The organism is Halobacillus sp. GSS1 (genome assembly GCF_017307035.1).
GTDB classification, from domain to species: domain Bacteria; phylum Bacillota; class Bacilli; order Bacillales; family Halobacillaceae; genus Halobacillus; species Halobacillus litoralis.
The window spans coordinates 285785-343455 of sequence record NZ_JAFLHE010000002.1; the positions used below are offsets into that span (position 1 = coordinate 285785).

The following is a 57671-nucleotide window of genomic DNA, read 5'->3' on the forward strand; positions in this document are numbered from 1 at the left end:
TCTCATGGTACGCCATTCCTTGTCCTGTTCGGATCGAATATGGGAACCGCCGAAGGCGTGGCCCGCGAGCTTGCGGAAACGGCCCGTCATCAAGGGTTTGCTGTAACGACGGCTCCGCTTGATGAATGGACAGGAAATCTTCCGAAAGAAGGAGCGACATTGATCGTTTCCGCTTCCTATAACGGCCACCCGCCAGACAATGCGACTTCGTTTGTCCAGTGGCTGACTTCAGCTGAGGAAGCAGACCTCGATGGGGTAACCTACGCCGTTTTCGGATGCGGAGACCGGAACTGGGCGAGCACGTATCAACGGGTTCCTTCAACGATCGATGATGAACTCGATGCGAAAGGAGCCTTCCGTCTGCTTGAGCGGGGAGAAGGAGATGCCAACGAAGATTTTGATGGCGATCTGGAAAAATGGGAAGAGAAGCTTTGGCCGGCCTTAGCTGACCATTTCAGCCTGGACTTGGAAGAAGGACAGGATGCCTCGAGTCCCGTTTCCATGGAATTCGTCAGCGGAACGAGCTACACACCTGTGGCGCGCACCTATGATGCCTTCACTGCCGTTGTCCTTGAAAACGAGGAACTGTTGAAGGATGCCGAACGCAGCACCCGTCACGTGGAGGTGGAACTTCCTGCAGGGATGACTTTCCAGGAAGGGGATCACTTGGGTGTCGTACCGGAAAATACGCCGGCCATGGTAAACCGTGTGCTCGACCGGTTCGGACTCAAAGGAGAAGAGCATGTGATCTTGAGCGAAGGCACAGGCCGCGCCTCCCATCTGCCTACAGGACAACCCGTTCAACTTCTGCAGTTGTTGTCGTCCTACGTGGAACTACAGGAGCCTGCAACAAGGACGCAGATCCGTGCGCTTGCAGCGAGCAACCCTTGCCCGCCTCACAAAATCGAGCTGGAGCAGCTCGTTGAGGATGAAACCTATAAGACCGAGATTCTAAAAAAACGTCAAACGATGCTCGAGCTGTTAGAAGCCTATCCATCCTGTGAGATGGAATTTGAGCAATTCATTTCCCTGCTTCCAGCTTTGAAAGTGCGTTATTATTCGATTTCCAGTTCCCCGCGAGTTGAGGCTCATCAACCGAGTGTCACGGTCAGTGTTGTCAGGGGAGAGGCCTGGAGCGGGACAGGCCAGTATGAAGGCGTGGCTTCGAACTATTTGGCATCACGGGAAGCCGGAGATAAAATCGCCTGTTTCGTACGTACCCCTCAATCAGACTTCCAACTGCCGGAAGATCCTGAAACACCGATGATTCTTGTTGGTCCGGGAACTGGAATCGCTCCCTTCCGAGGCTTCATCCAGGCTCGTAAGGCGATGCATCAGGATGGAGTGACGCTCGGCGAAGCGCACCTTTATTTCGGATGCCGTCATCCGGAACAGGACTTTTTGTACGAGGGAGAATTGAAAGAAGCAGAACGCCTCGGATTGATCGACCTGCATACCGCTTTTTCAAGACAAACGGATGGAGAAAAGGTTTACGTCCAGCATGTGATGAAGAAAAATGCGGAAGCGATCCTTTCTCTATTAGATCAGGGAGGCCGTCTCTATATTTGTGGGGATGGCAGCAAAATGGCTCCTGAAGTCACGCATACACTGGTGGAGTGTTACCGTGATCTCAATGAAGTCAGTGAGCAGGAAGCTGTTTCGTGGTTAGAAGAATTAGAACAGTCTGGACGTCTGGCGAAAGATGTCTGGGCCGGTTCTTAATAGATTTCATTTCCTGGTTGATGCATGAACAGGAGGATATCATGAAATTCTCTCAGGGTAGCCCCTAAGGAGGATCATGATCAACCGTTTCATGCATCAGCCCTGATTATTTTATTTACAGGAGCAACATGTATGAAACAGATATGGAAAATTTTCGCAAGAGATTGGAAGAGTATTTCAACAAACTGGGTGGCTATGATTTTGATTGGCGGATTGATTGTTCTGCCTTCCTTATATGCCTGGTTTAATATTAAGGCTTCATGGGATCCCTATAGTCAGACCGATCAGCTGCCTGTTGCGGTCGTCAATGAAGATGAAGGGGCAACCGTCAGAGATACGGAAATTGATGTAGGGAAAGATTTAGTAGAAGAATTAAAAGATAATGACAGCTTTGACTGGCAGTTTACCGATCGGGACACGGCTATGGACAAAGTCGAGTACGGGGATTATTACGCCGTCATCGTCATTCCGGATACCTTTTCGGAGAAACTTGGGACAGTGGTCAGTGATCAGCCGGAAAAATCCAAAGTCGAGTACTATGTCAATGAAAAAATCAATGCTATTGCACCTAAGATCACAGAAAAGGGTGCCAGCGTCATTGTAGATCAGATTACCAATGCGTTTGTTTCAGAAGTGAATGGCACAGTCGCAGAATTGTTTAACGACCTTGGTCTGGAACTTGAAAAAGATCTCCCTGATATTAAACGTTTTGAAGAATATGTCTTTAAGCTTGAGGAAAATCTCCCTGAAATTTATGGTCTGATTTCCGGAGCTTATGATGATTCAGAAAATGCGGCTTCGATCATTAACGATGTGCAGGGACTTCTCCCCCGGGCAGATCAAGTGACCCGTGAGAGCCTTGGCACCATTGATGAGACCACAAGCTTCTTAAATGACGCAGAACAGCGGTTAAATGAGCTAGCGCCTCAAGTGGAAGCTGACTTGAAAAAAGCTCAGCAGACGGCAGAAGATGTCAACAGCTTCATTCTAGATGTTCAATCTGTGGATCTTGATTTAGAAGGCGTCACGCAATTGAAAGATGGAATTAACCAACGGACGGTCGAGGCGCTGGAGCAGCTGAATACAGTGGAAAACTTGTTGAAGCAGATTCAGGAGCAGCAACAGCAGGAAGAGCAGAATAGTGAAGAGAATCCTGAAAACGGAGAAGAGAATCAGAATCAGCAGACTGGTTCTGAAGTGTCTCCGGAAACGGTGAATCAAGCGTTAAAAGAGGTCAAGCGCATTCGTGAAGGATTGCAGAATGTTCAGAATGATGCAGGCCAGCTTGAAGAACAACTTAAGAATAGTCAGACAGAGATTGATCAAACACTGACGACACTGGAAGAGAAATCCGGCGAAACAGCTGATCGAATCGATGCTTTTCTGACAGAGTACAATGAAAATATTGAGCCAAGAGTCCTCGAAGAAATCAATCAGGCTCAGCAGACGCTTGCCGATGCCCGAAGTATTCTGACGGAGGCTCAATCTACGATTCCACAGATCTCGCAGATCCTCGGAAGTACAGAAAGTAATCTGGCGGAAGGGCAGGATATTCTTGAATATATGTTAAATGAATATCCGTATGTGAACGAGAAAGTCAATCAAATGGCTGACCGTATTCGGGATATCCAGGGAGAAACAGATATAAATGAAATCATTGAGCTTCTGAAAAATGATCCTGAAGCAGAGCAAAGCTTTTTTGAGGAGCCGGTGAGTCTAAGTAAAAATACACTGTTTCCGATTGAAAATTACGGAACAGGGATGACGCCGTTTTACACGGTCCTTGCGATGTGGGTAGGGGCGCTTCTACTGGTTTCCCTTTTATCAACGGAACCCGTCCATACGTCGGAGTACCGATCCTACGAACAGTATCTCGGTAAACTGGCGACTTTTGTAAGTATTGGTTTCCTGCAGACCTTGGTTGTCACTTTAGGTAATCTGTTCTTATTAAAGATTGGAATCGCCGAATCCCTTTATTTTGTGCTGTTTGGCCTTGGGATTAGTTTTGTTTTCATGACCATTGTGTTTACACTTGTATCCGTTCTTGGGGATGTCGGGAAAGCAGGCGCGATTGTCTTTCTTGTCCTGCAGATTGCCGGTTCAGGGGGGACGTATCCGGTCGCTTTACTTCCGGAATTCTTCCAGAACATTCATCCATTCCTGCCGTTCTCCTACGCGGTCGACTTATTGAGGGAAGCGGTTGGAGGCATCGTTGAGGCGCGCGTTAAAACAGACGTGATACGCTTATCTGCGTTTGCCGGGCTATTCCTTGCCATTGGGATCTTCTTAAAGGGACCACTGCATGATAAATCAAGAAAACTAATGAAAAAATCAAGAGAATCAGGTTTATTCCATTGATATGGATGGACAGTGAAAAAGGAACTTCCGATGCGGAGGTTCCTTTTTGTATTTACTTGAAATCAAAAGTATAGTCATCGTCCATGGGTGCAGAGCCGATGAGGACCAACGTTGCAATTAAAGTAGGACTTCTCATTTAGCCCCGCTGTGTGAAGGAATGAATGTGCCGGGTAGAAACAGATTGCTTTCGTTCTCATTTTTTATCTGTAATAATGAAAAATACCGTTACAAAAGGAGGCAGATCAATGACAAACCAAACAACAACAAAACCTTTATTCGAAACATTTACGAGTGATAAATTAAATCTTCCGAACCGGACCGTGATGGCCCCGATGACACGTGGATTTTCTCCCGGCAACATTCCTAATGAGGAAGTGGCTGCGTATTACCGCAGACGTGCCGAAAATGAAGTCGGGTTGATTATTACAGAAGGGACAGGAATCGACCATCCCGCTTCTGTCTCTGGTGCGAATATTCCTGTGTTTCACGGAGAAAAGGCACTGGATGGCTGGGCCGATGTGGTGAAACAAGTACATGAGGCCGGCGGTAAGATTGCTCCGCAGCTGTGGCACGTAGGAATGACTCGCAGCAAAGGCGACCTTCCGAATGAAGAGGCCATGCCTGTAGGTCCATCAGGTCTGAGCCTGGATGGGGAGCAAGTGACCGAACCATTAACGACAGAAGAAGTAGAGGCATTGGTGGAATCCTATGCCAAAGCAGCCGCCGATGCCAAGCGCCTTGGCTTTGATGCGATTGAAATTCACGGGGCTCATGGGTACTTGATCGACCAGTTCTTCTGGGAAAACACCAATAAGCGTACCGACCGTTATGGCGGCGATTTCGTTGAGCGCACACAGTTTGCCGTAGAGATCGTAGAAGCATGCCGTCGTGAAGTCGGAGAAGATTTCCCAATTATTTTCCGTTTCTCCCAGTGGAAGATGAATGACTTCCAGGCGAAATTGGTTCACACACCTGATGAACTGGAACGTTTCTTACAGCCACTTGTAGAAGCAGGCGTGGATCTGTTCCACTGCTCGACCCGCAGGTTCTGGGAGCCTGAATTTGAAGGTTCCGATTTAAACCTTGCCGGCTGGACGAAAAAGCTCTCTGGTAAGCCCGTTATTTCCGTGGGTTCTGTCGGTCTTGATGGTGTCTTCACGGACTTCTCAGGTGCAGGTACAACAAGTCTTGACGGTTTAATGGAGAAACTGGATCGTGAGGAGTTCGACCTTGTGGCTATCGGCCGCTCATTATTGATGGATCCTGAATGGGTGAAGAAAGTCCATGAAGGTAGAGCAGATGATCTGTTAGCCTTTAATAAAGAAGCACTGCAAAAACTATATTAAAGTTAGAACAGGCGTCCTATTTCAGGGCGTCTGTTTTTTATTTTATGAAGCTTAGAAAACAGGAAAGATGCTTTTAAAGAGATGGGACGATTCAAAAGTTTCGTTGTTTTCCATAAAGGATAATAGACGATGATAAGGAGGGACTTTTCATGGAAAAAATAAAATTAGGACGCAGTGACGTCGAAGCTACACGCATTGCCCTGGGTACTTGGGCCATTGGTGGTACCGGGTGGGGCGGTACAGATGAAGAGCAATCGATTGAAACGATAAAAACAGCAATAAAAAAAGGGGTGACTACCATTGATACCGCGCCCGCCTATGGGCAGGGGTTATCGGAAGAATTGATTGGCAGAGCGATCGTTCAATCGGAAGTAAAACGAGAGGATCTAGTTCTGGCAACGAAAGCAGGGATCGATTTCACGGATGATGGAAACTACCGGGATAGCAGACCTTCTCATTTGGAGGAAGAATTGCAGGCGAGTCTTGATCGTCTGCAAACGGACTATATTGACTTATATCAAATCCATTGGCCGGATACCGATGAATCCATTGAAAAGACAGCGAAGAAGATGAAAGAGTTTTATGAAGATGGAAAAATCCGTGCGATTGGCGTAAGTAATTTCAGCCCTGAGCAAATGGATGAGTGGCAGAAATACGCGCCGATTCATACGTCACAGATGCATTTGAATATGCTGCAGCGATACTTAATCGAGTGGTTTGAATACTGTCAAAACCACGAGATCGCCACGTTGTCATGGGGATCCCTTGCACACGGCATGCTGACAGGAAAGTATTCCAAAGATGCCTCATTCCCGGATGATGACCTCAGGAGCAATATCGAACTGTTCCAAGGGGACCGTTTCCCAAGTCTTATTGACGCCGTGGAGGAACTTCAACGTTTTGCTGGAAAACGAGATCGTAACATTATCCAGCTATCGATCCGCTGGCTGCTCGACCATAAACCAGGCGCGGATGTTGCTTTATGGGGGGCACGCAAACCTTCGCAACTGGATGGTGTAAACGAAACCGATGAATTTCAACTGACAAACGATGAGCTCCGTGAAATTGATGACATCCTTTACAACCATGTCGATGAATTAGAAAATGGTACACTAAAAGAATATGGTCCGCCTGTTCGTTCCGAGTTGTAATGGTAATTGGACAGCCTTCTTTTTAAGGAGGCTGTTTTTAATTTTGTAAGTGAGTTGAAATGGACCCATTGAGACAGAGAGTCATAACCTTTAATTATGAGGTTGTCTTGTATTCTAGCCTTCTCGAAACGGGCATGTTTTTTTATGGAATCCGTTACGATATCACATCCCTATAATTCATTTCATTTCTGGGAGATGATTTATCCCCCATAAAGGACGTGACGAATTTTCTTAGCAAATATAACAGGCTTCTCAATTTGTTGAACATAAACATAAGGGAGCATAGGTGTACTGCAAAGAAATCCGTTAACTAAATGACAAGAGATCCCGAAATGAGTTAATTCCGCCATGACAACATCCGCATTTTTAAAGGGAACAGGGATGCGCCCAATATTGAGAGCGTACCCTTGGGAGTCCATACTGACAAAACTAAAGATTCCATCTGTCACTGTCGGAGACTGGGTGGCACACCTTCCTAATATCTTTAATCGATGGTGTTGAGGAACTGCGATACTACAGAAAGACTGTTGAGGAGGGGAGGGAATTAAAAAACCTCCCAAAATGTCGCTCGTCTGCTTGCATGTATTTTTTATATTTACAGCAGAAGGCTTATTAAACCGATGAACGGATCCAACGGGCAATATATTCAAAACAGGTAACATTCGATAGGCAAAAACGATTGGGTTTTCAATACTGACTACATAAACAATAGGAAGATTTGGTTCACTATAGGAAAAACCATGGACAACATGGTGTACAATCCTCTGCCTTACCAGAATGTCAGTGACAGGTGCAATGTTCCGCTCCTCAACAGGGATCCGTCCGATGATCAGCGCTTTTCCTAGCGCATCGAAATTTCCAAAGTCAAAATAAGCATCCGTTACCATGGTGGAATCAGCTGCCGATCTCCCTAACATATTTACTTCAATACATTGGGCTAGACCAACGGTGCAGAAGGGGGATTGTGGTGTAATGGGCAGGATGGTGTAGCCGCCAATCATTGATGCAAATGCATGACAAAGAGAGGGCGTTCCTTTGAAATGATCCATTGTCACACCTCTTTTTCTCAAAATGCGTTCATCTTCTCCCATTCTATGTTCAGAGGATCATGCAAATTCTCTTAAGCAAAATGTATCTTGTTTTTGAGTAGTAAACATACAGGAGAAATTCTGATAGTAATAGGGATTCGTATGTTCTGTGCTCGTGGAAACCAGGTGGAAAGGGAGAAGGGGATCTCTTATAATGAAGAAGAATTCAACAGGAAGTGGAGGACTTCTATGACGCACAACGATGAATATTTCATGAAAATAGCGATCGAACAAGCTTCAAAGTCAAGAGCAGAAGGAAACGAACCGTTTGGCGCGATATTGGTAAAAGACAATGATATTGTCAAGGTTGCTGAGAACAAAGTACATACTCACTCAGACCCTACCTATCATGCAGAAATAGGGCTGATCAGGGATTTTTGTTCAGAGAACCAGCTGTTTGATTTGAATGAATACACCTTGTACACAAGCTGTGAGCCATGTGTGATGTGTTCTGGTGCTATGGTTTGGTCGAATCTTGGTAAAATGGTATACAGTGTCACCCACAATCAATTAGCAGAGATCGCAGGGGACAACATTATGATTTCCTGTAAAGAGGTATTTGCTAAAAGCCCACTCAAGCCTATAGTCGTAGAACAAGTATTAAATGACGAAGGTCTGAAGGTATTTGATGGGTACACGTTTGGTTAGTACAGCTTACTATTAAGTGACCCCAGGCAAAAGATCGTTGCCTGGGGTTCTTTGTGATGAGTCAGTAACTTTTTATAAAGGATTTTCGTGTAGATTATAGAAAGTATTGTAAGAGGAGGATATATGGTTATGATCTGGGAGAAACCTCAATGCACGTTTTGCGAAAAAGAAATAAAAGAAGATGAAGTGGTTTTTGTGAAGATGCGCTACCCTAAGAGAAAAGGTTTTACAGAAATAAAGGCCTATTTAAGAAATGAGGGGACCTTTATATGTGAGGAATGCGCCCACGAGAAGATGTAATGAATCGACATACAAGTAACGCGAGATAATCTCAAACCGTAACGCAGTGTGGTAAGAATGAAGGTCATGAGGAAAATCGGAGGTGTACGGATGAGTGAAGAAAAAAAGATCACGTTTATGCTGCCTGATCAGCAAAAAGAGGCATCGATCTCGAATACATCCAGCGAAAAGTATTTAGAATTTTTCCCGGATGAACTGACGGAACTGATTAATTCTTTTCATGGGTTTGAGCTGGATACGATTGAATTACACATCGCAGGGGCTATTGATTCTGGAGGAGCGACCAAGCTGTTTGTAGATTTTTCTGGTGAGGCCGGCATGAAATTTACATTGAAGAAAAAGGACGAGAAAGGGGAGTAAGGGGCAAAGTTTGACGCTTTTCTAAAAAAGACAGGGGCGCTTACTCCATTGGAGTAAGCGCCCTGTTGTTTCGTTCACATGATTCCAGTTTGTGAGTTCAGAAAATCATTCCTAAATTCCACCCACTCTTGCTCCTGAATACTAAGCATTCATAACAGCATCATCCATACCAGCTGCGGGCTTTTTCCTGGTCCAATTAACTAAGAAAATACCAATAATAATGAGAATACCTCCTATAACCGTGTACACATGCAACTTCTCACCTAACAATAACCAGCCAAACAGGACACCAAAGAATGGCGCCAAAAATAAGAAGGCGCTAGTCTTGCCGGGATCTCCTTTTTGGAGGAGATAAAACCAAATGGTAAATTGCACGACAGAAGCCATGATCGATAACCATAAAGTAATACCCACAGATTCAGCTGTGATGACAAGCCTCTGATCTTCGAACAAGAAACTGAATAACAGTAAGAAAAGGCCGCCAAACAACATCTGATAACCAGTCAAAACCCACACATTCAACCTCTTTCCGAAGGTATTAATAAGTAAGGTTGCTATCGCCCAGGAGACGGCGGCTAATAAACTTAGTATGGTACCAACTTGTACATTAACTTGACCACCAAGGGTGAAAAATACACCCACAAATCCCAAACATACTCCTATCCATTGTCTTCTTTTATAGCGTATTCTCAGGAAAATCGAACTAAATACGACCACAAGTAACGGATTCATAAAAGCTAGAATAGAAGACTCGCTAGCTGGTATGGTGCGCAGGCTGACAAAGATGAACCCCATGACCCCTGTGGTTTGAAAGAGACCGATCAGTAAAATGATGAACCAGTCTTTCATAGATTGAGGGTGAGGTTTTTTTATGTAAAGGACAGCAATTGCCATGATTATACCTGCGATGATGAACCTGAATGCGTTTAGTAACAATGGAGAAATATATGTGATGCCGATTTTTCCAACGGCGAAAGAAGAGCCCATCAAAGCAGTTGTAACGATCACGAGAAATCCAAATAAGAATTTGTTCATGGGTATGCTCCTTCTAATCATTCATAGAAAACAAGAAAAGGGTAAGAGATTTTCTTACCCTTTTCTTGTTTGAATTGTTATTTTGCACTTTTTAGATACATGAGGATATCTTTAGGTTCAGTTCGGTACATATAATCAGCATTGGCACTTGATTTTAGGATTGTTCGATCCTGGTCAATCACAAGCGTTCCCGCTACAGGCAGTTTCCATGGGTTTTGGTGGTCATCATGAAATTGCTGTAAGTCGATATTAAAATCATCTTTATAGGTGGTGATAAGATAATCGGGCAGCTCGAATAACAAATTGTAACTCTTGATCACTTCCAGTGTGGAATCACTTAATACGGGATAAGAGAGGTTGTTTTTCTCTTGTGTCGTTAATGATTCATCTGGATTTTGAGGGGAGATGGCCATGAGTTGCGCACCTTCCGATTCTATTTCATCGATGATTTGTTCATACGCTTTTAATTCAAGGTTACAGTAAGGACACCAACCGCCCCGATAGAAACTCAAAACCACACGGCCTTTCTTCAATTCCTCTGACAACGTGATTTTTTCACCTTTTGCATTCTTTAATGTGAAATCAGGAGCTTTGTCACCCGCCGCTAAGCCTGTGGCTATACCGGACTCAATCAATTCGTTTGTCGATTGAGTGACATTCTTCTTCACTTGTTCAGGGGCGTTCGAGAAGAAACGCTTTCTCACCTTCTCTAATTCGTCGACCAACATGCTATTCACCTCAAAAATTTAAATTCTAGTCTCAAACCTGTTTATTTATATGACTTAAACGTTAAATACTTCTTTTAAGTGTTGGCGGAGTTCAGTTAGATATTTATCGATATCCGGGTTTTTCATAACATCGTGAGCTCCAAAACTTTTTAGTGGTTCAAGACCTACGTATTTGTTCATATTGTGAAGGTGATCGAGAGCGCCTTCGATATCCTGCCCTTTAAAGAATTTATCCGAGTCATTAAACGCATACTCCGGAGCGTTCCATGTCGTTGAGAACATGTATTTTCCTTCGATTAGACCGCCGTGTCCATATTCACCACCGCCGCCGAAGAAGACACCTGGTTCATATACTGCATCGATATAGGATTTAAAAGCCCCAGGTAAGCTGAACCAATTGATGGGTGTTTGGAAAATGATTGTGTCCGCCCACATGAATTTTTCCTGTTCTTCTTTCACATCGTATCCATCCTGAACAATGGTGGTTTTGATGTTGTAGGAGCCCTCCAAACGGCTGACAATTTCTTCGAACATTGTTTTGTTCAACCTTCCTGGTGCAAATGACCAATACTCGTGCCCGTTAATAACTAATATATTTTTCATGATAGATCCTCCTAATAGTTTTATAGTTCGAAAACCATCGAACTGATAAAAATATTATCACCGTTTTATTTTGAATGCAATCATTAGGTTCACTTTTTTTTTTTGATTATCTAAAAATGACAATAAAAAAAGAGCCAATGAGAAATGGCTCTTACAGGATTAAATATCCTCTTCGTTTATTTGCGTTACCGTTTGCAATAAACCAGGGAACTTCTTTTCGATTTCTTCTCTTCTGAGAGAGTAGATGTGCTCCTTTCCGTCAATTCTGGCCTGGATCAATCCGGCTTCTCGAAGTACTTTTATATGATGAGAGACCGTCGATTTCGGCAACATCAATTTCAGAGAATACGCGGTGCAATTATTTTCATAACTCTCGTCTAAGCACCGGATGATTTTCACTCTATTGGGTTCACTTAATGCATGAAGGACTTTTGTGAAATGAATACTTTCTATTGGTGGATGATAAGGTAATTTCATACAGGCAATTTTAATACGTTCTTACCCTAAAAGCAAGTTAATGGTATTGGTGAATGGGAGTAATCATGGGCAAACATTTAAGGAAAACCCCATGGCCATTAAAGATAGAGTCTATTCCTGTTGAACGACCGTCCGGTATATGAATCATCCCCATAGAGGAGCAGAAAAAGAATTACCTCTTTTCCACAATCCGCACTAAATGAGCGGCGAAAGATTCGGCAATTTGCTCACCGCTCTGTGGACCATCTTCGCGATACCACTGCATGATCCAGTTTAACGAACCTAAGATAATGAATCGAACGGTCCGGATTTCTATACTTGGATCGAATTCCCCTTTTTCAATCCCTTGGTTGATGATCACATCAAAATAGTTTGCATATTCTTTTCTTTGCTTTAGCGCGTGATCGAGGTGGTCGCCTGAGAAATTCTGGTTGGGTTTGTCCATCATCATGAACATGGATTTTTCGCTGGTAGAAAGGATCACGTGCGCCTTCACTGCTTTTTTTAATTTCTCGGTAGGGGTCAAAGGACTATGAACAGCTTCTTCAATTCTTTCAATGCTTATCTTCATAATCATTTGATGGCACTGATAAAGAAGATCATCTTTATTTTTGAAATAATAATACATCGAACCCTTAGTCATCAGTAGATTTGAGGCTATATCTTCCATTGTTGTGCGGTGAAATCCTTTGGCGTCAAGCACAGAGGCTGCCGACCTTAAAATTTCCTCTTTTTTCTTCGCTGCTTTTTTTTCTCTAAATGACAACTTTTGTTCCCCCTTGAATCTGTGCGTCTTTTCTATATGTATCATTTTTTAACAGATGTTTAAATCGTAGAGGAAAAATTCTGATTAATCAAGGTGAAGTTAATTTTTGAATGCGTGTTTAAAAATTAAATGTATTGTCAAATAATCTGAAAATTGTTAGTATTGTTTTTGAAAGCAAGAACAAATTAATTAGCACTGTTGAAAGGAGTTGTATCGTTTGTCTTTGCCTCTTGAAGGAATTCGGGTCTTAGATCTGACAAGATTACTGCCAGGACCATATTGTTCGTTGCTGCTCGCTGATTTTGGTGCGGATGTGATCAAGGTGGAGCATCCTGAAGTTGGTGATTATGCCCGCTGGAGTTCTCCGAAAGTAGGGGATCAGAGTGCCCTGTTTCTCTCTCTGAATCGAAATAAACGGAGCATCACACTGAACCTTAAGGAAAAAGAAGACCAGGAAGTATTTTTAGAATTGGTAAAAACAGCAGATGTAGTGTTAGAGTCCTTCCGACCGGGTGTGATGGAACGTTTGGGGCTTGGATATGAAGTTCTGAAAAAACAGAACCCAAAACTCATTTATTGTGCGATCACAGGTTACGGTCAAACAGGTCCCATGGCAGATGAACCTGGACATGACTTGAATTTTCTCAGTTATTCTGGCCTTTTGCATCTGCAAGGACAGTCTGGTGAAAAGCCAATGATTCCATCTGTTCAGATTGGGGATATAGGCGGGGGCGGCTTAATGGCTGCGGTTGGTGTACTGGTCTCCATTATTGATGCTCAAAAATCCAGAGAAGGTCAATTCGTGGATATCTCGATGCTTGATGGAGTTATATCATGGATGCAAACCATTCTTCCGGATCGATGGGCAAGTGCTGAGCCCTTGCCTGATCGCGGGGAACTTCTATTGAATGGCGGAAAGGCTGCCTATGAAGTGTATAGAACACGTGATGATCGTTTTCTCTCGGTAGGTGCGCTGGAATTTAAATTTTGGAAGAACTTTTGTGAGGGTGTAGGCAGAGAAGAATTCATCGATAAACTTGATGCGCCAATAGAAGAACAACGGCGTATGAAACTTGGTATTGAGCAATCCGTTCTTCAAAAAACATTAAAAGAATGGATGTCTCTTTTTGAAGGAGTTGACGCCTGTGTTGCTCCGGTCCTCACACCTGAAGAAATGGCGGGGCATGTGCAAGTGAAACAACGTGAGATGGTAGAAGAAGTGACCCACCCCCAATTAGGATTGATGAAAACGATTAGCAATCCAATAAAATTGTCAGGTGAAAAGGGGAAAATCCGGCACCACCCACCTCAACTTGGTGAGCATAATGAGGAAATCTTACGAGAAATTGGATATTCCAACCAAAAGGTATCGAAAGGAGAATGAAAGAATGAGAGTTCAAGATTCAATCGCAATTATAACAGGGGGCGCATCAGGACTAGGCGAAGGGACTGTGAGACAAATCGTTGAAGGTGGTGGAAAAGCATCGATTTTGGATATGGCAGAAGAAAAGGGCCGGAGCTTAGTGGAAGAGTTAGGAGAGAACGTAATTTTTACCAAGACAGACGTAACAAACGAAGAAGAAGTGAAGAAGGCTATGGATAGGACGGAAGAAAGTTTTGGTTCTTTTAATACAGTCATCAACTGTGCTGGGATCGGAATTGCAGAGAAAACGGTTAGCAGAGGGCGCGCTCATAGCTACGAGAGCTTTAAAAAAGTAGTGGAGATTAATCTAATGGGGACATTCAATGTCATTCGTCTTGTTGCTGAAAGACTTGTCGGTCATCCTGTAAATGAGAATGGAGAACGCGGGGTCATCATCAATACAGCTTCTGTAGCCGCTTATGAAGGGCAAATCGGCCAGGCGGCTTACAGTGCATCTAAAGGAGGAGTGGCCGGCATGACGCTTCCAATCGCCCGGGACTTGGCCAAAAGCGGAATTCGAGTGGTAACCATTGCTCCAGGGCTCATAGACACACCTCTGTTCGGAGGGTTGTCTGATGAAATGAGAGCTTCTTTGGAAACACACATCCCCTTCCCATCCAGGTTAGGTCTCCCTGCAGAATATGCACAATTAGTTTCAGCGATTATTGAAAACGCTTACTTAAATGGTGGAGTCATTCGCTTGGATGGTGCTTTGCGAATGCCACCTCAATAAAGAGTGCAGATGTTTCATTTGTCGAAGAAACTGACCATTTCATGATAACCACAGAATTTAAAATATCGTTGATTTGCTTTAAAGGTGAAAAAACCTGAATAAGCACGAAGGGGAGAGATGATTTATTCGAGAGGTAGTGGTAGTAGAAGCAGTTCGTACTCCAGTCGGAAAAAAGAATGGAATGTTGAGCACCGTGCGTCCTGATGATATGGCGGCAGACCTATTGAAAGAATTAGTCGCACGAACGGGAGTATCAAAAGGTTCCATTCAAGACATTATATTGGGATGTGTCTCCCAGGTAGAGGAACAAGGGGTGAATATTGCGCGAACGGCAGCCTTAATGGCAGGATTCCCTGTTCATGTGCCGGGAACAACGATTGACCGTCAGTGTGGTTCAGGACAGCAAGCCATCCATTTTGCCTCCCAGGCGATTCTCAGCGGGGATATGGACATGGTTATAGCCGGAGGCGTTGAAAGCATGACACGTGTGCCATTGGGAACTTCCCGGCAACATGCAGTTTGGAGTGAAGCATTAACATCGAAATATGAAATGATTCATCAAGGGTTATCTGCGGAAAGAATCGCCGAAAGATGGAATTTCACGAGGCAAAGGTTGGATGAGTACGCTTATGAAAGTCACCAGCGGTCCATTCGAGCAAGAGAGGAAAATCGCTTTGATCGAGAAATCCTGCCGTTAGAGGTTCATCTCGAAGATGGAACGACAAGGTTGGTTAAGCATGACGAAGGACCAAGGGATGATACCACCATTGGAAAATTGGCAGCGATTCCTCCTGCTTTTAAAAGGGATGGGGTCATTCATGCAGGAAATGCGAGTCAAATGAGTGATGGGGCAGCGGCTTTGTTGCTGATGTCGAGAGAAAAAGCAGAAGAATTAGACCTCAAGCCCAGGTTCAGAATTTTAGCTCGGTCTGTTGTAGGATCAGACCCTACATGGATGCTTACGGGTCCTGTGGAGGCTACCGAGCAAGTTTTGGAAAAAGCGAACTTCTCTATCAAGGATATGGATACTTATGAAGTCAATGAAGCTTTCTCACCTGTCCCCTTATACTGGCTTCAGGAAATGCGGGCAGATCCGCAAAAATTAAATCCAAATGGAGGGGCCATTGCATTGGGGCATCCACTGGGAGCGACAGGGGCAAGGTTAATGACTTCTATGATGTATGAATTGGAAAGAAGCGGTGGCCGTTATGGTTTACAAGCAATCTGTGAAGGAGGAGGAATGGCAAATGCAACCATCATTGAAAGAATCTAAGAAGAAAAGGAATCACAGGGGACTTGAAGAATTGGACAGACCATTTATTACGGAGAGTCATGATATTTTCCGCAAATCTTTACGTTCATATTTAGACAAAGAGGTGCGCCCTCATTTCGAACAATGGGAAGAGCAGCGCCAGTTGCCGCACACCTTTTGGAAGCAGCTTGGAGAATTGGGATTCTTGTGTCCCTGGTTAGACGAGGAGTATGGAGGGATGAATGCTGATTTCGGATACTCCGTTGTTTTTGCAGAAGAAATGGAAAAAGTCGGGGCGGGTCTCAGTGGACCTGGCTTACACAATGATATCGTGATGCCTTATATCTCTTCTTTTGGAACAGAGGATCAAAAGAAGAAATGGCTTCCGAAAAGTACGACTGGGGAACTCATCTCATCAGTGGCTATGACTGAACCAGGGACAGGCTCAGATCTGGCTGCCATCAAAACCACTGCGGTAAGGGACGGAGGTGACTTTATTCTCAATGGGGAGAAGACGTTTATCACAAACGGTGCTACGACCAATTTTGTAATTGTGGTTTGTAAAACAGATGTAGAAGCGGTCCCTGCTCATAATGGCATTAGTCTCCTGGTCGTAGATGCCACCGAGGGAGTAGTTCCGGGTTTTAAGAAAGGGAAGAAATTGAACAAGGTGGGGCAGCATGCGAGTGATACTTCGGAATTAATATTCGAGGATTGTCGAGTCCCTGTCAGTCATCTGCTGGGAGAAGAGGGGAAGGGTTTTTATTATTTAATGGAAAAGCTTCAGCAGGAAAGACTGACCGTCGCTATAAGTGCCCTGACATCTGCTGAAAGAATGTTGGAACTTACTATGGAATATGTAAAACAGCGGAAAGCATTTGGCAAACGTATTAGTGATTTTCAAAATACCCAGTTCAAAATGGCAGAAATGGCAACAGAAATCAAAATTGGGAGGACCTTTGTCGACCAATTAATTGTAAATCATATCGAAGGGAAAAACATTGTGAATGAGGTATCCATGGCTAAATGGTGGACGACCGATCTGGCGAAAAAAGTAGCGATGGAATGTATGCAGCTTCATGGAGGTTACGGTTATATGGAAGAATATGAAATTGCCAGGAGGTACAGAGACATCCCGATCACATCCGTCTATGCCGGCACGAATGAAATTATGAAAGTCATTATCGCTAAAAATCTGGGCTTATAGATTGAAGGAGAGGGGGAGTTAAATGAACGCGGTTCAGTTGCTTTTTGATACAGCGGAACGCTTGCCACACAAAGCAGCGATGGTCGATGAGGATCACTCCATGACCTATTCAGAACTAAGAGATGAAATTTGGTCCCTTGCAAATGGATTGAAGAATCAAGGAGTCCATGAAAACACACATGTTTCTTTATTGTTGGGAAATGGTCCGGAATATGTGGTTTCTTATTTTGCCCTCTTAACGTTGGGCGCAACGGTTGTACCACTCAATCCACAGTATAAAGAGAAAGAATTAACCTATGCGCTCAATGATTCTGAATCCTATGGTCTGATTTATGACCATCGGTTTGAAGACGTAGTAAATCGCGCTGAAGGGGATTTGACTTCCACTGAATTATTGATCGGTTTTAAGGGAAGGAAAAATCACGGATGTGAATGGACGAAGTTACTTAATGATCATTCTGAGATGAAACCTGTGGATAGAAAAAAAGAGGATACAGCTCAAATCATCTATACGTCTGGAACTACTGGAAAACCAAAAGGAGCCATGATTACTCACAATAATATCATATGGATGACAAAGGCTATGACGGACGTTCAGGGAACAAATGAGCACGACCGTGTAATGGTTTCGCTCCCACTTTTCCATGCCTATGCCAAAATGGCCGGTCTTTGGTGTTCCTATTATCAAGGAGCGACGGTATACTTCGTACCTTTTCACCCTGATACAGTTTTAGAAAGGATTGAACGAGAGAAAATCACCATCTTCCACGGTGTACCAACCATGTTTACGATGTTCATCCATTCAGCAAAGCTTAAGGAATTCGATTATCGTTCCTTGCGTATCTTCGGTTCTGGTGGCGCTAGTATCCCATTGGAAGTCGTCCATCGAATAAAAAGAGAGATGGATGTGGAAATTATGGAAGGTTATGGGCAGACAGAAGCTACGATCATGCTTGCGAGTCAGCGAATGGATACCGATAAAGTTCCTGGTTCTGTAGGTCCGCCGGTGGATGGCATCGACCTGAGAATTGTAGATCATCAAGGAAAAGAAGTCTCTCCTGGGGACGTGGGGGAAATTATCTTCTGTGGACAAAATGCTATGAAAGGGTATTACAATAAGCCACAGGAAACAGAAAATACAATCCAAAATGGATGGGTGTACACAGGGGACTTAGGGTATCAGGATGCCGATAAAAACGTGTATATTGTAGATCGGAAAAAAGACATGATTATTCGAGGGGGCTATAATGTTTATCCTAGAGAAATTGAAGAAGTTCTCTACACCCATCCTGATGTAATAGAATGTGCAGTTATCGGGGAGGCGCATGAGGTATTTGGTGAAGAAATCGTAGCTTATGTGGTCGTTCGGAATGATTTGGATGAGAAAGAACTCGCTGCGTATTGTGAACGAAACCTTGCGAAGTACAAGAACCCCCGAGTCTATCGTTTATTGGAAAGTCTTCCGAAAACGGTGACCGGAAAAATTCTGAAGGGTCCTCTTAAAAAGTACCAACCGGCTAAGATCAAGAAGGATTGAGCAAGTAGAATTACCGGACACCTCTCTGCTGAAATACGACCATTCTATGGTTTATGTTTACATTCATAAATTGGTTGAAGGAGATGCATGATAGAGGCATCTCCTTAAATTATAAAATAAACCAATGTAAATCTTCATAAATCATGGTGGATTCATGTGGTGTGCGGGTCCATGACCCTTAACAAAGGTTCATAAAGGAAGAGTGGCTTACTATTATAACTCTGTGGTCCGTTTTGGTAGAATAAAAGAAAGCGTTTCATTAGGGGGGATAGAATGAAAATCCACCAGCATGGAGAAGTAACCGCCGTGTTAGGAGAAGTGAGCGATGGAGGATTTTCCATGTCTGTCTACATGTTTTATGTCGACGGAATGTTGATTGACACGGGTTCTTCACGAATGCTTGAAGATTTCAAACCATTTTTTAAGCAAGTGCCAATTGAATTTGTCAGCCTTACCCATCCTCATGAAGATCACACAGGAACAGCAAAATGGCTGCAAGATGAAAGGGGTCTTCCTGTATATATTAAGAAAGAGGCGATACCAGAGTGTGAGGTTGAAGCCCAACTCCCTTCATACAGGGAAAAAATATGGGGAATACGTGAGCCATTCTCGCCTTCCCCATATGGTGAAACGATGGAGTCCAGTCATCATTTGTATAAACTCATACATACACCGGGGCATGAAAAGAATCATGTAGCTTTATACGATGAGGAGCATGGGAGGTTGTTTTCAGGGGACCTGTTTGTACATCCAAAGCCTAAGGTCATGATGGGGGATGAATCTGTCCCTGTTATGATTCGTTCAATCAGAAAAGTCCTTCAGTTGGATTTTCAAGACATGTTCTGCCAACATGCGGGTTACATACAAGATGGAAAGCTGGCGATGAGGAAAAAGCTTGACTATTTAGAGGAGCTGAGTGAATACGTACATCACTTGTATGGAAGAGGGCACACCATTGAAGAAATAAATGCTGAATTATTTTCCAAAGTGCCGATGATTGTTTACCATTCCAGTTATGAATACGATTCAAAACACATGATTCGGTCGATACTGGAAGAGGCGGAGGATGAGCAGAGCACTTAAAGTTTCAATGCCACAAAAGAGGCGCTTTCTAAACATTAGAAAGCGCCTTTAGTAGGTTTGAACATGGTCTGATGTTTAATCCGTGAAAAACATGGGATTCGTCTTGAACGTTATGGGTGAATGTGTATGGAGAATGGACATGTTGCCACTTCTCCGTCATACCATTTAATTTTCTGGTTCATCTTATGAAGATGTTCCTGCAAGTCTTCAATCTGCTTTTCTACCTTTGTTTTATGATCGTTCAAAATGTCTTTTTGTAAATCTAAAGTATGGTCCCCTTCATGCGATAACTCGATCATTTGTTTAATATCCTTCAGAGTCATACCTGTATCACGGTAGCACCTAATCATATCAATCCAGTATAAATCACTTTCATCATATACTCGCGTACCTTTCTGGCTGCGTTTCACAAAAGGGATCAACCCTTCTTTCTCGTAATATCGAAGTGTATAGGTGGATATACCTAGTATTTTGGCTGCTTGTCCTATCTTGAATTCCACTAGAATCTCTCCTTAGAGAATATTGCTCTTCCGTTAGATTATACGTTCGGAAAGCGACTGGTCAACTTTTTGAGATCGGTCAAGTGGTTTTAGTTGATTTAGAGTCGACTCTAACAATTATACTACACGTGTAATTAAAATTAGGGAGGTTTTCGAACAATGGAAACGATAAAAAACTCTGTAGTCATTCTAACTGGTGCATCAAGTGGTATTGGAGAAGCAACAGCCAAAGAACTTTCTTCAAAAGGAGCTAAATTGGTGTTAGCTGCAAGAAGAGAGGAGCGACTTCAGGCATTAACAGAGGAAATCAATAGCCATGGAGGAGAGGCTGTATATAAAGTGACAGACGTAGCTTCCTCCGAACAAATGCTGGAACTAGGAAAGTATGCCCATGAGACCTTTGGTCAAATTGATGTCCTTGTGAATAATGCAGGGATTATGCCGCTGTCTCTACTTAATAAGCAAAAAGTGGATGAATGGGATAAAATGATTGATGTCAACATTAAAGGGGTGCTTTATGGCATAAACGCGGTGCTTCCCTATATGCGAGAAAGAAAACAGGGCCATATTATCAACTTGTCTTCTGTAGCTGGGCATGTGGTGTTCCCTGGCAGTGCAGTCTATAGTGGTACAAAATTTGCTGTCCGTGCAATTACAGAAGGCTTGCGTATGGAAGAGTCTCCTGAAAGCAATATACGTGCCACGATTATTTCGCCAGGAGCCGTTTCTACGGAATTAACGACGAGTATCACAGATAATGATGTGAAGGGCGGAGTGGATCAACTCTATAGTGATGCGATTAAGCCGGATAGTATCGCCCGCACCATTCGTTACGCCATGGAAGAACCTGCAGAGGTAGCAGTAAACGAAATTGTCGTACGACCTACTTCTCAAGAACTTTAAATAAGTCTTTTGCCATTTTTGCAGTGGGCGGTTTTTAAGGTTGGATTGAACCTATTTCGTAAATTGACTTGGTGGATGAATGATAGGAAAAGGAGCAGGGACTTCCCGAAAGAGGGGGCTCTGCTTTTTTTATATTAATATCGATGATTTCCCCTGCGTATTTATACAACTTCCCCTACTGCACGAAACTCCTTATATGAATAAACAAAAGAAGCCCCCAGCCCCTTTTTAAGATTGTAGGTGTAGGACACTAGTATTTACTTGCAAGACTATGATTTCACAGAATAGTAGGCAGAAAATGCTGATTCTGTATAAACTCTTAAGGATCATAGGATATGAAAGTTTCATATTCCCACTCGAAATTTATCTCATATTATTGTAATATATTATTGGATATCATTCGGTAGTTAAAGTAGATTCATATGATTTTTTTATATTTTTTGAGGGGGAAAATAGATGACGGCTGCAAAGCAAGCAACATTAATGCCTGTAACGACTGCTATACTTGAACAGAAAGAAGGGTTGGCCCGAGCGGTTGCTATACCTGATGAAATAGGAAAAGGAGTCTCTGAACAATTAATTACTTGGAGAATGGAATTAATTGAAGCCTATGCCACTTCTTTAAGCCAGGATTTTGAGGAGGTTGCTCAGAATCTGGAAAAGTGGAGCGATCGTGTGTCAGGTGAACTTGTAGAATTAAGGTTACCATTAAACATAGCCCTGGTAGAAATAAGTGAGTATAGAGAAGTCATTGGTGCGATTATCAAAGACGAAGCAAAAACACAAAATCTTTCCTTTGACGATTTTTATGATATCCTTACTCCGTTTAATCATGCGGTTGACCAAGCAGTTCAAATGGTCAGTCAATCGTATATGGATGACTTCGAAAATACTATTCAAACCGCTAATTTTGCTGTGGATGAACTTTCCGTTCCGATCGTTCGAGTCACAGAGACAGTGGGCGTCATTCCGATTGTTGGAGAAATCGATACGAACCGTGCTCAGCTCCTCATGGAGAACGCCTTGAAGCAAGGGGAAGAATACGAGCTTGAGACGATCATCTTAGATTTATCCGGTGTGAGTATCATTGATACGATGGTCGCTCATCAATTATTTAAAGTGATCAATTCGTTAAAACTTACGGGTGTGAATGGGATCATGAGCGGCATCCGTCCGGATATTGTACAGACAATGGTGAGTCTGGGCATTAATATGAAGGGGATCCATACGTTCAGCAGCCTCCACAGAGCTATTGAATCGTTGCAACTATTAGATAAGAAAGCCAACTCTTAATGTTGACCTTGTTATGAATGAACGAATTGACACATCAAAATATGGATGAAAGTGACAAATAAAAGTGTCTGAACCTCGTTATGCCAAAGGGTGAACGGAACGGGTGTCAGACACTTTTATTTTTTTGCAGAAGCGAGGGCAGACGTATGAAAAACCCCCACCTACGCGCAACGATAAAAAGCACAAAGGATATTCATCCCTCTATTTATCTATTATAATGAACAGGGAACATAACCTTAGTATCATTTTCCTGTAGGTGAGGGGGATTTTATGAAAAAAAATCTATGGATCGCAGTGGGCGTACTTTTTGTCTTAGCGTTACCCTCTTTGATCTGGCTGTTTTCACCATCCAGATCACTGGATGTGACTGTTTTTGACAAAACGGTACCAGATGAGAGTTTTCGTGAACATAAAAGCATGACATGGCTGTTGAATTACAACAAATATACAACGAATGAGAAGCAATCCTACGAAAGTATGAATTACTACGGTCTAGTGCCTGATGAAGACGCGCAGATCATTGAAGAAAAACCGCTCCCGGAAAACCTCGGGAATACGGAGTTGATTTATATCGCCGATACATACGGAGTATATAAAGAAGATGTGCCATGGGCAGAGGAATCGAATGAGGCCGGAGCACCTTCCCTGATCCATGGCGGACTAAGCATGGATGAATGGCTGCAGATCAAGCAGCAGGTCCAATCCAATGGGAAGGACCTGGTCATGGAGTTCAACAGCTTCGCCTCCCCGACAAGTGAGGCGGTTCGGAACGATGTGACCGACTTTTTGAAGGTAGATTGGCAGGGCTGGATCGGCCGTTATTTTCAGGATTTGAACGAAGGTGGGGAAGTCCCGGACTGGGTCGTTTCCAGATGGGAAGAAAAGGGAGAACCCTGGACGTATGAAGGGGAAGGAGTGGTTCTTATCCATGAATTCACGAGCGAGGTTGTCGTCTTGTCTTTAGAAGAGGGAGACTTGGAAGATGCCCCTATCCTCGCGACTTTTACTGAGAAAGGGGGAGAGCGGTTCGACCTCCAAAAGAGTACGCCTTATCTTTACTGGTTCGATATCCTTGAGGCTGAAGAAGGAGCGGAAGTGCTGGCAGAGTATGAAATCCAAACAAGTGATCAGGGTTCAGGAAAGCTTGATGAGCATGGAATACCTGCTACATTCCCGGCGGTCACTCACTATGAGGACCAAGGGGCCCAACGCTATTATTTCTCCGGAGATTTCGCTGATTTGGCAGATGTCCCCTCGTTTTATCAGTACAAGGGTTTCGCAAAAGTAAGGGAATGGGTGGCGAAGTTCCAACCAGATTCTGAAGAGAGCTTCTTTTGGAGTACCTACCAGCCGATGATGGAAAGCATTCTTTCCTCTGCTGCAAAGGAAGAGGCTGAAAAACCTGTGACCGTTCCTCAAGCATTGACGGAGGATATCCACCATCCTTCTCGTGTCCATGAACAGAAAATCGAAGTTTTCCAGGACAACGAGTGGCAGTCGATGACGGTCAAAGGCGTCAATATCGGCATGGGGAAACCAGGGTATTTTCCCGGAGAAGCAGCGATTGATAAAGAGGAATACGCGCGCTGGTTTGAGCAGATAGGAGAAATGGACGCGAATGCCATTCGTGTGTACACCCTGCATCCACCAGGTTTTTATGAGGCCTTAGCGGAATACAATGCACAGGCGGAACAGCCTCTTTATGTGTTTCATGGGGTATGGATCGATGAAGGTCCTTTAGAGGAGACGAAAGATGCTTTTGATGAAGACATCACAGTCGCTTTTCAAAAGGAAATGAAAAAAATCGTGGATGTTATTCACGGAGAAGCTGAGGTTCCGGCCCAAGCCGGGCATGCGTCCGGCCTCTACACGAAGGACATCTCTCCTTATGTAGTTGGATGGGTCATCGGGATCGAATGGTATCCGATAATGGTCGATCAGATGGAAAAGAATTATCTGGATCTTGGCGACTATGAGGGCACCTATACGAGGACGGAAGGCGCAAGTCCGATGGAATACTGGCTTGCGGAGCAGATGGATGTTCTCACCACTTATGAAATCGAACAGTACCAGAGCATGCGTCCGTTGAGTTTCACCAACTGGGTGACGACAGACAACCTCGATCAGCCGGCAGAACCTTTGGAACAGGAGGATCTTGCAAGTATCGATCCCAATCATATCTTTCCAAAAGGGAAGGCGGAAGCAGCAGGCATGTTCGCTTCCTATCACGTCTATCCGTATTATCCGGATTTTCTCAACCTTGAGGAGTCCTATATGGAATTCGAAGATCACCGTGGTGAAAAGAACAACTACGCAGGCTACCTGAAAGACCTGCATGAATCGCACGATCTTCCTATTCTGATCGCCGAATTCGGCATCCCGGCTTCGAGAGGAAAGACGCACGAAAACCCGTTTGGCTGGAACCAGGGTTTCATTTCAGAAAAGGAACAAGGTCAGATCGTCAAACGCCTGTATGAGGATATTCTGCATGAGGAGCTGCTTGGCGGTCTTGTATTCAGTTGGCAGGATGAGTGGTTCAAACGGACGTGGAATACGATGGACTACGACAATCCCGACCGCAGACCGTACTGGTCGAATGCACAGACCAATGAACAGCATGCGAAAATCGAAGTAGCACGCGACTATGATGTGTTTCATTATGATTATGTCCGAAAACTCGAGATGACGAAGGATCCTTTTGAAGATGAAGATTTCCATCCCATCCGACTGGCACTTAACAAAGGGCTCGTCCGTCCGGATACGGGGGAAGCGTTTCCTTTTGATTCTTACGAGACGGGTGTCCTACGGTATGGAACCGGAAATCCTGAATCGGAAGACTATGATTCGCTCGCCGATTATTATTACTCCGCGAAAACGGGAATTCTGGAAGTCCGCCTTCCATGGATGCTGTTGAATGCAAAAGACCCTAGTCAGAAGGAGTTTATCGGAGATCTGGATGAAGGAGGCTTGGGAGCATCAATCACCATTGATGGAATGGATATCACAGCAGCTGTGACAGAAAAAGGAAAAGTCGTCGAGTCGTTCGGGTTTGATCAGCCTGCCCGTTATACGTGGGAAAACTGGGACCTTCCTCTCTATAAAGAACGCTTGAAGAAGTCTTATCCGATTATTAAAGATATCTTTTCGTCAGTAGAATAATGAGGGGAACTTTGGCGTGATATACTTTAAACCATAGATCAGGAAAGGCAGGTTGAATCATGGCTAAACATAAGATTTATACGATGAGTTTTGCTAGTGTCTATCCCCATTATGTCAACAAGGCGGAAAAAAAGGGGCGTACGAAAGAAGAAGTCGATGAAATCATCCGCTGGTTAACAGGGTATAACCAGGTGCAGCTAGAGGAGTTATTAGAAAAGAAGACAGACTTTGAAACCTTCTTTGCAGAAGCTCCTGAGATGAACCCTTCACGGACGATGATCAAGGGCGTCATCTGTGGCGTTCGGGTGGAAGAAATAGAAGAACCATTGATGCAGGAAATCCGTTATTTGGATAAAATGATCGATGAGCTGGCCAAAGGGAAAGCGATGGAGAAGATTCTGCGTAAACCCTGATTCAAGCACAAAATCCCGTTCCTATGACTAGGGACGGGATTTTATATAGCCAATCACGATAAGGTAGAATTTTCATCAGTCCGACTGCTTCACGCTAAGGAACGTGATCGTAAACAGAATTAGGACTATCCCAAGGAATTGAACAGCTCCAAGTGAATCTCCGAGAATCAGGGCACCAAATAATGAAGCGGTCACGGGTTCAATCATGGCGACCATCGAAGCGGTTGACGGCGCGGTCTTACGTATCCCGATCACATAAAAGATAAAGGAAATGCCTGCCCCCACAAGTCCTAGAAGTATGAACCACCCTATGTCGCTCGAGGTCAACACATCAGCAATTTCATTCCTGTCGCTCAAGAGGAAGAGGATGACACAGAATGAGAAAAAGGCGATGGTTGAGATGGTCTGTGGCTTTCCTAGCAAAGCGGCTTTTTTAAAACCGAAGATGAACAATGCATAGGAGAGTCCAGCACCAAGGCCCCCTGCCGCTCCTAGAAAACTGACGGAAACGGAGGCAGGGTTATAGGCGCCCGTAAGCAGGATGATCCCTAAAAGCACACTAATAATGCATCCCCATTTAAACCAGTTTGAACGTTCAATTCCTAATAAAAAGGAAATCAAAAGCACAAATACGGGAGCGGTGTACATCAAAGTTGCAGCAACGGCAATGCTCGAAGCTTCGATACTCAGGAAATAAGAAGTGAAATTCCCCGCCACCCCCAAGCCAGCCAATGTCGCCCACAAGTATAAACGTCTGGAGAAGGTCCAATTTTGTTTTACATTCGTAAGCAGCCAGGCAAGGAAACAAATAAATCCAACCGCGCCTCTGTAAAAGGAAATGACTACCGGGTCCCATCCCTTTTCCATCAAAATGTCAGCAATTCCTCCACTGATGCCCCAGCCGATCGCGGCGAGCATCACCAATCCTACTCCTGCATATCTCACCATTTGCCTCCTAAGGTTTGAGTAATGATGCCATTTTTCCATTCGCTGAAAGTTCCCTTAGATTGACACAAGTTCCGAAAGAGGCGGCCGATCTTTTTCTAAAGCTATTTCACAATAGTTTTTGGAAATGTGTTAACGGTATTTCCTTATATTTCTAATTACTAAACATGAGCTTGCTTGTGTGGGATTGAACATTCATTCTCCAAGTGGGATAAATAAGGAATTCTGCTTGGTGAAATGGTGGGTACTTTTGATGTTTTTCGAGAATTTCCTGAGGATTGGGTAATAAACCCATGAAATTTTCGGTATTTCTCCCTAATTTTCGATAAAAAATAAAAAACAGGTTCACTCTCCATCATTACAGGGTAGGAATTAGGAGTATTCAAAAGTCTTAAGGAAAGAATGGAGTTCATATGGGAATCTTCTACTATATAAAGAAATATTTGAAGATGTCGAAACGACAACGGAAAAGTGAGTTGAAATCCACGATATGGTTTATGCCTTTCTGGTACATCGTGGGTGCGATCGGGTTGTCCGCCTTCACGTTTTATCTTGATTATGTGGTGGATGTCGGTTTATACCTGCCGCCAGCCATCGGTTTCAGCGGCCAGACGCTCCAAGTGCTTCTGAGTGCACTTGTCGGAGGGGTACTGACCTTGAGTGCCTTTACGATTAACTCCCTGCTCGTTGCGCTGACGACATTCAGCGGCCAGTTTTCGTCCAAAATGCTTGTGAACTTTGTCAGTGACCGGGCGACCCAGCATGTGCTTGGTATTTTTAACGGAAGTTTTATCTATGTTCTGCTGAACTTCTTATACGTGACGCATGAAGAAGAGGAATATATTGTCGCCACACCGGTTTTATCCATTCTCACAGCGATTACCGCTGCAGTTACGTTCATTTACTTTATCAACCACACCACGACATGGATGCAGGTCCATAACATCAGTTTCAATATGAATGCCAAGTCTAAGCAGGTGCAGCATTCACTTGAAAAAGAATTAAAACCTTATCACATGGAGAAAGAGATCGAGGTGGAATCCCTTCCTGATGAATCTGAAGGGAAAGTCATTAAGACCCGCCAATCCGGTTATCTTCAAGTTGCCGATTTTTCCCGGTTGATTAAGCAGGCGGAGAGTGACGACATCCTCCTTCGGTTCGATGTCAGAATCGGAGAGTTTGTCTTAGAAGGAACCCCGCTGCTCACGTATTGGGAAAGCGGTAAAACCGTCAATCCCGATCACTACTACAAGTCCATTGAAATCGGAGTCAAACAGACAGAGATTCAAGACTTGGAGTATGGTCTCATCAAGCTTGCGGAGGTAGCGATCAAAGCCTTAGGACATAATGATCCGCTTACGGTTACGAACACCATTCATCAGATTGCCGATCTGCTGAAAAGCATCGGACAGTCAACAGATTTCTCTCCCTACCTGTTCGATGAGGAAGAGGAGCTTCGCGTGATTCTGAATCGAAAAGATTTTCGTTATTACCTTCACAAGGGATTCGCTACGATAAGGGAATATGCGGACCAGAATTCCGCCGTGATGACAGAGCTGTTAACGATGATCAAGGTGTTGAGTAAAACGGTGGATGAAGGATACCACAACGATTTATGGGAATTCGCCAGGCAGACGATATTAGGTTTCGATAACGATAGTATGTATGAAAATGACTGCCTGTATATGTTGGAGCAATTATCGGAGCTCGCTAAACAGACGGGGCATGAGAAGGATTATCTTTTTCTTCTTGAATATATGCTGAAGCGGGTCAGTTCGAAAAGTGCCACAGATGAATCTGCTTCTCTTTAAGGACCGGATCTGAAAATAGTGCGAAGGAAAGAAGCTGACATCTATAGATGTCAGCTTCTTATTTTATTGGTATTTTATTTTTCTTAATAAATATGAAGGAGGGGACTTGTTGGCTGCATCCTCTGCAAGGGGCTTGATCTCTGCATTAACCGTTAATGGACTTCATCGTTGTAGGTATCCACATAAAGCGATCCATCTTCTATAACCTCAGCATAAAAGACATCCTCTAAGGCGTTTAATCCATTGGCGGAAAGCTTTTCTTCCAGTTTCTCCAGGCTCCATTGCAGACTTTCCAAGTTGTTATGGTTTACCTTTCCATCCTGAATGACGATCGAGGAGGTGGGGCTGGAGTGCATAGCATGGTAAGAGGCATGGACATCTTCTTTGGTGGCGGGACGTTTTCCTTGTTTTTTCAGTACAGATAAGGTCCCGTCCGTTTCGAAGATGGCATAATCAACGTCTCCTACAGAAAAGACATTCTTTTTTCTTAGGAGTAAGTTCAATTCATCTGTATCAAGGCGGGTCTTCCTCATTTCATTTTCCAGTATCTTTCCGTTACGAATGATGATAATAGGTTCTCCTTCCACCGTTTTACGTACGTTTCTCGACTTAATATCGAGAAGTCCCATGAGAATGGTGAAGGCACTCCATACGGCGAGAGCAATGAGTCCGTTCCTCACACTCAATGTAGGATCAATGGCAAGGGAGGCGCCCAGTGTGCCGATGGAAATGGCGGAAACGAAATTAAAGAAGGTCATTTGGGAGATTTCTTTCCTTCCCATAAGCCTTGTAAGAATAAATAAGGTGAAGAAAGCGATGGCAAGACGGGTCAATAATACACTGATGGACATTTCAAAACGCTCCTTTTAATAGGAAATCTTCCATATTCTTTGAAGTTGGAATGCGTTTTATCCCTTTCGGTGGAATAAGTTCATCCTCCCCGGAAAAAGAAAAAGGAGTATAATCTGATGTAGACGTTACGGTTTTAGGCGGGTCTTTAATGGGGCGCCAATTTTCCGCTGACAGAGAAACAGGAGTGGAACGCTCGCTTTTCCAAGAAGGGGAGGGGTATTCAATTGAGTGTCCTTGTTACTGGTTTTAACGGAAAAGTTGGGAAGGAAGTCGCAAGAAAGTTGAAGGGACAAAACCTTTCCTTTACGTGCGGGGTAAGGAGCGTTGAAAAAGCTGTGAAGCGGTTCGGAGAAGAATTTTCCTTCGTAGAACTGGATTTCTCCAATCCTGAGACTTTTGCTGCTGCGCTGGAAGGGATTGAACAGGTTTTTCTTATTTACCCTCCGGGAGACAAAATGGAGTTTGGTGAATTCCTGAAAGTTCTCAAGGAAATGGGCGTACAACATATCGTCTACCTCTCTGTTAAGGATGTCCAATACCTGCCTTTCATTCATCATTTTAAAAATGAGAAGTTAATAAAAAAACTAGGCGTTCCCTACACCTTCATCAGGGCCGGTTACTTCATGCAGAATCTGCAAGATTTCCTTGGTCAGGAAATCAAAGAAAACAAAAGGATATTTGTGCCGGCGGGGAAAGGGAAAGCCAGCTTCGTGGACACCCGGGATCTTGCAGAGGTGGCCCTACAGGCTTTTTTAAATCCTGAGAAATTCAGGTATACGTATCCCGTCATTACCGGTGAGAAAGCCTTGGATTTTTATGAGGTCGCTGAGATTATGACGGCGGTACTGGGAGAAAAAATCGTATATACAAACCCTTCGGTAAAAGAATTCAAGTCTTACATGGTAAACAAGGGCGAAAAAGAGGACTTTGTGAACGTAGTGGTCGGGATTCATTTTCCAACGAAACTTGGATTAACGAAAGGCGTCACCGCTGATTTCGAAAAGATCACAAACTCGAAGCCTATACCATTGGAGCAGTATGTCAAAGATTATCAGGAGAAATGGCTGACGGATGAAAATGATTGAGTAAACGCTTTACAAATAGCGTTCCTTCTTGCATAGTATAGAGAAATGAAAGCGGCAATGAAGAGAAGAGTAGATAAGCAGAAGTCTTTCCAGAGAGCTCCGGGTGCTGAAAAGGAGTAGGGCTTCCCTTATCGAACCAAACCTCTGAGCTTCTCATGGGAACCAGAAGGGGGATCATGAGACGGGAGTTCCCGTTACTGAGACAGGGTATGAAGCGTACCTGATGAGCTGGATGTGGCGACACATTCATAAAACTGGGGTGGCACCGCGGATGAAACAGACCTCGCCCCCAAGACTTACATGTCTTGGGGGTGAGGTTTTTTTTATTGCTCTGAAATGATCTCTAAGGAGGGGGAGTCATGTTTCGTTCGTGGAAGTATCCGTTTCTATTATTATCAGGGATCGGCTTATCGAATATCGGGGATTGGATTTATTTGATTGCGTTGAATCTTATCGTGCTTGAAATGACAGGCTCGCCACTGGCTGTCGCTGTTTTGTACTTGCTGAAGCCGGTGGCTGCGCTTCTAACAAACGTATGGGCAGGGTCGTTCGTGGACAGGGTGGATCAGCGGAATCTTATGATCGGTCTTGATGTGTTCAGGGCTCTCTTACTTGTTTTTCTCCCTGCCATGTCCTCGCTTCCAGCGATGTATGGGCTTGTCTTAATTGTGAACATGGCTGGTGCTGTTTTCGAGCCTGCATCAATGACGTATGTAACGAAGTTGATTCCGAAAGAGAAGCGAAAACGGTTCAACGCACTGAGAAGTTTGATTGATTCGGGAGGATTTCTGATCGGACCTGCGATGGCAGGCGTGTTGTTTATCATCGGAACGCCTGAACTGGCGATTTACTTTAATGCCTGGACATTTTTCCTTTCTGGAATAATTACTCTATGGCTTCCCCGTTTGGAAAAAGAAACAGGAGCAGGACAGGAAGCATGGTCGGTGGCCTTGCTCAGGAAAGATTGGAACGTTGTGTGGACGTTTGCGAAGCAGCACCTCTTAATCATGACGATTTATTTTCTATTCGGACTGATGATGGTCATGGCAGCGGCGCTCGACTCATTGGAAGCCGCTTTTTCCAAAGAAGTGCTCGGGCTTACGGACACGGCGTATGGTTATCTGGTAAGTATTGCAGGTGCGGGAATTGCAGTTGGGGCCCTGGTCGTTACGAGGTTCGGCAATGATTTATCCACGAGGTTTCTTCTCACCAGCGGTGGTTTGTTGGTAGCGTGCGGATATTTGATATATGCATTTTCGGTGGATTTTTCGGGAGCGGCGATCGGGTTCTTTCTGCTATCATTTGCGCTTGCTTTTGCAAATACCGGTTTTCATACCTTCTATCAGGAGTATATACCTGTTGGAGTGATGGGCAGGGTGACGAGCGTGTTCGGTTTACTGGAAAGCGTGCTCGTCATCCTTGCGACCATCACTATTGGAACTACAGCTGAATGGGTTTCGATCAAAGCAGCGGTTGTAGGAGGATCCTGGATGATGCTTTTCGTAACGTTAGGGATCGGTTTCGTCAATCGGCGTTGGAAAGAGAAGGAAGTGGATGAGGCAGCGGTATAGCTCACGGTCTTTGATAAAGGGTGGTTACATTTTCATGACACAGTGAGCGGGAGGGTTTGGTTTGTCACCACTCTTGGGTAAGGATAGGGAATATACAGATGAAAAAGTTGGTGGAGGTTCTTATGTCAAAGGTTCAACGCATCATCATGAGTATAGGCTTTATCGGCTATCTCCTGTTTCTCACGTTTTACATGTTTTTTCAATCGCGTGGGTCAGCGGGGATGTCTATGAGTCTAGTGGAATATATACAAAACCGTTCCAATCTGGTTCCGTTCAAAACCATCGGGAATTATATAACAGCCTGGGAGAATGGGACGATGAATACGTGGACGGCTGTGAAGAATCTGCTCGGGAATGTGCTGGTATTCATCCCGATGGGCATTTTCCTGCCTTCTCTGTTTAGAAAACTGAGGAGTATGAGTGCCTACCTTCTTGCCTTCGTTTTGATTATCTTCTCAGCTGAAGTCACGCAGTTATTGACCCAGAGGGGGAGTTTTGATATCGATGATTTTATTTTGAATCTATTCGGTGCCTGGCTCGGTTTCCTCTTGTGGAAAACATCTTTCGTCCAAAAATGGATCGGGGGGAGGAGTCATGAATAGATTTGTCGTGATGACTGTCGGGATGACCCACAGCGGGAAGTCGACGTTTGCGGGAATGCTTGAGGAAAAGGTGAAGAACACGGTCGTGATTGACCAGGATGACCATGCGGCGTTTTTGAATACCCATTATTCCCGGCTCGTTCCTAAAGATGGTCCGAATTCGATCAAACACAGGATGACGAAAATGATTGTCGACCATGCGGTGGTAGAAACGGATCTGCATCTCCTTATCTGTAACTCGAATCGCGAGGCAAAGGCGAGGAAAGCACTGCTGGAAGACTTTAAAAGGAGAGGATTTTCTACGATTCTTGTATATTTTGATGTGCCGAACTCCATCCTTGAAACACGTGTAGCAGAAACAAAGCGGGATCCATCCGTTTTACGCACCGTCTCTTCTTTTGATGAGGTACTGCGACGTCAGCAGGAAGAATCGCTATACCTAGCGCCCCCATCTGTTGAGGAAGCGGATCACTTTTTTACCATTGAAGAAGAGGGAGAAGTCAGCGGTGTGCTTGCAAAAGTTGCGGAGCTTCTATCGTACTAGTATAAGAATCTCGTATTCTGGCTATGCTAGTGATAGAAAGGATGATGGGCATGCAGTACATGGAGAAGACGAACAAAGTGATGGCCGATCTTATTTCAGGGAAACGTAGTCATTTCGGAAATTATTCTTATCATCAGTCGGTGTTTACGGATGGCGTGAAGGAAGTTCCTGAATGGGAAGTGCGTCAGTTCGTGCTCAATTATTTTATGGCGCTTGAGAACGTAAAGAGTCACGCGTAAGTCAAGGCTGGTACGATAAATAGGAAAGGTACACACTTTTAAGGGAAACAAGTGTGTACCTTTCCTGTGTGCTGTCATTGTATATAGAATCCTTTTACCCATTTATAGGGGTTTCTGATACAATAAAGCGTGATTATGATGCTTTATGCATACATATAAGGAAAGGTTTATGAGTTTCAAGGGAATAGGAGGGGGGCACAAAAATGTGGAAGACGGTCTTGATTGGGTTCCTCACTTTCATAGTAGTCAGTGCATTTCTTTTAGCCATTGGTCACACGGTTGACTACAAGCTGTTTATGTTTTCTTTTTATGAAGAGACAGCAGATGGGATTACGATGGGTGGTTCAGTCGTTCCTTTTATCCTGGCAGTTGCCGTCAGCTATGTCGTCGGAAATGCATACGAAAAGAAGCGACGGAAGAATGAGTAGGGCGTTCCCTCAAATTGATAACCCCTATAAATACTGGTAACATGAAGAGAAAAAGAACGTAAATGAGGGAAGTACATGCCAAGAGTATCGAAACGGCAAAAAATACTGGAAGCAGCCGCACTTGTCGTACGCGAGCAGGGGAGCGATGCGCTTACACTAGACGCTGTCGCTAAACGCGCAGAAGTGAGCAAGGGTGGACTGTTGTATCACTTTTCCACAAAAGAAGCGCTTGTAGAAGGTCTCGTTCAGTACATGAACGATGTCTATCGTGAGAATGTGGAAGAATTAGTAGAAAACGATGAAGAGGACACAGGGAAGTGGGCACGGTCGTTCATTAACGTCATGCATGATAAAAGTACGGAAAACCGTCCGCTCAGTTCCGGAATGCTCGCCGCTCAAGGGATCAATCCCAAACTGTTGAAACCTTTGCAGGATACATATGCCGACTGGCAGAATCATATCGAGCATGACGGCCTCGACCAGGTCGATGCGACAATCCTGCGTCTTGCGGTCGATGGGTTATGGCTGTCTGAGATTTTCGGGCTCGGGAATTTGCCACCGACGCTCAGAAAACAGGTGCTTGAACGATTGAACGAACAAACATATAAACCGAAATAAAAATCACCAGCTCTTCTGAAAGAGCTGGTGATTTTTTTGCCTGTAGAAAGTTTATGCGTAGGCCTTTTCCGTGCGTTCCTGGAACACTTTTCTTGCCTGGGTAAGAGCATTGATGACAGAAGGAAAACCGACATAAGGAATCAACTGCATCATCGATTCTATGATTTCTTTTTCCGAGAGGCCGGCATTTAGAGCGGTATTGATGTGAAGCTCCAGCTGCGGCAAACTGCCGGACCCTTGGGTGACAAGGCTTGACAGCACGGTCAGGGCACGGGATTGTTTACTCAAATGATCGCGGTTGTAAATATCGCCATAGGCAAATTCGATGATGTATTTTCCGAGGTCCGGGGCGATATCCTGCAAAGCCTTCATCAGTTCAAAATGGTTGGTGCCTTTTTCTTCATCTGTATAGGATTTTAAGGTTTCCAGTCCTTTTTCATAGCGAGTAGTCATGATGTGTCTTCCTTTCTTAAGATGCTTTCTTGTTTTCTTTTTCTTCTTTAGCACGGTCTTCGTTGACCATTTTAATGAACGACCATCCGAGGATCGGCAGGATGATCAGAAGCGGGAAACCACCGACGATGCTGATCGTCTGCAGGGTTGTCAGTCCGCCCATGTTCATGAAAATCATCGGCAGAATGGATAATGCCAAGGCCCAGAACAGACGGTTCCATTTCAGCGGTTCATCTTCGACGTGTTTTTGCACAACGGATGCAATGACATACGAGCCGGAGTCATAAGTCGTCGATAAGAAAATGGTGGCGAGCAGAATGAACACGATAATCGCGAGTGTTGCGAGCGGCAGTTCTGTCAGCGTGCCGATGATGGCCGCCGGTGCTCCTTGCTGGTTCAAGGTTTCAATAACTGGGTACTGCCCGCTCAATTCGAGATACATGGAGTAGTTTCCTAAGATTCCGAAGAAAAGGATCGTCCCTAAACTTCCGAACAAGATGGTTCCGAAAACGACTTGGCGGATCGTCCGGCCTTTGGAAATCCGGGCGATGAACAAGCCGACAAACGGAGCATAGACAATCCACCATGCCCAGTAGAAGACGGTCCAGCCTTCAGGAAATCCTGTCCGGGTGAAGGAGGCAAGGTCATTGAACGGTTCTGACCATAAGCTCATCAGGAAGAAGTTGTCCATCATCCGGCCGAGTGCAGAAGTCGTCGATTCTGTAATGAATGTCGTCGGTCCGACAGTGAAGATGAAAATCAACAGGATGAACGCGAGCCACAAGTTGATATCACTGAGGAGGCGGATTCCTTTTTGTAAACCCGAATATGCACTCAGGCCGAAGATCAATGTACAGAACAGCAGAATGATCGACTTCGTTGTCATCGTATCGGGAATACCAACCAAATTGTTTAGACCAGCTGAAATAATTGGTGCGGAAAGCGCAAGTCCTGTTCCGCCTCCACCTAACAGTCCGAACATAAACAGAATGTCGACAAGCCGTCCGACCCAGCCATCTGTGTATTTTCCGAGCACAGGGCGACAGGCTTCACTGATTTTGAACACATCGGTTTTCTTCACGAAAAACATGTAGCCGATCGGTAAAGCGGGGATCGCGAACATCGCCCATGCGATCGGCCCCCAGTGGAAGAACCCATACGTGGATGCCCACTGAATCGCTTCATTGGAACCTGCTTCGACGCCGAAGGGAGGTCCTTGGTAATAGTAGGCCCACTCAATCACGCCCCAATAAAGAATCCCCGTTCCTATTCCACTCGTAAACAGCATCGCTGCCCAGGAGCTCGTTTTGAATTCCGCTTTTGTTTCAGCGTCTCCGAGCTTGATATCTCCATAGCGGCTTACTCCGACAAACAGTAAGAAGAGCAGCATAATTAATCCGACAGATAAAAATAAGAATCCTAATCGTTGTGTAACGACCTCATTCGCCGCCAGCACAATCTCTTTTCCTTGTTCAGGGAAAATGATCAGAGGCAATGATACGAATAGTAATAAGGCGAGTGCGCCTCCGAACGTTTTCCAGTCCATGAGTTGTTTCTTCATGGCTATTCCTCCTTTATTCAAATGCGATTGTTTCATATGTGACTTTTTAAACTGTACAATCTGGACGGTTTTGTTTCAAAACATGGATAAGGGTGCAAATGGGAGAATATAAAGCAATATTCAAGGAATGATAGGATGGGAAGTTATATTTCACTGATTTTCGTATGTTTTGTGCTTTGTTTATTGTTCATCTATTGTGAAAGAGGAAAAATTGCTTGAATGGCAGAGTCGTTGATGTCCCTCATACAGGGGAAGAAAAAAGGTTTTAATGAAAAATCCATAAAAAGCATTTGAAACTAAACAGTCCAGATGGTATAGTTTGTGCTGGTTGGTTAAACAAACAAATTCAAAGGAGGACCTTTGGAATGAAAAATAAAGTATTGCTGACATCTGCCGTGACAGGAGCGGGAGATACAATGAAGAAAAATCCACATGTACCTGTAACACCGAAAGAAATCGCAGAATCTGCGATTGAATCGGCAAAAGCAGGCGCGACGGTGGCTCACGTCCATGCCCGCGATCCGAAAACAGGTGGAATCAGTCATAACTTGGAGCACTATCGTGAAATCGTCGATCGCATCCGTGAATCAGAAACGGATGTCATCATTAATATCACATCAGGAGGCGGCGGTGATTTTATTCCAAGCTTGAATACACCAGCAGCTGGTGGTGATGGAACAGACATCCAAACGCCAGCGGAGCGTCATGAACCGGTGGGAGAACTTTTACCGGAAATGTGCACGCTGGACTGTGGAAGTACGAACTTCGGCAACATGATTTACATGAGCCCGACCGACTGGCTGCGTGATCAGGCGAAACTGATTCAGGAAAGTGGTGTGAAGCCGGAGCTTGAATGCTTCGATACCGGGCACATCCGTTTTGCCAATCAACTGGTTGAAGAAGGCTTGATTGATGGCGATCCGATGTATCAATTCTGCCTTGGTATTCCGTGGGGAGCAGCCGCTGATGCGGAAACGATGCTTTACATGAAGAACCGTATTCCAGAGAATGCGCACTGGTCCGCGTTCGGCATTGGCCGTATGCAAATGCCGATAGCGTCTCAAGCGGCGATGCTTGGCGGAAATGTTCGTGTGGGTCTTGAGGATAATATCTACCTATCTAAAGGTGTGGTCGCCCGAAACGAACAGCTTGTCGACAAAGCGGTGACGATGCTTCGTGGCCTTGATCTTGAGCCAATGACACCGCAGGAAGCACGTGACTATTACAATCTTAGAAATCCACACGGAGGGAAGTAATCATGACTGTACAAAAAATAGCCGTCGTCGGCACAGGAGTCATCGGAAACGGCTGGATCGCCCGCATGCTTGCGCAAGGGTATGACGTCGTCGCGACAGATCCAGCAGAAGGAGCAGAAGAGCGCATGCGCCGTGCGGTCGATCAGGCATGGCCTTATGTTGAAGCACTTGGGCTTGCGGAAGGAGCATCCAAAGACCGCTTAACGTTTGAAAAAGAATTGGCGGATGCCGTGAAGGATGCGGACTTTATCCAGGAAAACGTACCGGAAGTGGAAGAGTTGAAGCAGACGGTTCTGAAGAACATCGATCAACATGCGAAGTCTGATGCCTTGATCGGATCCAGTACGTCAGGCATCATGCCATCTGAGCTGCAGGCGAACTTGGAGCACCCGGAACGCGTTGTCGTTGCGCATCCGTTCCACCCGGTGTATATTCTGCCGCTTGTAGAAGTCGTGGCAGGAAAACAGACGACGACGGAGAACGTAGACAAAGCGAAGGCTTTTTATGAAAGCTTGAACATGAGTGTGCTGCTTGTGCGTCATGAGATTGAAGGGCACATCGCTGACCGACTGATTGAAGCGATTTGGAGAGAATCCCTGCATATCGTCAATGAAGGCATCGCAACCACAGAGGAAGTGGACAAAGCCTTCACCCATGGGGCGGGCATGCGCTATGCGCAGTACGGACCGTTCCTTACCTTCCACCTTGCTGGTGGAGAAGGCGGCATGCGTCACATGTTGAAACAGTTCGGACCGGCATTGAAAAAACCATGGACGAAGCTTGAAGCGCCGGAACTGACAGATGAGTTGTACGAGAAAGTCGTGACCGGATGTGAAGAGCAGTCGAACGGCATGAGCATGTCTGAACTCGATCAGAACCGTAATGAATTTCTGATTCGTCTTTATGATCTTGTTCAGGAATACTGGCCGAAGGAAACAGAAAAAACAAAAGCGTAAAGGAGGGGTTTCTGTGTCATCCTTTTCTTACAAACAAACCGTTCCGAGCGAATGGGTCGATTACAATGGCCACATGAATGATGCCGAGTACAATCGGGCATTCAGCCTGGCTACAGATGCGTTCATCGATTACATCGGACTCGATGAAAAAGGCCGTGAGCAGTACCAGTACACCATTTACACTTTGGAGACGCATACGTGTTATTTGAAGGAGATGCATGAGGGGGGAGCTTTTGAAGTCTCCGCGCGCGTTTTGGACTTTGATGCGAAGCGTATCCATCTGTTCTTGGAAATGCACAATGCTGACGGGGAAATTGCTGCGACGCTTGAAGAGATGCTTATGGGCATCGACCAGAACGAAGGCCGCCCTGCACCATTCCCTGATGAAGTAGCTGGGAAACTGAAAGAAGAGTACGCTAAAACATCTGCTCAAGAACAACCCAAACAAGTCGGCCGCACGATCGGCATTCGTAGGAAGTGAATATGGGATTATCTGTAAGACCTGGTCACCCAATTTATGGGTGACCAGGTCTTACTTTTTCTTCCATTCATTATTCCGATTGAGATTTATCATTCATGGTATAATGGAGGGAATATTTAGAATTATATGACGTTAACAGGGTGTGTGGAGAAGGTGGAAAGCTGTACATATATGGTTCGTGGTTTGTCGTATACAGTAAGAGTCGCTCGAGAGGAAGATTCGAAGGAACTTTCTAAAGTAAGGCTTCAGATTGATGGTGAAACGGAATACCTTGACCGGGAACAGGGAGAGGATTACTTAAGTGAGGCTGATTTAAAAGAGCTCATCAATAAGGATAGAGCAGGGGCGAACCGTTTGTTCCTGGTCGCAGAATCTGAAGGGGTCATCATTGGTTTCAGCCGATGTGCGGGCAGTGATTTGAAGAGGCTCTCCCATCAAGTGGATTTTGGTGTAGGAGTGCTAAAAGATTACTGGGGACATCGTGTCGGAAAAGAACTCTTGCAGCATTCGATTCGCTGGGCTGAAAGAAATGGAATCTTGAAAATAAACTTACGTGTGCTTGAAACAAACAAGAAAGCGATGGATGTGTATAAGCGGTTTGGTTTTGAAGTGGAAGGTGAGCTGAAAAAAGACAAGCGGCTATCCGATGGCCGCTATTATTCTACACTATTGATGGCACGTTTCATATAAAAGGAGGAGACATATGGCCGGTAAAGTATTTTCGGGACGTTATACAGCGGAAGCTGATGATGAAGTGATCGTCTTTTTAATTGGGATGAGGGTGAACAAGTGGCTGGCCATCCATAAATGGTTGCCTGTTTTCCTTGCGATGCCCCCAATGGTTCAGGAGCTCTACACTCAAAAGGATCATGGATTCTTCTCTTTGGAAAATTTCTTCAACTTACGTACGACGTTAATGATTCAGTATTGGCGCTCGGAAGAAGAACTTTATGCTTATGCCAGAGCACCGAAGCATTTGAAGGCGTGGAGAAATTTCAACCGAAAAGTGAAGGACAATCCGGCTGTCGGGATCTTCCACGAAACGTATAAAGTAAAGGATGGGGATCATGAAGTCATTTACGGGAATATGCCTTTGTTCGGGCTTGCCAAAGCTTATAAGCATGTCCCTGTCCTGCCAAGTACAGCCTCAGCGAAACAAAGATTAAGCAAAAAAGAGGAAGAGCGGGATATGGCTTCCCTTAAATAAAGCGCAAGGGTTTCCATCCTGATCCATGGGCAGGAGGAATATTAATGGAAGAAACTCGTCTGAAAGTGATTCGAAGATTGGAGAAAAGAGAAAGTGAAAATAAGCAAAAAACATAAGCACGCCAGCAAAAACAAACTCAACCATCAATTGTACGAATATAATTTAAAGCACTTTCCTGAAGATTTAAAAGGACGGTACGAAGAAATCCAGCTCTATGTAGAGGATGATGAGGGAATGGTGAGGGGAGGTCTTCTCGGTGAAATCTGCTGGAACTGGATCGAGATCCATACCCTCATGGTGGATGAAGAGCTTCGCGGGTCAGGGTATGGTTCAAAATTATTAATGGAAGCAGAACGAGCGGCTTCTGAAAAAGCGTGCGATTTTATCAAAGTGGACACCCTTAGTTTTCAAGCCCTGGATTTTTACAAAAAGCATGGATATCGCGAGTTTGGGGTATTGGAACAAGTGGGAAGAGATTTTAAGCACTACTATTTAATGAAGGAGCTCTAAATGATGATGAGTCGGTTCCTTCAGAACGGAGAGTTTCACCATGCAAACAATTACTCACACCTTTCGCATTGTCGGCATCAAGGGTCACGGGGCTTTTGAAAATTTTGCAACCGAAGTTCCTGAGTTTGCGAGGCAGCTTCTTCATCGGACGAGGGAAATAGAAAAACAAACCAATATCGAAATCGCCCTCTTTGAACCAAAGATGGGGGAAGATCACCTCGAGGGTCATTATTATGTAGGTGTCCTGGTCAAAGATAAACCAAGCCATGTGCCTAAAGGAATGGAATATTTGGAGGTTTCCGGCACATATGTCTCGACCAGAGGGACCATCGATCGCGTTGACCTCCTTTATGAAGAAGCAGGGCAGTGGATAGTTGAACAACAACTCACACGGGATTGGCTCTCCTACATTGTAGAAACGTATCATCCAACGGAAAATGGGAAAGATGTCGAGTTGTTTCTGCCTATGATCAGTTCCTGAATAGATGCTGTGAGCTGATTACTTGATGGAGACATTGAATAACCATATGATAAATGTCGCATATTAGATGAGAAAAGCGAATCGGAAAGAGGTGCCTTGAGATGAAAGCTGTACAAGTGACTGGATACGGTGATGTCGATCAGTTAGAGCTGGTGGATATCCCAACTCCGGAACCGAAAGAAAACGAAGTGCTCGTGCAGGTGAAAGCCTGTGCCATCAATAATACAGAAATCTGGATGAGGGAAGGGGCTTACGGGCAAGGCGGCAAGTCAGGCTGGCGTCCGGAAGGCGTTCAATTCCCTCGTACCCCGGGGTCTGATATTACCGGGAAAGTGGTCCAGGTCGGTGACCAGGTCGATGAGACAATGATGGGCAAAGACGTCGTTCTGTTTCCTTTCACATCGAGTGGCCCGGATGGACAAGAACACATTTCGGAAGACATGTCCTTCATCGGATCAGAATATGATGGGGGATATGCCGAGTATGTGGTGTGGCCGGCAGAGCTCTGCTTTGATATGCCTCTTGAAGACTATACGGATAGCTGTGTGTTCTCTGTCAGTGGAATGACTGCGTGGCATATGGTTGAACAAGTGCAGCCGAAACCGGGCGAAACTGTGATGGTCACAGGAGCCAACGGCGGGGTAGGCTCGCTTAACATTCAAATCGCATCCAAAGTCTTCGGAGCGGATGTCATCGCCCTCGTCGGAGATTTGAGTATGGAAGAGAGAATGAAGGAACTCGGAGCGACCCATGTCCTGTCTTATAAATCTGAGAACCTGGCTGATGAAATTTTAGAGGCCAACGGCGGTCCGATTGATACCGTGCTTGACGTCGTCGGAGATGCCTTGTTCTCTACGGCTTTGACCGTACTTAAAAAAGGCGGGAAATTCTGTACATCCGGTTCTTCCGGCGGTCAAAAAACAGAACTCGATTTCCGCACCCTTTATTTGAAACACATCACGATGTATGGATCTGTTTTAGGTACACGGGAAGAATTCAAACGCATGTTAAAAGCGATTTCTGAACAGAAAATACAACCGGTGATCGATCGTACCTTCCCTTTAGAAGAAGCGAAGGAAGCCCAGCAGTATTTCAAGGAATCGGGCAAAAAAGGAAAAATCGTCCTTCTTCCATAAAAGGTGTTTCATCAATTCTGAGAACCTGTTTCACTTTTATAGTGAAACAGGTTCTTTATTTTTTCTTTAAAGTTGAATTTCTTATTATTTACGAATGTATGGAAAAGGTTTTGGTTCACCTGCTGGAAGGGAACGGAGATGGGAGAGCGCATCATCCCCGGTTGTTCTTGTTTATTCGACGTTATAAAATACCAATCCCTTCCTGAACGCACATCCTTATTTTTATTAAATTGTTAGTAATTTCCTTGAAAGCGTCTATCATGTGGCGGATTTATTAAAAGTTCGTGAACGATGTATGACAAAGTTGTGAACTTGTACTTCAAATTCCGCAAAATCTGATATAATCAGTCAAGCCCTGATACGTATAACAGCTCCTAGTTTCCGAGTTTTATACTTATAATTTAACAGATTGATAGGAGGGTTAAGATTCATGAAAGCTAAACATCTCCGCAATAGATGGTTAGGTTTGCTGCCGCTCGGCTTGATTCTTTTCTTAAGCGGGTGCGGGCAGTTGGAAATGACTGTGCTCGATCCCAAAGGGCCGGTCGCTCAAAGTCAATATGACCTGATTGTATACTCCCTCTGGTTCATGCTTGGAATCATTGTTGTCGTGTTTGCTCTATTTGCCTACATGCTCATCAAGTACCGAGAGAACCGACCGGGACGTAAAGAAAGTGACTATGACCCGAATCTCCATGGAAATACGACGATTGAGGTCATCTGGACAATTATTCCTATTATTATTGTTGTCCTATTATCCATACCGACGGTTACGACACTGTTCGATCTGGAGGAGCCTCCGGAGCCCGCTGCCGGTGAAGAGGTGAAAGAGCCGCTCGTTGTTTATGCGACAACCGCGGATTGGAAATGGTTCTTCAGTTATCCGGAGCAGGATATTGAAACCGTGAACTACTTACACATCCCGACCGATCGTCCGATCGAATTCAGACTGTCATCCGCAGATTCCATGTCAGCGCTATGGATTCCGGCTCTCGGCGGTCAAAAGTACAACATGGCCGGTATGATGACGACATTGTATCTGCAGGCCGATGAAGAAGGGGTCTACGATGGACGTAACTCCAACTTCAATGGGGAAGGTTTTGCTGCTCAAACGTTCAAGGTTTATGCCGAGAGTGATGAAGAGTTCAATACATGGGCAGAGGAAATCAAAAATGAAGCACCAGAGCTGACAGCAGAACGTTACGATGAACTGCTGGCACCTGGGATGACCGACGTACAATCCTATTCCAACACACACTTGGATTATGTGAAGCACCATACGAAAGAAGAAATGGGCTACGTCGTTGAAAAGTACCGTGAACAATTTAAAGAGAAGCTTCATTTATATGAAATTGAAAAACAAGAAAGCTTCCAATAGAACGTAAAGAAAGCAGGTGAAGACATGCACATTACAGATATTCTAGTCACCGGTGAACCGATCATCTATGGTGCCATGGTATCAATGGCCCTGGTTGGGATCGCCCTCCTTTTCATTCTGACGTATTTCAAAAAATGGAAATGGCTATGGAGTGAATGGTTGACTACCGTTGACCATAAGAAAATCGGTGTCATGTATATTTTAAGTGCCCTTCTCATGTTATTCCGTGGTGGCGTGGACGCCATGATGATGAGGGTGCAGCTGGCATTTCCTGATTTGGGATTCTTGAACTCCCAGCACTATAACGAAATTTTCACAACGCACGGAACGATCATGATCATTTTCATGGCGATGCCGTTCTTGATCGGACTCATGAACATCATCGTTCCACTTCAGATCGGAGCGCGTGACTTCGCGTTTCCATATTTGAACGCCTTAAGTTTCTGGTCCTTCTTCTTCGGAATGGCGCTCTTCAACATTTCTTTCGTCATCGGAGGATCTCCGGATGCCGGGTGGACAAGTTACACACCGCTTTCCGGTGCAGCGATGAGCCCTGGACCTGGACAAAACTTCTATCTGATGGGACTGCAGCTATCAGGAATTGGTACCCTTGCTACAGGGATCAACCTGATGGTGACGATTTTAAAAATGCGTGCTCCTGGCATGAAGCTTTTCCATATGCCGATCTTCACATGGTCGACATTGGTGACATGTTTCATCATCGTATTCGCGTTCCCGATTTTGACAGTAGCTCTTGCACTACTTACGATTGACCGTGTATTCGGTGCACAATTCTTTACTTTGACAGGGGAAGGCCTGCCGATGATGTGGGCGAACCTGTTCTGGATGTGGGGACACCCGGAAGTGTACATCGTTATTCTTCCTGCCTTCGGTATTTTCTCCGAAGTCATCGCCACATTCGCGAAAAAACGACTGTTCGGCTACAATGTGATGGTCTGGTCGATGATCGTCATCGCATTGCTCAGTTTCTTAGTATGGGTCCACCACTTCTTCACGATGGGTGCCGGCGCCTTCGTCAACTCCGTCTTCTCTGTATCGACGATGTTGATCGCCGTACCGACCGGAGTGAAGATCTTCAACTGGCTTGCGACCTTGTATAAATCGAAAATCGAGTTCACTGTACCGATGCTTTGGTCCCTTGCCTTCATCCCAAGTTTCATTCTTGGTGGTGTCACAGGTGTCATGCTCGGTATGGCGGCAGCGGACTTTCAGTTCCACAACTCGTACTTCCTGATCGCGCACTTCCACTACGTGCTGATCGCTGGTACTGTATTCGCCTGCTTCGCAGGTCTTGTGTTCTGGTATCCGAAAATGTTCGGTCACAAGATGAACGAGCGTTTGGGTAAATGGGCATTCTGGTTGTTCTTCTTCGGCTTCCATGTCTGCTTCTTCCCGCAATACTTCCTAGGCCTTGACGGCATGCCGCGTCGTTTGTTCATCACGAACGTCGCCGAATGGCTTCCATTGAACGTCATCTCAACCGTCGGTGCGTTCGGAATGGGACTTGGTTTCATCGTGTTCGTTTACAACGTGTACTACAGCTTCCGTTACAGCGAGCGCGAAACAACAGGCGACTCCTGGAATGGAAATGGTCGTACGCTTGAGTGGGCGACAACGACACCAGTACCTTATTACAACTTTGCAACGGTTCCATATGTCGATGAAATCGATCCATATATCCGTATGAAAGAAGAAGGCAAGACGACGTTTGAAGAAGACAAAGTGAAGCCGATTCACATGCCAAGTTACACAGGACAGCCGTTCATCATGATGGCCCTTCTCGGACTTGCCAGTTTCGGTCTCGTCTTCGAATGGATGTATGTAGCCGTCTTCGGATTGATCGGTGCCGTATTCATGATGATTCGCCGTTCCTTCGATTACGACGACGGCTATTATGTACCGGTGGAAGAAATCAAACGAACAGAGAAAAAAGCGAGGGGGTTATGATATGGCTGCGGAAGAACTGAAAACAGGTCCTTTAGAATATCGCACCCAGGAAGGTCAGATGGGCATCATGGGCTTCTGGATTTTCCTTGGAGCCGAAGTCGTCCTCTTCGCTACTCTTTTCGCAACGTATGCGGTGTTATTCGGTCGTACGGCCGATGCACCGCTGCCAAGCGAATTGTTCGAACCGGGCATCGTTCTTGTCATGACCTTCCTGCTATTGACGAGTAGTTTCACTTGTGGACTTGCAATACATGAAATGAGAAGGGGATCTGTCAAAGGGCTGATGCTCTGGATGATCATTACGTTAGCTCTTGGTCTTGGCTTCCTTGGCTTTGAGATTTTTGAATTCGTTCATTATACGCACGAAGGAGCGACGATCCAGTCCAGTGCTTTCTGGTCAGCGTTCTTCATCCTTGCCGGTACACACGGACTGCACGTCACACTTGGTATCGGCTGGGCGATTCTGCTCTTGATCCAAATCAAGCAGCGTGGACTGACAAACGTCACAAGCCGTAAATTCTTTATCATCAGCTTATACTGGCACTTCCTTGATGTCATTTGGATCTTCATCTTCACGAGTGTCTATTTGATTGGGATGGTGATTTAATATGGCCGATTCTAAAAAACGCGTACCGATGAATCACGTCATTGGATTCATCTTGTCACTCGTCATGACGTTGGTGGCCGCCTGGGCAGCGATTCAATCCGATCTGCCTGTCACATGGGTCATCATCGGCATCATGATTCTGGCTCTATTGCAGGCAGGCGTTCAATTGTTCATGTTCATGCACGTCACAGAAGCGTCAAGCGGAAATGGACATGTACCATGGAACATGATGTTCCACGGATTTGCACTCGCTGGTATCCTTGTCGCAGGCTCCCTGTTCGTTATGTCCTTCGGGCATGACCATGGAGACCACGGGGATATGGGTGAAAATCAGCAGCACGAGGAACAGCAATCAGAAGACCATAGCGGTCACTAAAACAAACGGGGGTTAATAGGATGGAACAAAAACAAAACATGCCGATGGAGGCCGGATGGCCGTGGAAAGATTTAGTTGGATTCGTTCTTTGCATATTGCTGACGGCTTTTTCCTTAGGCGGTGCGCTTTATTCCTCCTATGACCCTAAATTCGTTTTATATATTCTGACTGGCTTCAGTTTCGTACAGGCGATGATCCAACTGTACAAGCTGCAGCCAAGAGATTAAAAAAAGAAACGCTTCTTTCCTGGAATCAGGAAAGGAGCGTTTCTTTTTCTTTGGTTAAACTCTCTTTGTAACCAGGGCTTGATTTCACCGTTGCCACGATGAACATCACCCAGGCGACGTGTGCGCCGATCAAACCGAGATAAAACATCGACCATGTGATGGAAAATACTCCTGGATCTGAGTACATCGTCACCTGGAAGAAATACAGCCACATGCCGATGAGCAGAATCGATTGCGCGACGGCGAAAGCCATCTTTTTCGCTTGTAAGAATAGAAATGGAGCCACTGTCGCCAAAATCAAGAACATTACGATCGCACCCATGAAAATCATCTCCTTATTGATGTTTCCTTAATGTAAACGTTTTCTTTGATATTATTGTAACAAAAAATTCGCACTTTGGACACAAAATGTTCATAAATTGGGCCGACAATTTTAGAATTACCGTTTTGGGGCCTGTTTAAACAGGTTTTTTGGAGGTTTCGGATGGGTCGTTCTGTGTGAAAGTGACCGAGCAGGCAGTTAAAGTGACTTAACGTCGCGGGAAAGTGACCTAAAGGCCATCCAAAGTGTCTGAACTCTAAATTTTATGAAAATTTTCATTTTTTTAGACACCAAACTGTCACTTCTATCGATTATAGTTTGAGACTGTAAAATAGGAGTGGAAGAAATATGGATTGGAACAGCTTAAAGGACCAGCAGCGGTTCAAAGATAAAAAAGAGCTCGACCTGCATGTTCGCAGTTTTTTATATAAAAGAAAAGCAGCCTTGTCAGAGGGGACAATCAAGGTACTGACGTTCATCTGGCGTCATGCTGTCAAGTTTCCCGGTGTTGCTTTTCCGAAAAGAACAACGATTGTGAAAGGGACCGGATTGAGCGAGAGCACCGTGGTTCGTTCATTAAGATGCCTCGTGACCGAGAAGCTGATTGAAAAAGTCGTAACGAAAAAACCGAACGGACGACAGGGTGGCAACCTGCTTGTGTTCCTCCCGCAGCCGGATCTTTTTTTACCCTCGGAAGACACCCCTCATGACACCCTTCCTGACACCCCACAAAAAACGGAAAACCCTCAAGAGGACAACCCTCAAGCAGCCAAATCCACACCTGAAACAGAGAAAAAACAGAGAAAATCTTCTTTTAGTAAAGTAGTACCGTTTGATGCGTCGTTTTTGCCTTCTTTCATCCCTGCTTCTTTTATTGATACCTCTTTGCCATTTGTAGGCGTGGAGCAGGTGTTACCGGCTTGGCGGACGGTTCAAAGTGCGTATAAACAATGGAAGCTGCAGGAGCCGGTCGAGCACTATATGGATAAGATTAATGAGACGCTCAGACAGGCGGTTTTTGCTTATAAAAAAGGGATGGTGCGTACAGAATTGCTGCGCTATTTTTATGGAGGAATGATGGAAGTGTTTAAACAAGTGGTAAGGAAAGAAGCTTTTGAGGCGGGAAGAGGATTGATTTTCTATGACTGGTTGGAAGAAATGGATTCGTAATGTAGTAACGCCATTGCGACTTAGTAAGCAAATAGCGGCCTAACCATCAGTCCTGGTTGTAATTGAGAAAAGTTTTCATTGACAGGCATGAGAGTATAGGATAGCATAATGATTGTAATGATAATGAGAATCTTTATCATTCGTTGAAATTTTATAAAAGGGTATAAAGATGAAGCGATTGATCAAGGATTCTACATAATAGAAACAGGTGAAAGGATGTCGAACATGAAGAAGTTCTGGTTATTTGCCCTTATGCTTGGGCTTGTCGTATTAGCTGCCTGTGGCGGCGGATCTGAAGAAGGTTCAGAGAGTGAAGGAACCGAGAATCAGGAAGAAGAAACAACAGAAGAGGAAACGCGTTCGGTTACGATTGAAGACGCGAACGGAGAGCAGACGATTGAAGGAACACCGAAGAAAGTAGTGGTTTTAGAATGGACGTACGCGGAAAACCTTCAGGCGCTTGGCATGGAGCCGGTTGGTGTCGCTGGTCTTGATCAGTATGGAGACTGGGTTAACGTCGGTATTCCATTCAGCGAAGATGTGGAAGACGTAGGAACACGTCAGGAGCCGAACCTGGAAGCAATCTCTCGTTTGAATCCTGATTTGATCATTGGTGTTGATTTCCGTCACAATGCCATCAAAGAGGATTTGGAAAGCATCGCACCAACAGTCATGTTTGCGCCATACTCTGAAGAAGCAGCACAGGATCAGTTCAAGAATATGAAAAAAGAGTTCAATACGATGGCAAAAATCGTCGATAAAAAGGACAAAGCTAAACAGGTCCTTTCTGATATGGAGAAGACATTCAAAGAGCAGCAGGCCCGCCTTGAGGAGGCAGGGAAAGATGGCATGAACTACGTGATCACTCAAGCGTTCACGATGCAGGACACGCCGACGCTTCGTTTGTTCACAGATAACTCCATGGTCGCACAGATCATGAACAGCATGGGCATGAAGAATGATTATGAGTCTGAAAAGCTGGAAGTATACGGCTACACGGAAACAACTGTCGAAGCGCTGCAAAATTATCAGGACTCCAACTTCTTCTACATCGTTCAGGAAGAAGACAACATTTTCGAAAAACAGCTGTCAGGTAATCCGGTTTGGGAAAATCTTGCGTTCGTAAAAGAGGATCGTACGTATCAAATGCCAGGGGATGCCTGGACATTCGGTGGACCACTATCCGCAGAAGTCTTAGCTGAACAAGTGGTCAACGCAGCTCTTGAAGAAAAATAAAGTGAGTGGATGTTATGAATTCTACGCTTAAGAACACAATGATTGCGGTTCTCACCTTCGGAGGTGGGACCGCGTTGTTGTGTCTTTTAACATTTATACATATCAATCAAGGGAATGTGGAAATACCGCTGGGGGTTGTGGTTGAATCAATCTTCAATCCTCAGGATACGCTCCAGCACCATACGGTTCGTACACTCAGGCTGCCGCGGGCCGTAATGGGGATCATTGCCGGTGGGGCACTGGCCGTATCCGGGGTGATTCTGCAGACCGTTACGAAAAATCCGTTGTCGTCTGCAAGTACGCTCGGCATTCATTCCGGAACGTATTTTGCGGTCGTTGTGACAACGATTTTCCTGCCAACCGCTATGGTCGGCAATGGGATCATGACCGCTTTTCTCGGCGGTATTCTGACGTTCCTGTTCGTTTACGTCTTATCGGGTGGTTCGGATGCAACCCCTGTCCGGATGGTGCTGGCCGGGATGATCGTGACGTTCCTATTCTCCGCGCTCACTTCCGTCCTGCAGATTTTTTATGAAAATGAAACGCAGGGGCTGTTTTTGTGGGGATCCGGCACACTGATCCAGAACGACTGGGGCGGCGTCACGTTTTCACTTCCTGTGATCATCGCGGGAGTGATTGTGTCTCTGATCTATTCCAGCAAACTTGACACGCTCACCCTCGGGGACGATGTCGCGACAGCGCTTGGGCAGAATGTGCGCCGTGTTAAAGTCGTGACGATCACCGCAGCTGTGCTTTTGACGAGTGTGACCGTCAGTATTGTCGGGCCGATCGGCTTCGTTGGGTTGGTCGCGCCGCACTTGATCAAGCTGATCGGTTACCGTGCCCACCTGCCGCTCATTTTAGGGTCGTTTTTATGGGGAGGAAACGTACTGCTTTTAGCGGACGTCCTTGCAAGAGTCATCGATCCGTCCTTCAATGAACTGCCGGTCGGAGCCATTACAGCGCTTGTCGGTTCACCGTGGCTCATCTGGCTTGTCATGCGCATGAAACAGACAGGCAGTCAGAATAGCGGGGCGATTATGGCCGGGAAGAATTCCGCAACCCTTTCGATGAAAAAACTGCTGCCCGTTTTACTGGCGCTTATCACGATTACGCTGCTTGTCAGCCTTGCTTCTGGAAACTACGGATTTGAGCCGTTGGTTACCTACAACGCGTTCTTCGGGGAAGCGAACACTTTCTTACAAAACCTGATCATAGACTTGAGACTGCCTCGTGCGCTTGTCGCTTTGTTCAGTGGAGCGGTTCTCGCTGTCAGTGGTCTTATTTTTCAGGGGGTACTACGAAACCCGCTGGCGGACCCTTCTGTTATCGGCATCACTTCCGGTGCAGGGGTCGGTGCTTTGATGACGATGTACTGGTTCAGTGTGTCAGCCGTTTGGATTCCGGTCGGTGCGATGGCCGGCGCGTTGGTCTTCTTCATCATCGTCATGGCTCTCGGGGCAAAAGCGGAGTTCCAACCGACTGTACTGGCGCTACTCGGAATCGGGATGTCTGCCTTCGGTTCGGCGCTTATTCAAATCATGGTGGTCCAGGCGGATATCAGCGTAGCCTCAGCGTTAACGTGGCTCTCCGGAACAACGTATGCTAAAGGGTGGAGTGAACTGCTGCAATACTTGATCTGGCCGGTATTGTTGTTCATTCCGCTGCTTGCTTTTTACATTAAAACGCTCGATGTATTGTCGCTCGGAGATGATACGGCCAAAGGACTTGGACTTCGTGTCGTGAACGTCCGCTTCCAAATGGCATTGATTGCTACACTCCTTGCTGCCTGCAGTGTTGCTGCCGTCGGCTCGATCGGTTTTGTCGGTCTGATTGCGCCTCACCTTGCCAGGCTGCTTGTCGGAAGCGTCAACCAGAAGCTTCTGCCTGTGACAATGCTGATCGGCGGAGCGCTGTTGGTCGTTGCGGATTTGTTCAGCCGGACACTGCTTGCGCCGAATGAAATTCCATCAGGGATACTCGTCGCCCTGATTGGAGCCCCTTACTTTTTATGGTTGATGAAAAAGCGTGCGACTTAACGGTCACACGCTTCTTTTTTTCCGCGTATGTATGCTATGATAATGAAAAAATGAACGCCAGGGGAGAGTTATATTATGAAGATTCCATACATCAAATGCCACGGGTCAGGGAACGATTTCATCCTCATTGACGAGATTGAAAACGACTTTGGTTTTTCAGAAAAAGAGCGCGAGGAACTCTCGTTATTATTATGTGACCGTGAAGACGGAATCGGTTCGGATGGCATTCTTTTTGTGATGCCGAGTGAAAAAGCGGAAGGCCGGATGCGGATGTTCAACTCCGACGGCACGGAAGCCGAAATGTGCGGCAACGGCCTGCGTTGTGTCGCGCGACATATGATTGAGAAACTCGGCAAAAAGGAAATCGCGATTGAAACAGAAAAAGCGGTCCTTCCCGTTTCACAAGTGGAGGAGATTTTCCCGGAGATCGATACGTTCTCTGTCATGATTGAGCCGGTCAGCTTTGAGGTTGAGTCCTTGCCGATGATTCTCGACGGAAAAGAAGCCGTTGATATGAAGATTCCAGAATTGTCAGAGGAACGTACGTTTACAGCTCTTAGTGTTCCGAACCCTCATATCGTAAGCATTATGGATTCCGTTGACCAGGAGGAGCTGCTGTCGGTTGGGAAAAAAGCGAACGCGTTACCGGAAGTTTTTCCGAATGGCGTGAACGTCAGCTATGTGCAGGTGTTAGAGAAAAACAAAATCTTTGTCCGGACGTTCGAACGTGGGGTCGGTTTGACGAACGCGTGCGGTACGGCCATGAGTGCTTCATCGTTAGTCTCGACCATTCTTGGACCGAATGATTTGGATACACCAATCGTCGTCATTAACAAAGGTGGCCTCGTCAACTGTGTCGTTGAGAAACAAGAGGGACGTTTCTCGATCCAGCTGCGGGGGAATGGAACCAATGTCTATCAAGCAGAGGTCGACATCAACTTAGATGCCCGCACGTTTGAAGTTTCAGAGAAGCAATTTTTTGAAGAAGAAAATGCGATCTATAAAAAACTAGAAGCGTTTGCCGCTTCAGAAATTGGAGGTTGATGCTATGTTAAAAACATTCCATGTGAAAACCAATCACCACGATCAAATGATCGATGTGACCAGCCAGGTCGAGGACTGGATCCGTGAAGAAGGCGTCAAGGACGGTGTTGTCGTTGTACAATCGATGCACACGACGGCAGGTCTCACGGTAAATGAAAACGCCGATCCTGATGTGAAGACTGATATGCTGCGCCGATTCCGTGAAGTGTACCCATGGGATCATCCGGAAGATCGCCATGCGGAAGGGAACACGGCTGCCCATATGAAGACGAGTACCGTCGGACATGCTCAGACACTGCTTGTGGAAGATGGCAGGCTCGTACTCGGGACTTGGCAGGGGCTTTATTTCTGCGAGTTTGACGGACCGAGAAGCCGGAAATTTGTTGCGAAGTTGTTATAAGAGAGAAGGGAAGGCCCGTGATCGGTGCCTTCCCTTTTTAATGGGATAGTCCAAAAAGCCTGTCTGTTTCTATGGAAGGACATGGTATAATTTAAAGTGGATCACGCTTTACGCCAATTGAATAGGGTGTCGGCTAACCCCATAGCAAAGGGGGTGATGCCTCTGAGTATGTATGAATCGTTGATGGTGATGATCGCGTTCAGTTCGTTCATCGTTTCCGTTCTCGGCTTAGTAGTCGCGATTTTACGCATAAAAAAATAGACTCCCTATTCTGACGTGAATGCGGGTGAGTCTATTTTAAGGCTGCGCCCTTTGGCTGAAGCGCTGATCCGGGAGGACCACAGTGCCAGCTGTGGTCCTTTTCTTATGTGTATCCTTTATCTGCTCTTATCATACCACATTTTTTGAAAAAGAAACAGGTGGGTGGTGTGTTTCGGATGAATATCAATTAAATTTCGGATATATCGGCTGAATTTATAATATATCGGTTAAATCGCCAATATATCAATGAAATGCAGGTGCATTTCGGCTGAATATTCTATATATCAACAAATAATAAAAACCCTCCAGCTTCCGGGCTGGAGGGTTTCCTTTTAACAGATCGAGTCTTTTGGATTCGGGTTTTTCATGCCGAACATCGGACGCAGGAATAAAGCAAGGTATGTCCCGGCGAGCGCCATGATCATCCATACCCAGCCGTGCAGGCTGAAGGAAGCAATGCCGCCGAAGTACGCGCCGATGTTACATCCGAAAGCAAGGCGGGCGCCGTATCCCATGAGCCCACCACCAATGATGGATGCCACACCAATGCCTGGTTTGATTTTTCCAGGTTTGAAGTTGCCTTGAAAGCTTGCCGCGATGAACGCGCCAAGGATGATTCCAATGTTCATGACACTTGTGGAGTCGGCAAGAATGGTTTGATTGAGTGGTGCCGGATTATTGGACCAGTACGTCCAACTCGCGACATCGACGCCGAACATCTGGATGAATTTGGATCCCCAAAGTGCAAAGGCGGAAGTGATGCCCCAAGGATTGCCGCGGACAGCAAGGGTGATCGCATTCAATACACCCAGAATCACGGCAGCAAGAAGCAGCGGCCACGCGCCTCGCCAAAGTTTTTTCAAACCGGTTGTCGTTTTAAGTGGCGCCATTTTTGGCGGGTTTTTTTTACGAGCCACTTTAACCGTGATGCCATAGATGCCTAAGAAAATCGCCAGCTGCAGAATCCAGCCGCCGAAATAACCGAAGCCGGTAGACTCCGCTAATGAAATAGCCGGAAGTGTAGGCGTTTCGCGCCAGAATCCGATGTGATAAGCACCAAGTACGGATCCTCCGATGAAACCGAGCAGCGTGAGGATCATGGAAGATTTTCCGCCGCCGACAGTGTAAAGCGTTCCGGATGCACAGCCGGACCCCAGCTGCATGCCGATTCCGAAGATAAAGGAACCGAAGACAACGCTGATGCCCACAGGGAATACATACCCTTGAGGGGCGTTATCTGTAAAGCTGAATCCAGTTCCTAAAATAACAGCAAAAAGCGTTGTCGCAACAGCGAGCATGAGCATATGTGCTTGGAGTCCCTGCACATTTCCGACGGATATCAGCCGTCGGAATGCAGAAGTGAAGCCGAACCGAGCATGCAGAAGCACGAGTCCGAAGGCAAGGCCGATCAAAAACAATACGCCTTGTGTGAAAGTGGTGACAGATACAATTGTTATAAATAAAAGCAGCGATACGATTGCTCCGATCCATACGAATGGCTTTTGTACCGGATCTAATGGAGCGATAACTGTGGAACGGTTGTTTTCAGAAACCGTCTGCTGGGCAGTCTGTTGTTGCATGTTTTATTCCTCCTAAATCCGATTTGTTTACTTTGTATTAACTGACCTTTGATATTGTAACGGAGACTCGTCTATTTGTAAATCATGTTGCATACAATGGTTGTACAAAGAGAACAAAGCTCAGTCTTTACGTAGAATTAACATGATTCAACGTGGACAAGTGGTACAATAAATGTGTAGACAGGACGACCTAAAACACTTATTGGAGGGATGTCTTATACCTGTCGCTCGCTCATATGTCACTCGCTGGTTTTTCTTTGTTTGTGGGAAAGCAAATCGAAGAACTTCTTGGCGTACATCTGGCGCACCTCCCCCCTACATAAAGACTGAGATCGAAAGCGACGCTGCCGGCGTGGCTTTTTTGTTGTTTTTAGGGCCGTTGCAGCTGCTTTTGAAGGAGGAGGTGGACCTGTTAATAAATGCAGGAAAGTCGCTAATATATTCACCGAACCTGCTAATATAATTGCGAAAGCTGCTGATATAATATAGCAGCAGAATTTCATCATCAAAAACACTCTAAAATGACGGAAACGTATAGACTCCTATCCCTATCTGTTGTAAAAGATGTATGAGTTTTAATTTTAAGATTAAACTATAAATCAGGTGGGTAAGTAATAGTAAGTTACATATAGGAAAAGGAGTGGTTAACATGGCATCAAAAAAAGAGTGGCACGTGATTTTCCTGCTGGATAGTAAGCGCGTGGTGACGCATGACCTGGAGTTGAGCGAAGATATGAATGAACGCGAAGCGGCTGAGTTCATCACGAAGCAGCTGGACAAAGGGACATGGTGGTTCTTAGAAGATGGCGTCGCGCTTCATACGAGCGGGGTTGAAAGTTTTTATTTAGACAAGTGTGCAAAGAAAACAAGGTTCAGCAGAGATTAAAAAAAGCGCGGCTTTCCTGTGAAAAGGAAGCGGCGCTTTTTTTAGAGGTTTTTTGGTTTAAGGGTCAGGAATGCGGCGGCTATGACAAAGAGATCAATGATGACCATGCCCGTGCCCATCGCTATAGAGATATTGAACCCTTGAATGAGTTGAAACACGAGTAATGAGCTTAGGAAAGAAAGAATGATCCATCTTTTTTTCTGCTGTTTGAAAATATAGAGATAAAAATTATGGCGGCGAGGGATACGCCAATGATTTGAGCGATAAATATGCCGATGTACATGATGATACTCATTCTGAATCATTCCCCTTTCATTAGGATCTGAACTTGAAAGCTGCTTCGATGTGCCGTTCTTATGGGATATGTATTTCGGTAAGATCAAGTTTCAAAATGCTGCTGCAATAATAAAAAAACTCTCCCTTATAAGGAAGAGTTTAATTCAGAATTTCCACTTCGACTTGACGGCGTCCGTAGTCAAAGGCGTCATTTTCCTGTGCCATAAAGAGATCGATGCGGTGACCTTCAATGTCTCCACCAATGTCACCAGCGATGGCTACGCCATAGCCGGGTACGCGGACTTTAGATCCTAGAGGGATGACGTTCGGATCGACGGCGATCACTTTTTGATCCGGATTGGCACGAAGGTCGATCCCTGTGTAGGTGATTCCGCTGCATCCTTCACAAAAGGCCGTGTAGGCCGTTGCTTCCACCGCAACGGTGCGTTTGACATCATCTTTCTTCGTGGATGCTGTGACGGCTTTCTTTTCTTTATCTGGAAAACGTTCGAGATCTTTGGTTTTTTTATCTAAAGAGAGCGATTTCGTTTCAATATTTTGAGCGGGCTTGTCCACTTCATCGGCAGCTACCGGAAGTGTAAGGCCGAAGATGACCATAGGCAAAAGAAGAAGGGATAATAGACGTTTGTTCATTATGCATGTCCCCTTTCAATATTTCACTTAGCCCATTGTAACAACTGCCGGATCCCCTTACAAAGACAAAATACCTACAAATAGATTACATTCCTATGACAAATGACACCTTTTTGAAAAAGAGCCGCTTTTTATTCTGCGGCTCCAGTTATTTTCAGCGTGATGTCCCTTTACGTTTGCGTCCACAGCACGGTTTTGAGGGCTTTCTGCTCGGCTTGTTTTCATTAGGGCGATTTGACATGAGGACCCTCCTCTCGGGTTTCAGATATATCATTTTATGCGGACAAATAAGAACGGGCCGTGCGCTTATCCTGCATGCGGGAATTTTTTTGAAAAAAGGGACCTATGTCGTTTACTAATCCATCGGATGGCATGCTATAATAGATAAGGATTCTTTGAGATTCCAGAATTATGAAAGTGATAGAA

General features: G+C 45.2%; 59 protein-coding genes and 1 other annotated feature (1 of these 60 cut by a window edge). Of the genes, 45 read left to right on the plus strand and 14 right to left on the minus strand.

Going from position 1 to position 57671, the window contains the following annotated elements; translation table 11 throughout:
- The 4 genes from J0K78_RS07920 to J0K78_RS07935 all read left to right on the plus strand — a co-directional run.
- Positions 1 to 1722 carry the 3' portion of a bifunctional cytochrome P450/NADPH--P450 reductase gene (locus J0K78_RS07920; protein WP_206946174.1) on the plus strand. The gene continues 1434 nt to the left of window position 1, outside the view, so 1722 of the gene's 3156 nt are visible here — the last part of the coding sequence; its start codon lies beyond the left edge, outside the window; the stop codon is at positions 1720 to 1722.
- 132 nt (positions 1723 to 1854) lie between these two features.
- Positions 1855 to 4080, plus strand: coding sequence for a YhgE/Pip domain-containing protein (locus J0K78_RS07925; protein WP_206946175.1), 2226 nt, complete (start codon positions 1855 to 1857; stop codon positions 4078 to 4080).
- A gap of 245 nt (positions 4081 to 4325) precedes the next feature.
- Positions 4326 to 5426 carry an NADH:flavin oxidoreductase gene (locus tag J0K78_RS07930; protein WP_206946176.1) on the plus strand — a complete coding sequence of 367 codons (1101 nt, stop codon included), beginning with the start codon at positions 4326 to 4328 and terminating at the stop codon, positions 5424 to 5426.
- A gap of 149 nt (positions 5427 to 5575) precedes the next feature.
- Complete coding sequence (locus tag J0K78_RS07935) at positions 5576 to 6577, plus strand: aldo/keto reductase (RefSeq protein ID WP_206946177.1); 1002 nt, start codon at positions 5576 to 5578, stop codon at positions 6575 to 6577.
- A 200-nt stretch (positions 6578 to 6777) separates the two neighbouring features.
- Here the strand turns inward: J0K78_RS07935 and J0K78_RS07940 are convergent, their stop codons facing one another.
- Positions 6778 to 7626, minus strand: coding sequence for a DUF1259 domain-containing protein (locus J0K78_RS07940; RefSeq protein ID WP_206946178.1), 849 nt, complete (start codon positions 7624 to 7626; stop codon positions 6778 to 6780).
- 228 nt (positions 7627 to 7854) lie between these two features.
- On the opposite strand from J0K78_RS07940, the gene J0K78_RS07945 reads away from it, so the two are divergent.
- From J0K78_RS07945 to J0K78_RS07950, 3 genes are all read left to right on the plus strand, one after another.
- Positions 7855 to 8313 (plus strand): nucleoside deaminase, encoded by a 459-nt coding sequence (locus J0K78_RS07945; protein ID WP_206946179.1) that lies wholly within the window; start codon positions 7855 to 7857, stop codon positions 8311 to 8313.
- A 129-nt stretch (positions 8314 to 8442) separates the two neighbouring features.
- Positions 8443 to 8613, plus strand: coding sequence for a Fe3+ hydroxamate ABC transporter substrate-binding protein (locus J0K78_RS20045; protein WP_242517768.1), 171 nt, complete (start codon positions 8443 to 8445; stop codon positions 8611 to 8613).
- 90 nt (positions 8614 to 8703) lie between these two features.
- Complete coding sequence (locus J0K78_RS07950) at positions 8704 to 8973, plus strand: hypothetical protein (protein WP_206946180.1); 270 nt, start codon at positions 8704 to 8706, stop codon at positions 8971 to 8973.
- Positions 8974 to 9114: 141 nt separating this feature from the next.
- Here J0K78_RS07950 and J0K78_RS07955 read toward each other — a convergent pair whose 3' ends face one another.
- From J0K78_RS07955 to J0K78_RS07975, 5 genes are all read right to left on the minus strand, one after another.
- Complete coding sequence (locus J0K78_RS07955; protein WP_206946181.1) at positions 9115 to 10008, minus strand: DMT family transporter; 894 nt, start codon at positions 10006 to 10008, stop codon at positions 9115 to 9117.
- Positions 10009 to 10085: 77 nt separating this feature from the next.
- Positions 10086 to 10736 carry a peroxiredoxin-like family protein gene (locus tag J0K78_RS07960; RefSeq protein WP_206946182.1) on the minus strand — a complete coding sequence of 217 codons (651 nt, stop codon included), beginning with the start codon at positions 10734 to 10736 and terminating at the stop codon, positions 10086 to 10088.
- Between the two features lie 54 nt (positions 10737 to 10790).
- The gene (locus tag J0K78_RS07965; RefSeq protein WP_206946183.1) at positions 10791 to 11339 is read right to left on the minus strand and encodes an NAD(P)H-dependent oxidoreductase; all 549 of its coding nucleotides are present in this window, start codon (positions 11337 to 11339) and stop codon (positions 10791 to 10793) included.
- Positions 11340 to 11498: 159 nt separating this feature from the next.
- Complete coding sequence (locus J0K78_RS07970; RefSeq protein WP_206946184.1) at positions 11499 to 11816, minus strand: ArsR/SmtB family transcription factor; 318 nt, start codon at positions 11814 to 11816, stop codon at positions 11499 to 11501.
- A gap of 172 nt (positions 11817 to 11988) precedes the next feature.
- Positions 11989 to 12582, minus strand: a complete 594-nt coding sequence (locus tag J0K78_RS07975) for a TetR/AcrR family transcriptional regulator (protein WP_242517769.1) — start codon at positions 12580 to 12582, stop codon at positions 11989 to 11991.
- 217 nt (positions 12583 to 12799) lie between these two features.
- On the opposite strand from J0K78_RS07975, the gene J0K78_RS07980 reads away from it, so the two are divergent.
- From J0K78_RS07980 to J0K78_RS08005, 6 genes are all read left to right on the plus strand, one after another.
- Entirely contained in the window at positions 12800 to 13966 is a 1167-nt protein-coding gene (locus J0K78_RS07980; protein ID WP_206946186.1) for a CaiB/BaiF CoA transferase family protein, read from the plus strand.
- A gap of 4 nt (positions 13967 to 13970) precedes the next feature.
- Positions 13971 to 14738 carry a 3-hydroxyacyl-CoA dehydrogenase gene (locus tag J0K78_RS07985; RefSeq protein WP_206946187.1) on the plus strand — a complete coding sequence of 256 codons (768 nt, stop codon included), beginning with the start codon at positions 13971 to 13973 and terminating at the stop codon, positions 14736 to 14738.
- A 124-nt stretch (positions 14739 to 14862) separates the two neighbouring features.
- Positions 14863 to 16011, plus strand: a complete 1149-nt coding sequence (locus J0K78_RS07990; RefSeq protein ID WP_206946303.1) for a thiolase family protein — start codon at positions 14863 to 14865, stop codon at positions 16009 to 16011.
- A gap of 31 nt (positions 16012 to 16042) precedes the next feature.
- Positions 16043 to 17197: an acyl-CoA dehydrogenase family protein gene (locus J0K78_RS07995; protein WP_206946304.1), complete on the plus strand. Its 1155-nt coding sequence runs from the start codon at positions 16043 to 16045 to the stop codon at positions 17195 to 17197.
- A gap of 22 nt (positions 17198 to 17219) precedes the next feature.
- Positions 17220 to 18734 (plus strand): class I adenylate-forming enzyme family protein, encoded by a 1515-nt coding sequence (locus J0K78_RS08000; RefSeq protein WP_206946188.1) that lies wholly within the window; start codon positions 17220 to 17222, stop codon positions 18732 to 18734.
- Between the two features lie 273 nt (positions 18735 to 19007).
- Positions 19008 to 19817 carry an MBL fold metallo-hydrolase gene (locus J0K78_RS08005; RefSeq protein ID WP_206946189.1) on the plus strand — a complete coding sequence of 270 codons (810 nt, stop codon included), beginning with the start codon at positions 19008 to 19010 and terminating at the stop codon, positions 19815 to 19817.
- Positions 19818 to 19927: 110 nt separating this feature from the next.
- Here the strand turns inward: J0K78_RS08005 and J0K78_RS20165 are convergent, their stop codons facing one another.
- The gene (locus J0K78_RS20165) at positions 19928 to 20317 is read right to left on the minus strand and encodes a MerR family transcriptional regulator (RefSeq protein WP_206946190.1); all 390 of its coding nucleotides are present in this window, start codon (positions 20315 to 20317) and stop codon (positions 19928 to 19930) included.
- 159 nt (positions 20318 to 20476) lie between these two features.
- On the opposite strand from J0K78_RS20165, the gene J0K78_RS08015 reads away from it, so the two are divergent.
- The 4 genes from J0K78_RS08015 to J0K78_RS08030 all read left to right on the plus strand — a co-directional run bounded on the left by J0K78_RS08015 (position 20477) and on the right by J0K78_RS08030 (position 26085).
- Entirely contained in the window at positions 20477 to 21220 is a 744-nt protein-coding gene (locus tag J0K78_RS08015) for an SDR family oxidoreductase (protein ID WP_206946191.1), read from the plus strand.
- A gap of 456 nt (positions 21221 to 21676) precedes the next feature.
- Positions 21677 to 22513, plus strand: coding sequence for an STAS domain-containing protein (locus J0K78_RS08020; protein WP_206946192.1), 837 nt, complete (start codon positions 21677 to 21679; stop codon positions 22511 to 22513).
- A 270-nt stretch (positions 22514 to 22783) separates the two neighbouring features.
- Positions 22784 to 25672 carry a hypothetical protein gene (locus tag J0K78_RS08025; protein WP_206946193.1) on the plus strand — a complete coding sequence of 963 codons (2889 nt, stop codon included), beginning with the start codon at positions 22784 to 22786 and terminating at the stop codon, positions 25670 to 25672.
- A 59-nt stretch (positions 25673 to 25731) separates the two neighbouring features.
- Positions 25732 to 26085, plus strand: a complete 354-nt coding sequence (locus tag J0K78_RS08030; protein WP_206946194.1) for a DUF2200 domain-containing protein — start codon at positions 25732 to 25734, stop codon at positions 26083 to 26085.
- Positions 26086 to 26160: 75 nt separating this feature from the next.
- Here J0K78_RS08030 and J0K78_RS08035 read toward each other — a convergent pair whose 3' ends face one another.
- Positions 26161 to 27030 (minus strand): DMT family transporter, encoded by an 870-nt coding sequence (locus J0K78_RS08035; protein ID WP_206946195.1) that lies wholly within the window; start codon positions 27028 to 27030, stop codon positions 26161 to 26163.
- Between the two features lie 449 nt (positions 27031 to 27479).
- Between J0K78_RS08035 and J0K78_RS08040 the strand changes: the two genes are divergently transcribed.
- Positions 27480 to 28841, plus strand: coding sequence for a DUF2254 domain-containing protein (locus tag J0K78_RS08040; protein ID WP_206946196.1), 1362 nt, complete (start codon positions 27480 to 27482; stop codon positions 28839 to 28841).
- A gap of 152 nt (positions 28842 to 28993) precedes the next feature.
- On the opposite strand, the gene J0K78_RS08045 is transcribed toward J0K78_RS08040, so the two are convergent.
- Positions 28994 to 29692, minus strand: a complete 699-nt coding sequence (locus J0K78_RS08045) for a YetF domain-containing protein (protein WP_206946197.1) — start codon at positions 29690 to 29692, stop codon at positions 28994 to 28996.
- 225 nt (positions 29693 to 29917) lie between these two features.
- Here J0K78_RS08045 and J0K78_RS08050 point away from each other — a divergent pair, with 225 nt between their 5' ends.
- From J0K78_RS08050 to J0K78_RS08080, 7 genes are all read left to right on the plus strand, one after another.
- On the plus strand, positions 29918 to 30778 hold the full coding sequence (locus J0K78_RS08050) for an SDR family oxidoreductase (RefSeq protein WP_206946198.1): 861 nt from the start codon (positions 29918 to 29920) through the stop codon (positions 30776 to 30778).
- 48 nt (positions 30779 to 30826) lie between these two features.
- Positions 30827 to 31072, plus strand: a binding site (T-box leader).
- A 65-nt stretch (positions 31073 to 31137) separates the two neighbouring features.
- Positions 31138 to 32349: an MFS transporter gene (locus J0K78_RS08055; RefSeq protein ID WP_206946199.1), complete on the plus strand. Its 1212-nt coding sequence runs from the start codon at positions 31138 to 31140 to the stop codon at positions 32347 to 32349.
- Between the two features lie 122 nt (positions 32350 to 32471).
- Positions 32472 to 32951: a VanZ family protein gene (locus tag J0K78_RS08060; RefSeq protein ID WP_206946200.1), complete on the plus strand. Its 480-nt coding sequence runs from the start codon at positions 32472 to 32474 to the stop codon at positions 32949 to 32951.
- Positions 32944 to 33495 (plus strand): AAA family ATPase, encoded by a 552-nt coding sequence (locus J0K78_RS08065; protein ID WP_206946201.1) that lies wholly within the window; start codon positions 32944 to 32946, stop codon positions 33493 to 33495. The genes J0K78_RS08060 and J0K78_RS08065 overlap by 8 nt, the downstream gene beginning before the upstream one ends.
- Positions 33496 to 33545: 50 nt before the next feature.
- Positions 33546 to 33734, plus strand: a complete 189-nt coding sequence (locus tag J0K78_RS08070) for a hypothetical protein (protein ID WP_160912593.1) — start codon at positions 33546 to 33548, stop codon at positions 33732 to 33734.
- Between the two features lie 203 nt (positions 33735 to 33937).
- On the plus strand, positions 33938 to 34162 hold the full coding sequence (locus J0K78_RS08075; RefSeq protein WP_206946202.1) for a hypothetical protein: 225 nt from the start codon (positions 33938 to 33940) through the stop codon (positions 34160 to 34162).
- Positions 34163 to 34237: 75 nt separating this feature from the next.
- Positions 34238 to 34780 carry a TetR/AcrR family transcriptional regulator gene (locus J0K78_RS08080; RefSeq protein WP_206946203.1) on the plus strand — a complete coding sequence of 181 codons (543 nt, stop codon included), beginning with the start codon at positions 34238 to 34240 and terminating at the stop codon, positions 34778 to 34780.
- A gap of 51 nt (positions 34781 to 34831) precedes the next feature.
- Here the strand turns inward: J0K78_RS08080 and J0K78_RS08085 are convergent, their stop codons facing one another.
- Positions 34832 to 35236 carry a carboxymuconolactone decarboxylase family protein gene (locus tag J0K78_RS08085; RefSeq protein ID WP_206946305.1) on the minus strand — a complete coding sequence of 135 codons (405 nt, stop codon included), beginning with the start codon at positions 35234 to 35236 and terminating at the stop codon, positions 34832 to 34834.
- A 13-nt stretch (positions 35237 to 35249) separates the two neighbouring features.
- Positions 35250 to 36794 carry a BCCT family transporter gene (locus J0K78_RS08090; protein WP_206946204.1) on the minus strand — a complete coding sequence of 515 codons (1545 nt, stop codon included), beginning with the start codon at positions 36792 to 36794 and terminating at the stop codon, positions 35250 to 35252.
- A gap of 365 nt (positions 36795 to 37159) precedes the next feature.
- Here J0K78_RS08090 and J0K78_RS08095 point away from each other — a divergent pair, with 365 nt between their 5' ends.
- The 13 genes from J0K78_RS08095 (at position 37160) to J0K78_RS08155 (ending at position 47377) form a co-directional block, all read left to right on the plus strand.
- Positions 37160 to 38050, plus strand: coding sequence for a beta-keto acid cleavage family enzyme (locus J0K78_RS08095; RefSeq protein WP_206946205.1), 891 nt, complete (start codon positions 37160 to 37162; stop codon positions 38048 to 38050).
- Between the two features lie 2 nt (positions 38051 to 38052).
- Complete coding sequence (locus J0K78_RS08100) at positions 38053 to 39006, plus strand: 3-hydroxyacyl-CoA dehydrogenase NAD-binding domain-containing protein (protein ID WP_206946206.1); 954 nt, start codon at positions 38053 to 38055, stop codon at positions 39004 to 39006.
- Between the two features lie 13 nt (positions 39007 to 39019).
- Positions 39020 to 39487: a thioesterase family protein gene (locus J0K78_RS08105; protein WP_370551094.1), complete on the plus strand. Its 468-nt coding sequence runs from the start codon at positions 39020 to 39022 to the stop codon at positions 39485 to 39487.
- Between the two features lie 126 nt (positions 39488 to 39613).
- Positions 39614 to 40177 carry a GNAT family N-acetyltransferase gene (locus tag J0K78_RS08110; protein WP_206946208.1) on the plus strand — a complete coding sequence of 188 codons (564 nt, stop codon included), beginning with the start codon at positions 39614 to 39616 and terminating at the stop codon, positions 40175 to 40177.
- Positions 40178 to 40190: 13 nt separating this feature from the next.
- A complete protein-coding gene (locus J0K78_RS08115; RefSeq protein WP_206946209.1) occupies positions 40191 to 40694 on the plus strand; it encodes a DUF4188 domain-containing protein in 504 nt (167 codons plus the stop codon).
- A gap of 93 nt (positions 40695 to 40787) precedes the next feature.
- Positions 40788 to 41204, plus strand: a complete 417-nt coding sequence (locus J0K78_RS08120) for a GNAT family N-acetyltransferase (RefSeq protein WP_206946210.1) — start codon at positions 40788 to 40790, stop codon at positions 41202 to 41204.
- A 40-nt stretch (positions 41205 to 41244) separates the two neighbouring features.
- The gene (locus tag J0K78_RS08125) at positions 41245 to 41685 is read left to right on the plus strand and encodes a GyrI-like domain-containing protein (RefSeq protein WP_206946211.1); all 441 of its coding nucleotides are present in this window, start codon (positions 41245 to 41247) and stop codon (positions 41683 to 41685) included.
- A gap of 101 nt (positions 41686 to 41786) precedes the next feature.
- Positions 41787 to 42821 carry a zinc-binding dehydrogenase gene (locus J0K78_RS08130; RefSeq protein ID WP_206946212.1) on the plus strand — a complete coding sequence of 345 codons (1035 nt, stop codon included), beginning with the start codon at positions 41787 to 41789 and terminating at the stop codon, positions 42819 to 42821.
- A gap of 430 nt (positions 42822 to 43251) precedes the next feature.
- Positions 43252 to 44199, plus strand: coding sequence for a cytochrome aa3 quinol oxidase subunit II (gene qoxA / locus J0K78_RS08135; RefSeq protein WP_206946213.1), 948 nt, complete (start codon positions 43252 to 43254; stop codon positions 44197 to 44199).
- A 24-nt stretch (positions 44200 to 44223) separates the two neighbouring features.
- Positions 44224 to 46167, plus strand: a complete 1944-nt coding sequence (gene qoxB / locus J0K78_RS08140; RefSeq protein WP_206946214.1) for a cytochrome aa3 quinol oxidase subunit I — start codon at positions 44224 to 44226, stop codon at positions 46165 to 46167.
- A gap of 1 nt (position 46168) precedes the next feature.
- Positions 46169 to 46774: a cytochrome aa3 quinol oxidase subunit III gene (gene qoxC / locus J0K78_RS08145; RefSeq protein WP_206946215.1), complete on the plus strand. Its 606-nt coding sequence runs from the start codon at positions 46169 to 46171 to the stop codon at positions 46772 to 46774.
- Between the two features lies 1 nt (position 46775).
- A complete protein-coding gene (qoxD, locus tag J0K78_RS08150) occupies positions 46776 to 47150 on the plus strand; it encodes a cytochrome aa3 quinol oxidase subunit IV (protein WP_206946216.1) in 375 nt (124 codons plus the stop codon).
- Positions 47151 to 47170: 20 nt separating this feature from the next.
- Positions 47171 to 47377 carry a cytochrome C oxidase subunit IV family protein gene (locus tag J0K78_RS08155; RefSeq protein ID WP_146813506.1) on the plus strand — a complete coding sequence of 69 codons (207 nt, stop codon included), beginning with the start codon at positions 47171 to 47173 and terminating at the stop codon, positions 47375 to 47377.
- Between the two features lie 25 nt (positions 47378 to 47402).
- Here J0K78_RS08155 and J0K78_RS08160 read toward each other — a convergent pair whose 3' ends face one another.
- The gene (locus J0K78_RS08160) at positions 47403 to 47699 is read right to left on the minus strand and encodes a hypothetical protein (protein ID WP_206946217.1); all 297 of its coding nucleotides are present in this window, start codon (positions 47697 to 47699) and stop codon (positions 47403 to 47405) included.
- 348 nt (positions 47700 to 48047) lie between these two features.
- Here J0K78_RS08160 and J0K78_RS08165 point away from each other — a divergent pair, with 348 nt between their 5' ends.
- The 6 genes from J0K78_RS08165 (at position 48048) to J0K78_RS20285 (ending at position 53849) form a co-directional block, all read left to right on the plus strand.
- Positions 48048 to 48869 carry a helix-turn-helix domain-containing protein gene (locus tag J0K78_RS08165; protein WP_206946218.1) on the plus strand — a complete coding sequence of 274 codons (822 nt, stop codon included), beginning with the start codon at positions 48048 to 48050 and terminating at the stop codon, positions 48867 to 48869.
- Positions 48870 to 49094: 225 nt separating this feature from the next.
- On the plus strand, positions 49095 to 50105 hold the full coding sequence (locus tag J0K78_RS08170; RefSeq protein ID WP_206946219.1) for an ABC transporter substrate-binding protein: 1011 nt from the start codon (positions 49095 to 49097) through the stop codon (positions 50103 to 50105).
- Between the two features lie 14 nt (positions 50106 to 50119).
- On the plus strand, positions 50120 to 52144 hold the full coding sequence (locus J0K78_RS08175; protein ID WP_206946220.1) for an iron ABC transporter permease: 2025 nt from the start codon (positions 50120 to 50122) through the stop codon (positions 52142 to 52144).
- Positions 52145 to 52219: 75 nt separating this feature from the next.
- Positions 52220 to 53188 carry a diaminopimelate epimerase gene (dapF, locus tag J0K78_RS08180; protein WP_206946221.1) on the plus strand — a complete coding sequence of 323 codons (969 nt, stop codon included), beginning with the start codon at positions 52220 to 52222 and terminating at the stop codon, positions 53186 to 53188.
- Positions 53189 to 53192: 4 nt separating this feature from the next.
- The gene (locus J0K78_RS08185; RefSeq protein ID WP_206946222.1) at positions 53193 to 53588 is read left to right on the plus strand and encodes a secondary thiamine-phosphate synthase enzyme YjbQ; all 396 of its coding nucleotides are present in this window, start codon (positions 53193 to 53195) and stop codon (positions 53586 to 53588) included.
- Between the two features lie 189 nt (positions 53589 to 53777).
- Positions 53778 to 53849, plus strand: a complete 72-nt coding sequence (locus J0K78_RS20285; protein WP_370551098.1) for a putative holin-like toxin — start codon at positions 53778 to 53780, stop codon at positions 53847 to 53849.
- 332 nt (positions 53850 to 54181) lie between these two features.
- Here the strand turns inward: J0K78_RS20285 and J0K78_RS08195 are convergent, their stop codons facing one another.
- Positions 54182 to 55429, minus strand: a complete 1248-nt coding sequence (locus J0K78_RS08195) for a YeeE/YedE family protein (RefSeq protein WP_206946224.1) — start codon at positions 55427 to 55429, stop codon at positions 54182 to 54184.
- Positions 55430 to 56078: 649 nt separating this feature from the next.
- On the opposite strand from J0K78_RS08195, the gene J0K78_RS08200 reads away from it, so the two are divergent.
- Positions 56079 to 56315, plus strand: coding sequence for a hypothetical protein (locus tag J0K78_RS08200; protein ID WP_206946225.1), 237 nt, complete (start codon positions 56079 to 56081; stop codon positions 56313 to 56315).
- 435 nt (positions 56316 to 56750) lie between these two features.
- Here J0K78_RS08200 and J0K78_RS20290 read toward each other — a convergent pair whose 3' ends face one another.
- Positions 56751 to 57245 carry a 3D domain-containing protein gene (locus J0K78_RS20290; RefSeq protein WP_206946226.1) on the minus strand — a complete coding sequence of 165 codons (495 nt, stop codon included), beginning with the start codon at positions 57243 to 57245 and terminating at the stop codon, positions 56751 to 56753.
- Positions 57246 to 57671: the final 426 nt, after the last annotated feature.

Bases quoted from the DNA above. Each gene is read 5' to 3' on its own strand.
- J0K78_RS08075 (WP_206946202.1), top strand. From the start codon at position 33,938: ATGTGGAAGACGGTCTTGATTGGGTTCCTCACTTTCATAGTAGTCAGT.
- qoxB (WP_206946214.1), top strand. From the start codon at position 44,224: ATGCACATTACAGATATTCTAGTCACCGGTGAACCGATCATCTATGGT.
- J0K78_RS07950 (WP_206946180.1), top strand. From the start codon at position 8,704: ATGAGTGAAGAAAAAAAGATCACGTTTATGCTGCCTGATCAGCAAAAA.
- J0K78_RS08070 (WP_160912593.1), top strand. From the start codon at position 33,546: ATGCAGTACATGGAGAAGACGAACAAAGTGATGGCCGATCTTATTTCA.
- qoxC (WP_206946215.1), top strand. From the start codon at position 46,169: ATGGCTGCGGAAGAACTGAAAACAGGTCCTTTAGAATATCGCACCCAG.
- J0K78_RS08175 (WP_206946220.1), top strand. From the start codon at position 50,120: ATGAATTCTACGCTTAAGAACACAATGATTGCGGTTCTCACCTTCGGA.
- J0K78_RS07960 (WP_206946182.1), bottom strand. From the start codon at position 10,736: ATGTTGGTCGACGAATTAGAGAAGGTGAGAAAGCGTTTCTTCTCGAAC.
- J0K78_RS08155 (WP_146813506.1), top strand. From the start codon at position 47,171: ATGGAACAAAAACAAAACATGCCGATGGAGGCCGGATGGCCGTGGAAA.
- J0K78_RS08125 (WP_206946211.1), top strand. From the start codon at position 41,245: ATGCAAACAATTACTCACACCTTTCGCATTGTCGGCATCAAGGGTCAC.
- J0K78_RS20290 (WP_206946226.1), bottom strand. From the start codon at position 57,245: ATGAACAAACGTCTATTATCCCTTCTTCTTTTGCCTATGGTCATCTTC.
- J0K78_RS08160 (WP_206946217.1), bottom strand. From the start codon at position 47,699: ATGGGTGCGATCGTAATGTTCTTGATTTTGGCGACAGTGGCTCCATTT.
- qoxD (WP_206946216.1), top strand. From the start codon at position 46,776: ATGGCCGATTCTAAAAAACGCGTACCGATGAATCACGTCATTGGATTC.
- J0K78_RS08030 (WP_206946194.1), top strand. From the start codon at position 25,732: ATGGCTAAACATAAGATTTATACGATGAGTTTTGCTAGTGTCTATCCC.
- J0K78_RS08095 (WP_206946205.1), top strand. From the start codon at position 37,160: ATGAAAAATAAAGTATTGCTGACATCTGCCGTGACAGGAGCGGGAGAT.
- J0K78_RS08100 (WP_206946206.1), top strand. From the start codon at position 38,053: ATGACTGTACAAAAAATAGCCGTCGTCGGCACAGGAGTCATCGGAAAC.
- J0K78_RS08025 (WP_206946193.1), top strand. From the start codon at position 22,784: ATGAAAAAAAATCTATGGATCGCAGTGGGCGTACTTTTTGTCTTAGCG.
- qoxA (WP_206946213.1), top strand. From the start codon at position 43,252: ATGAAAGCTAAACATCTCCGCAATAGATGGTTAGGTTTGCTGCCGCTC.
- J0K78_RS08110 (WP_206946208.1), top strand. From the start codon at position 39,614: ATGACGTTAACAGGGTGTGTGGAGAAGGTGGAAAGCTGTACATATATG.
- J0K78_RS07945 (WP_206946179.1), top strand. From the start codon at position 7,855: ATGACGCACAACGATGAATATTTCATGAAAATAGCGATCGAACAAGCT.
- J0K78_RS08060 (WP_206946200.1), top strand. From the start codon at position 32,472: ATGTCAAAGGTTCAACGCATCATCATGAGTATAGGCTTTATCGGCTAT.
- J0K78_RS08195 (WP_206946224.1), bottom strand. From the start codon at position 55,429: ATGCAACAACAGACTGCCCAGCAGACGGTTTCTGAAAACAACCGTTCC.
- J0K78_RS08090 (WP_206946204.1), bottom strand. From the start codon at position 36,794: ATGAAGAAACAACTCATGGACTGGAAAACGTTCGGAGGCGCACTCGCC.
- J0K78_RS08170 (WP_206946219.1), top strand. From the start codon at position 49,095: ATGAAGAAGTTCTGGTTATTTGCCCTTATGCTTGGGCTTGTCGTATTA.
- J0K78_RS08185 (WP_206946222.1), top strand. From the start codon at position 53,193: ATGTTAAAAACATTCCATGTGAAAACCAATCACCACGATCAAATGATC.
- J0K78_RS08080 (WP_206946203.1), top strand. From the start codon at position 34,238: ATGCCAAGAGTATCGAAACGGCAAAAAATACTGGAAGCAGCCGCACTT.
- dapF (WP_206946221.1), top strand. From the start codon at position 52,220: ATGAAGATTCCATACATCAAATGCCACGGGTCAGGGAACGATTTCATC.
- J0K78_RS08015 (WP_206946191.1), top strand. From the start codon at position 20,477: ATGGAAACGATAAAAAACTCTGTAGTCATTCTAACTGGTGCATCAAGT.
- J0K78_RS08055 (WP_206946199.1), top strand. From the start codon at position 31,138: ATGTTTCGTTCGTGGAAGTATCCGTTTCTATTATTATCAGGGATCGGC.
- J0K78_RS08000 (WP_206946188.1), top strand. From the start codon at position 17,220: ATGAACGCGGTTCAGTTGCTTTTTGATACAGCGGAACGCTTGCCACAC.
- J0K78_RS08005 (WP_206946189.1), top strand. From the start codon at position 19,008: ATGAAAATCCACCAGCATGGAGAAGTAACCGCCGTGTTAGGAGAAGTG.
- J0K78_RS07925 (WP_206946175.1), top strand. From the start codon at position 1,855: ATGAAACAGATATGGAAAATTTTCGCAAGAGATTGGAAGAGTATTTCA.
- J0K78_RS07965 (WP_206946183.1), bottom strand. From the start codon at position 11,339: ATGAAAAATATATTAGTTATTAACGGGCACGAGTATTGGTCATTTGCA.
- J0K78_RS07985 (WP_206946187.1), top strand. From the start codon at position 13,971: ATGAGAGTTCAAGATTCAATCGCAATTATAACAGGGGGCGCATCAGGA.
- J0K78_RS08165 (WP_206946218.1), top strand. From the start codon at position 48,048: ATGGATTGGAACAGCTTAAAGGACCAGCAGCGGTTCAAAGATAAAAAA.
- J0K78_RS08115 (WP_206946209.1), top strand. From the start codon at position 40,191: ATGGCCGGTAAAGTATTTTCGGGACGTTATACAGCGGAAGCTGATGAT.
- J0K78_RS20045 (WP_242517768.1), top strand. From the start codon at position 8,443: ATGATCTGGGAGAAACCTCAATGCACGTTTTGCGAAAAAGAAATAAAA.
- J0K78_RS07935 (WP_206946177.1), top strand. From the start codon at position 5,576: ATGGAAAAAATAAAATTAGGACGCAGTGACGTCGAAGCTACACGCATT.
- J0K78_RS07955 (WP_206946181.1), bottom strand. From the start codon at position 10,008: ATGAACAAATTCTTATTTGGATTTCTCGTGATCGTTACAACTGCTTTG.
- J0K78_RS08200 (WP_206946225.1), top strand. From the start codon at position 56,079: ATGGCATCAAAAAAAGAGTGGCACGTGATTTTCCTGCTGGATAGTAAG.
- J0K78_RS08065 (WP_206946201.1), top strand. From the start codon at position 32,944: ATGAATAGATTTGTCGTGATGACTGTCGGGATGACCCACAGCGGGAAG.
- J0K78_RS08020 (WP_206946192.1), top strand. From the start codon at position 21,677: ATGACGGCTGCAAAGCAAGCAACATTAATGCCTGTAACGACTGCTATA.
- J0K78_RS08040 (WP_206946196.1), top strand. From the start codon at position 27,480: ATGTCGAAACGACAACGGAAAAGTGAGTTGAAATCCACGATATGGTTT.
- J0K78_RS08045 (WP_206946197.1), bottom strand. From the start codon at position 29,692: ATGTCCATCAGTGTATTATTGACCCGTCTTGCCATCGCTTTCTTCACC.
- J0K78_RS07970 (WP_206946184.1), bottom strand. From the start codon at position 11,816: ATGAAATTACCTTATCATCCACCAATAGAAAGTATTCATTTCACAAAA.
- J0K78_RS08130 (WP_206946212.1), top strand. From the start codon at position 41,787: ATGAAAGCTGTACAAGTGACTGGATACGGTGATGTCGATCAGTTAGAG.
- J0K78_RS07930 (WP_206946176.1), top strand. From the start codon at position 4,326: ATGACAAACCAAACAACAACAAAACCTTTATTCGAAACATTTACGAGT.
- J0K78_RS07940 (WP_206946178.1), bottom strand. From the start codon at position 7,626: ATGGATCATTTCAAAGGAACGCCCTCTCTTTGTCATGCATTTGCATCA.